At 65.1% G+C, this 53,454-nt stretch carries 60 protein-coding genes and 1 tRNA gene (1 of these 61 cut by a window edge); 36 read left to right on the top strand and 25 right to left on the bottom strand.

Annotated features, from left to right (window positions below):
* The first annotated feature begins 186 nt into the window (after positions 1–186).
* A complete protein-coding gene (locus tag RFN30_RS22820; RefSeq protein ID WP_320264345.1) occupies positions 187–639 on the top strand; it encodes a thiol-disulfide oxidoreductase DCC family protein in 453 nt (150 codons plus the stop codon).
* An 83-nt stretch (positions 640–722) separates the two neighbouring features.
* Here RFN30_RS22820 and RFN30_RS22815 read toward each other — a convergent pair whose 3' ends face one another.
* Entirely contained in the window at positions 723–1,379 is a 657-nt protein-coding gene (locus tag RFN30_RS22815; RefSeq protein ID WP_320264344.1) for a class I SAM-dependent methyltransferase, read from the bottom strand.
* Between the two features lie 201 nt (positions 1,380–1,580).
* On the opposite strand from RFN30_RS22815, the gene RFN30_RS22810 reads away from it, so the two are divergent.
* Positions 1,581–1,943, top strand: a complete 363-nt coding sequence (locus RFN30_RS22810; RefSeq protein WP_126091024.1) for a YciI family protein — start codon at positions 1,581–1,583, stop codon at positions 1,941–1,943.
* A gap of 31 nt (positions 1,944–1,974) precedes the next feature.
* Positions 1,975–3,204, top strand: coding sequence for an RNA polymerase sigma factor (locus RFN30_RS22805; protein ID WP_320264436.1), 1,230 nt, complete (start codon positions 1,975–1,977; stop codon positions 3,202–3,204).
* A gap of 253 nt (positions 3,205–3,457) precedes the next feature.
* Here the strand turns inward: RFN30_RS22805 and cysK are convergent, their stop codons facing one another.
* From cysK to hrcA, 5 genes are all read right to left on the bottom strand, one after another.
* The gene (gene cysK / locus RFN30_RS22800; protein ID WP_320264343.1) at positions 3,458–4,438 is read right to left on the bottom strand and encodes a cysteine synthase A; all 981 of its coding nucleotides are present in this window, start codon (positions 4,436–4,438) and stop codon (positions 3,458–3,460) included.
* A gap of 187 nt (positions 4,439–4,625) precedes the next feature.
* Positions 4,626–5,243 (bottom strand): LysE family translocator, encoded by a 618-nt coding sequence (locus RFN30_RS22795; protein ID WP_320264342.1) that lies wholly within the window; start codon positions 5,241–5,243, stop codon positions 4,626–4,628.
* A gap of 112 nt (positions 5,244–5,355) precedes the next feature.
* Complete coding sequence (locus RFN30_RS22790) at positions 5,356–6,705, bottom strand: PQQ-dependent sugar dehydrogenase (RefSeq protein WP_320264341.1); 1,350 nt, start codon at positions 6,703–6,705, stop codon at positions 5,356–5,358.
* Between the two features lie 225 nt (positions 6,706–6,930).
* On the bottom strand, positions 6,931–7,128 hold the full coding sequence (locus RFN30_RS22785) for a hypothetical protein (protein ID WP_320264340.1): 198 nt from the start codon (positions 7,126–7,128) through the stop codon (positions 6,931–6,933).
* A gap of 37 nt (positions 7,129–7,165) precedes the next feature.
* Positions 7,166–8,248, bottom strand: coding sequence for a heat-inducible transcriptional repressor HrcA (gene hrcA / locus RFN30_RS22780; protein WP_320264339.1), 1,083 nt, complete (start codon positions 8,246–8,248; stop codon positions 7,166–7,168).
* A gap of 166 nt (positions 8,249–8,414) precedes the next feature.
* Between hrcA and rph the strand changes: the two genes are divergently transcribed.
* The 4 genes from rph (at position 8,415) to hemW (ending at position 11,598) form a co-directional block, all read left to right on the top strand.
* On the top strand, positions 8,415–9,131 hold the full coding sequence (gene rph / locus RFN30_RS22775; RefSeq protein WP_320264338.1) for a ribonuclease PH: 717 nt from the start codon (positions 8,415–8,417) through the stop codon (positions 9,129–9,131).
* A 189-nt stretch (positions 9,132–9,320) separates the two neighbouring features.
* On the top strand, positions 9,321–9,731 hold the full coding sequence (locus RFN30_RS22770) for a VOC family protein (protein ID WP_320264337.1): 411 nt from the start codon (positions 9,321–9,323) through the stop codon (positions 9,729–9,731).
* Positions 9,731–10,423, top strand: coding sequence for an RdgB/HAM1 family non-canonical purine NTP pyrophosphatase (rdgB, locus tag RFN30_RS22765; RefSeq protein WP_320264336.1), 693 nt, complete (start codon positions 9,731–9,733; stop codon positions 10,421–10,423). Before RFN30_RS22770 ends, rdgB begins: the two co-directional genes overlap by 1 nt.
* Positions 10,420–11,598: a radical SAM family heme chaperone HemW gene (hemW, locus tag RFN30_RS22760; protein ID WP_320264335.1), complete on the top strand. Its 1,179-nt coding sequence runs from the start codon at positions 10,420–10,422 to the stop codon at positions 11,596–11,598. Before rdgB ends, hemW begins: the two co-directional genes overlap by 4 nt.
* Before the next feature lie 201 nt (positions 11,599–11,799).
* Here the strand turns inward: hemW and RFN30_RS22755 are convergent, their stop codons facing one another.
* Positions 11,800–11,988 (bottom strand): hypothetical protein, encoded by a 189-nt coding sequence (locus RFN30_RS22755; protein ID WP_320264334.1) that lies wholly within the window; start codon positions 11,986–11,988, stop codon positions 11,800–11,802.
* A 156-nt stretch (positions 11,989–12,144) separates the two neighbouring features.
* On the opposite strand from RFN30_RS22755, the gene rsmI reads away from it, so the two are divergent.
* Together rsmI and RFN30_RS22745 are read left to right on the top strand one after the other, a co-directional pair.
* Complete coding sequence (rsmI, locus tag RFN30_RS22750) at positions 12,145–13,041, top strand: 16S rRNA (cytidine(1402)-2'-O)-methyltransferase (protein ID WP_320264333.1); 897 nt, start codon at positions 12,145–12,147, stop codon at positions 13,039–13,041.
* A complete protein-coding gene (locus tag RFN30_RS22745; protein WP_320264332.1) occupies positions 13,034–13,411 on the top strand; it encodes a YraN family protein in 378 nt (125 codons plus the stop codon). Before rsmI ends, RFN30_RS22745 begins: the two co-directional genes overlap by 8 nt.
* Before the next feature lie 13 nt (positions 13,412–13,424).
* Here RFN30_RS22745 and RFN30_RS22740 read toward each other — a convergent pair whose 3' ends face one another.
* Both RFN30_RS22740 and RFN30_RS22735 read right to left on the bottom strand, forming a co-directional pair.
* Positions 13,425–13,748 carry a hypothetical protein gene (locus RFN30_RS22740; RefSeq protein ID WP_320264331.1) on the bottom strand — a complete coding sequence of 108 codons (324 nt, stop codon included), beginning with the start codon at positions 13,746–13,748 and terminating at the stop codon, positions 13,425–13,427.
* 44 nt (positions 13,749–13,792) lie between these two features.
* Complete coding sequence (locus tag RFN30_RS22735) at positions 13,793–14,599, bottom strand: undecaprenyl-diphosphate phosphatase (protein ID WP_320264330.1); 807 nt, start codon at positions 14,597–14,599, stop codon at positions 13,793–13,795.
* 160 nt (positions 14,600–14,759) lie between these two features.
* On the opposite strand from RFN30_RS22735, the gene RFN30_RS22730 reads away from it, so the two are divergent.
* The 12 genes from RFN30_RS22730 (at position 14,760) to RFN30_RS22675 (ending at position 26,271) form a co-directional block, all read left to right on the top strand.
* A complete protein-coding gene (locus RFN30_RS22730; protein ID WP_320264329.1) occupies positions 14,760–15,452 on the top strand; it encodes a glutathione S-transferase family protein in 693 nt (230 codons plus the stop codon).
* Complete coding sequence (gene queG / locus RFN30_RS22725; RefSeq protein ID WP_320264328.1) at positions 15,433–16,590, top strand: tRNA epoxyqueuosine(34) reductase QueG; 1,158 nt, start codon at positions 15,433–15,435, stop codon at positions 16,588–16,590. Before RFN30_RS22730 ends, queG begins: the two co-directional genes overlap by 20 nt.
* Positions 16,590–17,495 (top strand): SDR family oxidoreductase, encoded by a 906-nt coding sequence (locus RFN30_RS22720; protein ID WP_320264327.1) that lies wholly within the window; start codon positions 16,590–16,592, stop codon positions 17,493–17,495. Before queG ends, RFN30_RS22720 begins: the two co-directional genes overlap by 1 nt.
* A 190-nt stretch (positions 17,496–17,685) precedes the next feature.
* Positions 17,686–18,762 (top strand): penicillin-insensitive murein endopeptidase, encoded by a 1,077-nt coding sequence (mepA, locus tag RFN30_RS22715; RefSeq protein WP_320264326.1) that lies wholly within the window; start codon positions 17,686–17,688, stop codon positions 18,760–18,762.
* A 209-nt stretch (positions 18,763–18,971) separates the two neighbouring features.
* Positions 18,972–19,991 carry a glucokinase gene (locus RFN30_RS22710; protein WP_320264325.1) on the top strand — a complete coding sequence of 340 codons (1,020 nt, stop codon included), beginning with the start codon at positions 18,972–18,974 and terminating at the stop codon, positions 19,989–19,991.
* Positions 19,992–20,374: 383 nt separating this feature from the next.
* Complete coding sequence (locus RFN30_RS22705; protein ID WP_320264324.1) at positions 20,375–22,234, top strand: ABC transporter ATP-binding protein; 1,860 nt, start codon at positions 20,375–20,377, stop codon at positions 22,232–22,234.
* The gene (gene dapB / locus RFN30_RS22700; RefSeq protein ID WP_320264323.1) at positions 22,231–23,052 is read left to right on the top strand and encodes a 4-hydroxy-tetrahydrodipicolinate reductase; all 822 of its coding nucleotides are present in this window, start codon (positions 22,231–22,233) and stop codon (positions 23,050–23,052) included. The genes RFN30_RS22705 and dapB overlap by 4 nt, the downstream gene beginning before the upstream one ends.
* Positions 23,053–23,142: 90 nt before the next feature.
* Entirely contained in the window at positions 23,143–23,763 is a 621-nt protein-coding gene (locus RFN30_RS22695; RefSeq protein WP_320264322.1) for a 2,3-bisphosphoglycerate-dependent phosphoglycerate mutase, read from the top strand.
* Positions 23,764–23,837: 74 nt separating this feature from the next.
* A tRNA-Leu gene (locus RFN30_RS22690) sits at positions 23,838–23,922 on the top strand.
* A gap of 145 nt (positions 23,923–24,067) precedes the next feature.
* Positions 24,068–25,753, top strand: a complete 1,686-nt coding sequence (locus RFN30_RS22685) for an FAD-dependent oxidoreductase (protein ID WP_320264321.1) — start codon at positions 24,068–24,070, stop codon at positions 25,751–25,753.
* Positions 25,753–26,058, top strand: coding sequence for a UBP-type zinc finger domain-containing protein (locus RFN30_RS22680; RefSeq protein ID WP_320264320.1), 306 nt, complete (start codon positions 25,753–25,755; stop codon positions 26,056–26,058). Before RFN30_RS22685 ends, RFN30_RS22680 begins: the two co-directional genes overlap by 1 nt.
* Positions 26,059–26,070: 12 nt before the next feature.
* A complete protein-coding gene (locus tag RFN30_RS22675; RefSeq protein WP_320264319.1) occupies positions 26,071–26,271 on the top strand; it encodes a type II toxin -antitoxin system TacA 1-like antitoxin in 201 nt (66 codons plus the stop codon).
* 9 nt (positions 26,272–26,280) lie between these two features.
* On the opposite strand, the gene RFN30_RS22670 is transcribed toward RFN30_RS22675, so the two are convergent.
* Positions 26,281–26,463: a hypothetical protein gene (locus RFN30_RS22670; RefSeq protein WP_189510882.1), complete on the bottom strand. Its 183-nt coding sequence runs from the start codon at positions 26,461–26,463 to the stop codon at positions 26,281–26,283.
* Positions 26,464–26,799: 336 nt separating this feature from the next.
* On the opposite strand from RFN30_RS22670, the gene RFN30_RS22665 reads away from it, so the two are divergent.
* On the top strand, positions 26,800–27,615 hold the full coding sequence (locus RFN30_RS22665) for a glycosyltransferase family 2 protein (protein WP_320264318.1): 816 nt from the start codon (positions 26,800–26,802) through the stop codon (positions 27,613–27,615).
* Positions 27,616–27,711: 96 nt separating this feature from the next.
* Here RFN30_RS22665 and RFN30_RS22660 read toward each other — a convergent pair whose 3' ends face one another.
* Positions 27,712–28,494 carry a hypothetical protein gene (locus RFN30_RS22660; protein ID WP_320264317.1) on the bottom strand — a complete coding sequence of 261 codons (783 nt, stop codon included), beginning with the start codon at positions 28,492–28,494 and terminating at the stop codon, positions 27,712–27,714.
* A gap of 149 nt (positions 28,495–28,643) precedes the next feature.
* Here RFN30_RS22660 and RFN30_RS22655 point away from each other — a divergent pair, with 149 nt between their 5' ends.
* On the top strand, positions 28,644–29,660 hold the full coding sequence (locus RFN30_RS22655) for a polysaccharide pyruvyl transferase family protein (RefSeq protein WP_320264316.1): 1,017 nt from the start codon (positions 28,644–28,646) through the stop codon (positions 29,658–29,660).
* Positions 29,661–29,727: 67 nt separating this feature from the next.
* Here the strand turns inward: RFN30_RS22655 and RFN30_RS22650 are convergent, their stop codons facing one another.
* The 4 genes from RFN30_RS22650 to RFN30_RS22635 form a co-directional block, all read right to left on the bottom strand.
* A complete protein-coding gene (locus RFN30_RS22650) occupies positions 29,728–30,534 on the bottom strand; it encodes a maleate cis-trans isomerase family protein (protein ID WP_320264315.1) in 807 nt (268 codons plus the stop codon).
* 53 nt (positions 30,535–30,587) lie between these two features.
* On the bottom strand, positions 30,588–31,829 hold the full coding sequence (locus tag RFN30_RS22645; protein ID WP_320264314.1) for a D-amino acid dehydrogenase: 1,242 nt from the start codon (positions 31,827–31,829) through the stop codon (positions 30,588–30,590).
* A 269-nt stretch (positions 31,830–32,098) separates the two neighbouring features.
* On the bottom strand, positions 32,099–33,280 hold the full coding sequence (locus tag RFN30_RS22640) for a cystathionine gamma-synthase (RefSeq protein ID WP_320264313.1): 1,182 nt from the start codon (positions 33,278–33,280) through the stop codon (positions 32,099–32,101).
* Complete coding sequence (locus RFN30_RS22635; protein WP_320264312.1) at positions 33,277–34,713, bottom strand: pyridoxal-phosphate dependent enzyme; 1,437 nt, start codon at positions 34,711–34,713, stop codon at positions 33,277–33,279. The genes RFN30_RS22640 and RFN30_RS22635 overlap by 4 nt, the downstream gene beginning before the upstream one ends.
* A 351-nt stretch (positions 34,714–35,064) precedes the next feature.
* Here RFN30_RS22635 and RFN30_RS22630 point away from each other — a divergent pair, with 351 nt between their 5' ends.
* Positions 35,065–35,394, top strand: coding sequence for a hypothetical protein (locus RFN30_RS22630; RefSeq protein WP_126091058.1), 330 nt, complete (start codon positions 35,065–35,067; stop codon positions 35,392–35,394).
* Positions 35,391–36,038: a cysteine hydrolase family protein gene (locus tag RFN30_RS22625; protein ID WP_320264311.1), complete on the top strand. Its 648-nt coding sequence runs from the start codon at positions 35,391–35,393 to the stop codon at positions 36,036–36,038. Before RFN30_RS22630 ends, RFN30_RS22625 begins: the two co-directional genes overlap by 4 nt.
* 1 nt (position 36,039) lies before the next feature.
* Here the strand turns inward: RFN30_RS22625 and RFN30_RS22620 are convergent, their stop codons facing one another.
* A complete protein-coding gene (locus RFN30_RS22620) occupies positions 36,040–36,393 on the bottom strand; it encodes a winged helix-turn-helix transcriptional regulator (RefSeq protein ID WP_320264310.1) in 354 nt (117 codons plus the stop codon).
* A gap of 111 nt (positions 36,394–36,504) precedes the next feature.
* Between RFN30_RS22620 and RFN30_RS22615 the strand changes: the two genes are divergently transcribed.
* Positions 36,505–37,275: a type 1 glutamine amidotransferase domain-containing protein gene (locus RFN30_RS22615; RefSeq protein WP_320264309.1), complete on the top strand. Its 771-nt coding sequence runs from the start codon at positions 36,505–36,507 to the stop codon at positions 37,273–37,275.
* A 115-nt stretch (positions 37,276–37,390) separates the two neighbouring features.
* Here RFN30_RS22615 and RFN30_RS22610 read toward each other — a convergent pair whose 3' ends face one another.
* On the bottom strand, positions 37,391–38,725 hold the full coding sequence (locus tag RFN30_RS22610; protein ID WP_320264308.1) for an FAD/NAD(P)-binding protein: 1,335 nt from the start codon (positions 38,723–38,725) through the stop codon (positions 37,391–37,393).
* Positions 38,726–39,429: 704 nt separating this feature from the next.
* On the opposite strand from RFN30_RS22610, the gene tauA reads away from it, so the two are divergent.
* The 5 genes from tauA to RFN30_RS22585 all read left to right on the top strand — a co-directional run bounded on the left by tauA (position 39,430) and on the right by RFN30_RS22585 (position 43,416).
* The gene (gene tauA, locus RFN30_RS22605; protein ID WP_320264307.1) at positions 39,430–40,443 is read left to right on the top strand and encodes a taurine ABC transporter substrate-binding protein; all 1,014 of its coding nucleotides are present in this window, start codon (positions 39,430–39,432) and stop codon (positions 40,441–40,443) included.
* A 157-nt stretch (positions 40,444–40,600) separates the two neighbouring features.
* Positions 40,601–41,374: a taurine ABC transporter ATP-binding protein gene (locus tag RFN30_RS22600; RefSeq protein WP_320264306.1), complete on the top strand. Its 774-nt coding sequence runs from the start codon at positions 40,601–40,603 to the stop codon at positions 41,372–41,374.
* Complete coding sequence (locus tag RFN30_RS22595; RefSeq protein WP_320264305.1) at positions 41,371–42,222, top strand: ABC transporter permease subunit; 852 nt, start codon at positions 41,371–41,373, stop codon at positions 42,220–42,222. The genes RFN30_RS22600 and RFN30_RS22595 overlap by 4 nt, the downstream gene beginning before the upstream one ends.
* 20 nt (positions 42,223–42,242) lie before the next feature.
* On the top strand, positions 42,243–42,437 hold the full coding sequence (locus RFN30_RS22590) for a hypothetical protein (RefSeq protein ID WP_320264304.1): 195 nt from the start codon (positions 42,243–42,245) through the stop codon (positions 42,435–42,437).
* Positions 42,438–42,486: 49 nt separating this feature from the next.
* Positions 42,487–43,416, top strand: coding sequence for a TauD/TfdA dioxygenase family protein (locus RFN30_RS22585; protein ID WP_320264303.1), 930 nt, complete (start codon positions 42,487–42,489; stop codon positions 43,414–43,416).
* 284 nt (positions 43,417–43,700) lie between these two features.
* Here the strand turns inward: RFN30_RS22585 and RFN30_RS22580 are convergent, their stop codons facing one another.
* Entirely contained in the window at positions 43,701–43,886 is a 186-nt protein-coding gene (locus RFN30_RS22580; RefSeq protein ID WP_320264302.1) for a hypothetical protein, read from the bottom strand.
* Between the two features lie 307 nt (positions 43,887–44,193).
* Between RFN30_RS22580 and RFN30_RS22575 the strand changes: the two genes are divergently transcribed.
* From RFN30_RS22575 to RFN30_RS22565, 3 genes are all read left to right on the top strand, one after another.
* A complete protein-coding gene (locus RFN30_RS22575) occupies positions 44,194–44,556 on the top strand; it encodes a septal ring lytic transglycosylase RlpA family protein (protein WP_320264301.1) in 363 nt (120 codons plus the stop codon).
* A 281-nt stretch (positions 44,557–44,837) separates the two neighbouring features.
* On the top strand, positions 44,838–46,115 hold the full coding sequence (locus tag RFN30_RS22570; protein WP_320264300.1) for a polyhydroxyalkanoate depolymerase: 1,278 nt from the start codon (positions 44,838–44,840) through the stop codon (positions 46,113–46,115).
* A gap of 252 nt (positions 46,116–46,367) precedes the next feature.
* Positions 46,368–46,985, top strand: a complete 618-nt coding sequence (locus RFN30_RS22565; protein ID WP_320264299.1) for a transglutaminase-like cysteine peptidase — start codon at positions 46,368–46,370, stop codon at positions 46,983–46,985.
* A 246-nt stretch (positions 46,986–47,231) separates the two neighbouring features.
* On the opposite strand, the gene RFN30_RS22560 is transcribed toward RFN30_RS22565, so the two are convergent.
* From RFN30_RS22560 to RFN30_RS22545, 4 genes are read right to left on the bottom strand one after another with little or no spacing between them, the layout of a single operon-like run.
* Entirely contained in the window at positions 47,232–47,609 is a 378-nt protein-coding gene (locus RFN30_RS22560; protein ID WP_320264298.1) for a helix-turn-helix domain-containing protein, read from the bottom strand.
* A 10-nt stretch (positions 47,610–47,619) separates the two neighbouring features.
* A complete protein-coding gene (locus RFN30_RS22555; protein WP_320264297.1) occupies positions 47,620–48,144 on the bottom strand; it encodes a Smr/MutS family protein in 525 nt (174 codons plus the stop codon).
* Positions 48,141–49,247, bottom strand: coding sequence for a murein transglycosylase A (gene mltA, locus RFN30_RS22550; RefSeq protein ID WP_320264296.1), 1,107 nt, complete (start codon positions 49,245–49,247; stop codon positions 48,141–48,143). The genes RFN30_RS22555 and mltA overlap by 4 nt, the downstream gene beginning before the upstream one ends.
* Before the next feature lie 21 nt (positions 49,248–49,268).
* Entirely contained in the window at positions 49,269–49,976 is a 708-nt protein-coding gene (locus RFN30_RS22545) for a Tim44/TimA family putative adaptor protein (protein WP_320264295.1), read from the bottom strand.
* Positions 49,977–50,179: 203 nt separating this feature from the next.
* Between RFN30_RS22545 and RFN30_RS22540 the strand changes: the two genes are divergently transcribed.
* On the top strand, positions 50,180–50,677 hold the full coding sequence (locus RFN30_RS22540; protein ID WP_320264294.1) for an FxsA family protein: 498 nt from the start codon (positions 50,180–50,182) through the stop codon (positions 50,675–50,677).
* A 168-nt stretch (positions 50,678–50,845) separates the two neighbouring features.
* A complete protein-coding gene (secB, locus tag RFN30_RS22535) occupies positions 50,846–51,346 on the top strand; it encodes a protein-export chaperone SecB (protein ID WP_059189571.1) in 501 nt (166 codons plus the stop codon).
* Between the two features lie 270 nt (positions 51,347–51,616).
* On the opposite strand, the gene dnaQ is transcribed toward secB, so the two are convergent.
* The 3 genes from dnaQ to RFN30_RS22520 all read right to left on the bottom strand — a co-directional run.
* Entirely contained in the window at positions 51,617–52,324 is a 708-nt protein-coding gene (gene dnaQ, locus RFN30_RS22530; RefSeq protein WP_320264293.1) for a DNA polymerase III subunit epsilon, read from the bottom strand.
* A 106-nt stretch (positions 52,325–52,430) separates the two neighbouring features.
* A complete protein-coding gene (coaE, locus tag RFN30_RS22525) occupies positions 52,431–53,021 on the bottom strand; it encodes a dephospho-CoA kinase (protein WP_320264435.1) in 591 nt (196 codons plus the stop codon).
* A 16-nt stretch (positions 53,022–53,037) separates the two neighbouring features.
* Positions 53,038–53,454, bottom strand: the end of a protein-coding gene (locus RFN30_RS22520; protein WP_320264292.1) for a shikimate dehydrogenase. The gene runs 417 nt beyond the window's last position; only the last 417 of its 834 coding nucleotides appear in the window; the start codon falls outside the window, past its right edge; its stop codon occupies positions 53,038–53,040.

The raw sequence follows: 53,454 nt of genomic DNA, 5'->3' as shown, positions 1-53,454 counted from the left end.
CCGACAGCCGCCACAACAGCCGGATTTGCAAGCCGGCCGCCGACAACCGCGCCACGACCTATCGTGACGAGCGCCCCGCCGTCGCCGACGGCAGGCGTGCGACAACGCCGCGACTTTGACGCCGCCGCCGGCTGGCTTAGTGTCCCCCCTAGTTAGTGCCTAGGGGCACAAGCAGCCGGGGCCGACATGACCGACCTGCCCGAACAGAAACGTCCTCTTCTCCCAAGCCAAGCTTACGACGCCGACCAGCCGCTGATCGTCTTCGACGGCGTCTGCGTATTCTGCTCGGGTTTCATCCAGCTGATCGTCCGGCTCGATCGCAAAAAGCGCTTCCGCTTCGCCACAGCGCAATCACCATTCGGCGAGGCGCTGTTTCGCGAGCACGGCCTGCCGACCGGCAATTACGAAACCAACCTTGCCATCATAGATGGCGCCGCCTTCACCAAGCTCGACAGTTTCGTTGCCGTCATGGCCGAGTTGGGCTGGCCGTGGCGCGCCGCAAGGCTGCTCCTCGTCCTGCCGCGGTCGCTGCGAGACTGGCTCTACGACCGCGTCGCCAGGAACCGTTATGCGCTGTTCGGCAGGAAGGACAGTTGCGAAATCCCGTCCGCCGAACTGCGCCAGCGGCTGATCGGCTAGGCGGTCATGTGGGGTGGGGTGAGGCTTCTGCGCCGGCTCGCCATCATGAGAGCCGGCCGGAGTGCAACCACCGCACCGGCCGGCTAAGCGCGAGTAACCCGCAGCCAATATTGGGAGTCAAAAGCCTCGCCAGGAACCTCCTCCACGCGGAGCCCGCGTTTCCGGCATTGCTCCTCGATCCAGGAAAGCGAATGCCGGATCACACCAGGCGTGTCGGATTCGTGGCTGGTTCCGACCCAATGGTCGCCCCGATAGTCTTCATCCGGGTTGGAAGCCGGAAGGTAAGAGGGGAGGAAAACGCCGGTCGGGGTCGAATCTCGAACGAAGGAATCGAGCGTCGCTTCAATCTGCCATTTGCTCGCATGGGTCCAGATCGACCCCGCCAGGAAGTAATCGAACCTAGTGCGGAACATAGAGGAATCGAAACGTGGATTGAAATCGAAACGCGGCTGCTTCTGCGCCAGCAATTGCGGCGTGAACAGGTATTCGAGCCCATACTCGACCCGGGCGCGGGCCGGTTCGATGCCATGGTAACAATTGGGATCCAGGAAGCGGACCAGCCAGTAGGCGGTGCGCAGGCAACCGCAGCCGATATCAAGAACCCTCGACTCCGGGCAAAGGCCTTGACCCAGCAGCGCCACAAATTGCCTGCGACCGGCATCCTCGAACGTCTCGACGGGGACGCCCAGGAACCCGTGCTGGGACATCATTTCCACGGCGCGCGCCTGAACCTGTGACATCGTTCATTCCTTGACGGTAGGAAACTGAAGCGCGAACACTAGTGGGTTCTCGGTATGGCCACCACACCTTGCTGCCCGCGACCCTACAGTGTCTTGTCGGTGTCGGGCGAAAGATTTTCGCGGCGTCTGTCGAAATCGGCTGTGGCCGCACGACATAGGTCGGCCCGCGACGACGCGGCCTTCGAGAAAACGGAGAAGACGATGCGATACATGCTTTTGATCTACAATGACGAAGCCGCAATGGCGAATGCGCCGCGCGACAAGACCGAGCAGACCCTCGCGGCTTATGGCGCCTATACCGAAGCCTTGAAGAAATCCGGCGCGTACCTCGCCGGCGAAAGGCTGCGCCCGACCCAGGCGGCCACCTCGATACGGCTCGCCAACGGCAAGACCAATGTGCTCGACGGCCCCTATGCCGACACCAAGGAACAGCTTGCCGGCTTTTACATGATCGAGGCGACCGACATCGACACGGCCATGGAATGGGGCGCGCGTTGCCCGGCAGCCAGCACCGGCACGGTGGAGGTGCGGCCGATCTGGGAAATGACCGACTACCTGTCCTAGACGCGATCCCGTGACGGACAATCGCCCGGAGATGGCGCGGGCGGCGGCCGAGGCGGCCGCCCGGCAGAGCTACGGCAAGCTGGTCGCTTATCTCGCGGCCCGCATGCGCGACGTCGCCGGCGCCGAGGATGCGTTGGCAGACGCGTTCGCCGCAGCACTTGAGCGCTGGCCGAAGAGCGGCGTGCCCGAAAAACCGGAAGCCTGGCTGCTCGCGGTGGCGCGCCGGCGCGACGTCGACGCCGTGCGGCGGCGGCTGACCGGCGAGGCGGCGCGCGGCCACCTGCAGCTGATTGCCGAGGAGGCGGAGGCGCGCATGACGAATGACGAGTTGCCTGACGAGCGGCTGAGGCTGATGTTCGCCTGCGCCCATCCGGCGATCGAACCCGGCGTGCGCGCGCCACTGATCCTGCAGACCGTGCTGGGCTTCGACGCGGCGACGATAGCCTCGGCCTTCCTGGTCTCGCCGGCGACGATGGGCCAGCGGCTCGTGCGCGCCAAGAACCGCATCCGCGAGGCCGGCATCCCTTTCCGCGTGCCGGAGCGGGCCGAGCTCGGCGAGCGGCTCGGCGCCGTGCTGGAAGCGATCTACGCCACCTTTGCCGAGGGCTGGTCGGACCCAGCCGGCACCGAGACCAGGCGGCGCAACCTGGCCACGGAAGGTATCTGGCTCGGCCGGCTGGTCGCGTCGCTGATCCCGGACGAACCGGAAACGCTCGGGCTTCTGGCGCTGATGCTTTTCGCCGAGGCCCGGCGCGCGGCGCGGCGCAGCCCTGACGGTGACTTCGTGCCGCTGGCAGAGCAGGACATCGCGCTCTGGGACGACACGCTGATCGACGAGGCGGAAGCGCTGCTCAGGCGCGCCGCGGCCAAGGGAATCATCGGCCGCTACCAATTGGAGGCTGCGGTGCAGTCGGCGCATACGGCGCGTCGGCGGAGCGGCCGCACCGACTGGGCCGCGATCCGCCAGCTTTACGACGCGCTGATGGCGATCGCCGGCTCGCCGGTGGTGGCGATCAACCGCGCCGTGGCGATCGCCGGAGCTGAGGGGGCGGTTGAGGGCCTTGCCGCGCTCGACGGGGTCGGCGCCGACAAGCGGCTTGCCGAGTACCAGCCCTATTGGGCGGCTCGGGCCGAGCTGTTGGTCAGGCTCGACAGGACCGCCGAGGCCGCCGAAGCGTACGACCGGGCCATCGGCCTCGAGCGCGATCCGGCCTTGCGCCGTTTCCTGCAGGCCGAACGGGGGAAGCTCGTGCGGAACTGAGGTGAGCAACCGGCGGAGTTTTTCAGGCGTTTCGCGTCCGGCAACGCCGGCGGGACAGCGCCCCCCTCTGTCCTGCCGGACATCTCCCCCACAAGGGGGGAGATTAGCGGTTTCGGCGTCCAGCCGATTCTGCAACGTTGACGATTGGCGAAAGCCGATGTGGCGGCCGATCTCCCCCCTTGTGGGGGAGATGCCCGGTAGGGCAGAGGGGGGCGCGAAGGATCGCTACGATCCCATATTTTCCATCGGCGACCTACGCCCCCAGCCCGTCGAAGAGTATCGTCGAGAGATAGCGCTCGGCGAAGGACGGGATGACGACGACGAGGTTCTTGCCTTTGTTCTCCGGCCGCGAGCCGACAACGATCGCCGCCTGGAGCGCCGCGCCCGACGAGATGCCGACCGGCACGCCTTCAAGACGGGCGACGAGTCGCGCATTGGCGACCGAATCCTCGTTCGAGACCCTGACGATCTCGTCATAGATCGAGGTGTCGAGGATTTTTGGCGCGAAGCCGGCGCCGATGCCCTGGATCTTGTGCGGGCCGGGCTGGCCGCCTGAGAGCACCGGCGAGGCCTCCGGCTCGACCGCCACGACATGCAGCGAGGGCTTGCGCTTCTTCAGCACCTGGCCGACGCCGGTGATGGTGCCGCCGGTGCCGATGCCGGCGACGAAGATGTCGACCTCGCCATTGGTGTCGTTCCAGATCTCCTCGGCCGTGGTGCGGCGGTGGATCTCCGGATTGGCCGGGTTCTCGAACTGTTGCGGGATGATGGCGTTGGGCAGAGTGGCGGCAAGCTCGTCGGCCTTGGCGATGGCGCCCTTCATGCCCTTCGGCCCTTCGGTGAGCACCAGCTCGGCGCCGAGCAGCGCCAGCATCTTGCGCCGCTCGACCGACATGGTCTCCGGCATGGTGAGTATCAGCTTGTAGCCCTTGGCGGCGGCGGCGAAGGCCAGCGCAATGCCGGTGTTGCCGGAGGTCGGCTCGATCAGGGTGGTCTTGCCGGGCGAAATCTTGCCCGCCTCTTCCAGCGCCTCGATCATGGCGACGCCGATGCGGTCCTTGACCGAGGCGATCGGGTTGAAGAATTCGAGCTTGGCCAGAACGTTGGCGACGATGCCCTTTTCCTTCGCGAACTTATCCAGCCGCACCAGCGGCGTGTCTCCAATCGTCTCGGTGATCGAGTTGAAGATGCGGCCGCGGCCGGGGACGCGCGCGGAGGTGACGGGCTTGTTCATTGGTTTCGCTCCCAAGGCAATGCATAGGCAGACAGAATAGTGCTTTCAGCCGCGCAAGATAGGCTGCCAGCCGAAAATATCCGAGTGGGGCGGTTGCTGAAAACCACCCCATGCCGGAAATGCATTTTCCGGATCGACCCGTTTTCGGATGGCTTGGCTGAAATCCGGGGCCGGTTGAGATCGGAGCCTATTGGCGTGCGGCGATCGCGGCGGCCGCCCCCATCATGAAGCCGGCGGCGGTGCGGTTCAGAACTTTCAGCGCGCGCGGCGATTTCAGGAACCAGCGCGCCTTGGCGGCCAGCGCCAGATAGGGCACCAGCACGACGAAGAGCACAATGACGGTGAGCGCCACCAGGATGCCGTAGTCGGCCGGCGTGATCGTCTTCAGATCGACGATGGTCGGCGTGATGGCGAGATAGAAGATCATCGTCTTCGGATTGCCGAGCGTCACCGTCAACCCGGCGATGAAGCTGGACACCAGACCACCCTTGCCTTTGCGGGCCTCGACGGTTTCGGGTGAGATGCCGCTGGTCCAGAAGCGCCAGGCAAGGAAAGCGAGATAGGCGACGCCCGCCCATTTGATCGCAAGGAACACCATGCCGAAGGTCTGCGCGACGAAGGCGAGACCGAGCACCACGGCGGTGAGATAGGTGATGTCGCCGAGCATGAGGCCGAACGACATCGCCAGCGACGAACGGAAGCCGGACCCGAGCGCGCGGGCGACAAGCGCCGTCACGCCGGGCCCCGGAATGGCGGCGGCGACGCCAAGGGCGGCGCTGTAGCCGAGAAATCCTGTGAGTGTCATGGTTCGAGACCTAGCGCGATCCCGCAACCGGGATCCAGAGCGGCGCCTCTTACCATCAAGTCGGGACGGCGTTAATTCCCTTGCGGAAGGATTCCGTTGCACCAGCGCCGCTTCAGGACCGGCCGTCGCCGTAAGTCACACGCCAGATGGTGCCGTTGCCGTCTTCGGTCACGATCAGCGCGCCGTCCTTCGCCACCGCCACGCCCACCGGCCGGCCCCAGACCGCGTCGTCGGCAATGACGAAGCCGGTGGCGAAATCCTCATACTCGCCGGTCGGCTTGCCGTCCTTGAATCTCAGCCGCACCACCTTGTAGCCGGTGCGGACATTGCGGTTCCATGAGCCGTGCAAGGTGACGAAGGCATCGCCCTTGTAGGCGGCCGGGAAGTTGCCGCCCTCATAGAAAGCGATATTGAGCGGCGCCGAATGCGCCTGGATCAGCACGTCCGGCACCGTGACCTTGCCGGCGAGGTCGGGCCGCGCGCCCTTGTGGCCCGGATCCTCGTTGTCGCCGATATAGTACCAGGGCCAGCCGTAGAAGGCGCCGTCCTTGACAGTGGTGGCATATTCGAAAGGCACGTTGTCGCCGAGCTCGTCGCGCTCGTTGACGACGCACCAGAGCCCGCCGGTCGCCGGCTGCACGGTCATGCCAGAACAGTTGCGCAGGCCGGTGGCGACCATCCTGCGGTTCTTGCCATCGGGATCGAAAGCGAGCACGTCGGCGCGGCCTTCCTCCGCGCCCCAGGTGGCGCCGAGCGGCTCCGACCTCGCCCATTCCTCGACACCGCCCTTCGGCCTGGCGCCCATATCCTCGGCGGTATTGGAGCCCGAGCCGACCGACAGATAGAGCGTCCTGCCGTCGGGCGAAAACGCGATGTCCCGCGTCCAGTGGTGGCTCGACGGGATATCCGAGACGATCGTTTCGGGCCTGCCGGAAGCCTCGAGGTCGCCGTCGCGATAGGCAAAGCGAACGATGCTGTTGCTGTTGGCGACATAGACCCATTGCGGCTTGTCGCCCGGCGGATAGAAGGCGATGCCGTAGGGCCGGGTGAGGCCTTTGGCGAAGACCGATTTCTCGGCGGGCTTCGCACTGCCCTCGGCGAGGCGATAGACGCGGATCTGATTGGCCCTGCTGTCGGCGACGAAGAGATCGCCGTTCGGCGCCACGCGCACGACGCGCGGGCTGTCGATGCCTGACGCGACCAGCTCGGCCGAAAAGCCCGGCGGGAGGATCGGCTTCGCATCCTCGGGACGATCGGCGACACCGCCGCCATTCGACGCGGATTCAGCGACATTCGGCTTCGGGAGATCGTCCGGCTTGATCAGACGTCGCAGGCCGGGCCGGTCGGCCTTCCAGTCGCCAAAGGCCTTTTCGCCGGTGAGCAAAGGCTGGCCGGCCTGCTGCGCGAAAGCGCCGGAGGCCAGGAGAAGGGCAAGGGCCGCGAGGCCGGTGATCCGTATCATGCTGTTCTCCATCAACGGCCGACGCGCCTAAAGCGCGTCGCGCAGAAACGGATTCAGGCGACGCGCTTTAGGTCTTTGTTTTTATGCATGTCGTTTTCACAAAACCGCTGCACACTTTTGCGCGACATGCATTAGTCACGATCGGTGCAACCAGACAGCAGATATCGGGCAGGCGTCCCAAAAGAGAAGCGCAGGCACGCAGATTTGACGGAAACTGCCGGCAGATCAGCTCTCTTCGACGTCGAGATCGTCGTCGAGCTGCTTTTCCAGCGCGACCAGATCGGCCGGCAGCGGCAGGCCCATGGCGCGCATTTCCCTGAGCTTCTCGCGCAGCTGCTCCTGCACTTCGTGCTCGTCCTTGGGCTGGTTCACCATCTCCTCGAACAGCAGGCTGATCTGGGCCTTGAACGATTCCAGCGCCATTTCCACCCTCCTTGCGGCGATCCCCGCCCGCTCCCGCTCAGCTCAGCATGCGCGAAATCAATTGGGCCGTATAGTCGACCATTGGCACGATACGGGCATAGTTCAACCGCGTCGGGCCGATGACGCCGAGCGCGCCGATGACGCGCGCGTCCTTGTCGCGATAGGGCGCGACCACGAGCGAGGAGCCCGACAGCGAGAACAGCTTGTTCTCCGAGCCGATGAAGATGCGCACGCCGGAACCTTGCTCGGCGAGGTCGAGAAGCTGCAGCAGCCCGTCCTGCGTTTCCAGGTCCTCGAACAGATGGCGCAGCAATTCGAGATCGGCCTGGGCGGTGACGTTTTCCAGAAGGTTGGCGCGGCCGCGCACGATGAGGCGCGCCGGCAGGCCGCTTTCAGCCCCGGCCCAGACCGCGAGGCCCTTCTCGACAAGGTCCTGCGAGAGCGTGTCGAGGGCCGCCCTGGTCTCGTCCTTGATGCGGGCGATCTCGATGCGGGCCTCGGCGAGCGTTCGGCCGCGGATATGGGCGTTGAGGAAGTTCGAGGCCTCGTGCAGCTGCGAAACGGTGATGCCGGCCGGCAGGTCGACCACCCGGTTCTCGACATCGCCGCCCTGCGACACGAGCACGGCAAGCGCCTTGGTGGGTTCGAGCTGGATGAACTCGATGTGCTTCAGCGCCACCTCGTTCTTGGCGGCGAGCACCAGGCCGGCGCCGCGCGACATTCCCGACAGCATCTGACTGGCCTCGGTCAGCATATGTTCCAGCGTCGCGCCGGAGCCCGAGGCGCGCACCTGCGCCTCGATGACGCGGCGCTCCTCGTCAGAGAGATCGCCGAGCTCCATGAAGGCATCGACGAAGAAACGCAGCCCGATCTGGGTCGGCAGGCGGCCGGCCGAGATGTGCGGGGCATAGATGAGGCCGAGATGCTCGAGGTCGCTCATCACGTTGCGGATGGTGGCCGGCGACAGCGACGAGGGCAGGATGCGCGACAGGCTGCGCGAGCCGACCGGCTCGCCGTCGCGCAGATAGGAATCGACGATCCGCCGGAAAATGTCGCGCGAACGCATGTCGAGCGATTGAAGTACGGGCGGCTGCGATGCGGGATCGACTGCCTTGTTCATTCCAGCCAGAAACCTCCAATTCAAGGATATAGACTTCGGCCGTCCTGGCGCAACCCGGCTCGTTTTCCCTTGCGCTTCCTTTTTGTGACCCGTTTTCCTTTGCGCCATGCGCCGCAGGCGGCTACAAGCCGGCCACGATTCCAAAAACCATAGGAAAGAAGGCCGAATGCGCCCCTCCAAACGCCAGCCCGACGAAATGCGCGCCATCTCCTTCGAGCGCGGCGTCTCCAAGCATGCCGAAGGCTCGTGCCTGGTGAAGTTCGGCGACACGCATGTGTTGTGCACCGCGAGCCTGGAGGAAAAAGTGCCGGCCTGGATGCGCAATTCGGGCAAGGGCTGGGTGACGGCCGAATATGGCATGCTGCCGCGTTCGACCGGCGAGCGCATGCGGCGCGAGGCCTCCGCCGGCAAGCAGGGCGGCCGCACGCTGGAGATCCAGCGGCTGATCGGCCGCTCCTTGCGCGCCGTGGTCGACCTGCAGGCGCTGGGCGAACAGCAGATCACCGTCGACTGCGACGTCATCCAGGCCGATGGCGGCACCCGCACCGCCTCGATCACCGGCGGCTGGGTGGCGCTCTACGACTGCCTGCGCTGGATGGAAGCGCGCCAGATGGCCAGCGTCTCCAAGGTGCTGAAGGACCATGTCGCCGCGATCTCCTGCGGCATCCATGACGGCCAGCCGGTCATCGATCTCGACTATCTGGAGGATTCCTCGGCCGGCACCGACGCCAATTTCGTCATGACCGGCAAGGGCGGCATCGTCGAGATCCAGGGCACTGCCGAGGGCGAGCCCTTTTCCGAGGAGCAGTTTTCGGCGCTGATGGTGCTGGCCAAGAAGGGGATCCAGCGCCTGGTGAGCTTGCAGCAGATGGCGGTGGCGTAGGTTATTGATGAGGCTGGCGATCCTTCGCACCCCCCTCTGCCCTGCCGGGCATCTCCCCCGCAAGGGGGGAGATCGGCTGTATCGGTCGTCTTCGCCAATTTCCGACGTTGCAGAGTGGGCGGCAACGGCAAAGCTGCCAATCTCCCCCCTTGCGGGGGAGATGGCCGGCAGGCCAGAGGGAGGTGCCTCGTGACTCCTTCGGCAATTCTGGAATCAGCGCTCTACGTCACCGACTTGCAGGCTGCCGAACAATTCTACTCCGACATCCTCGGCCTGGACCCGCTGGGCAAGGTCGAAGGCCGCCACGTCTTCTTCCGCTGCGGCAACGGCGTGCTGCTTCTCTTCAATGCCGAGGCCACCAAAATCCCGCCGGCGCCCGATGCCAGGCTGAAAGTGCCGCCGCACGGCACGGTCGGCGAGGGCCATCTCTGCTTCACGGCGAGCGCCGACGAAATCGCCGAATGGCGCAGGCACCTCGCGGCCAAGAACGTCGCCATCGAAAGCGATTTCGAATGGCCGCAGGGCGGCCATTCGATCTATATCCGCGACCCGTCGGGCAATTCGATCGAGTTCGCCGAGCCAAGGATCTGGGGCCTCTGATGCATTCCTTGAACGGACAAAAAATCGTCGTTGCCAGCCACAACGCCGGCAAGCTGCGCGAATTCGCCGACCTGATGGCGCCGTTCGGCTTCGAGGCGAAATCGGCCAAGGACTACGGCCTGCCGGAACCCGACGAGACCGGCACGACCTTCGAGGAGAACGCCTATATCAAGGCATACGCCGCCGCCAAGGCGACCGGCCTGCCGGCGCTGTCGGACGATTCAGGCCTCTGCGTCGACGCGCTTGACGGCGCGCCCGGCGTCTACACCGCCAACTGGGCCGAGACGCCGGACGGCGCACGCGATTTCGGCATGGCCATGCAGCGCACCGAGGTGGCGCTTCAGGAGGTCGGCGCGACCGAGCCGGCGCAACGCACCGGGCGCTTCGTCGCCGTCATCTGCCTCGCTTTTCCCGACGGCGAGGCCGAATATTATCGAGGCGAGGCCGAAGGCACGCTGGTGTGGCCGCCGCGCGGCACACTCGGCTTCGGCTACGATCCGGTATTCCTGCCCAACGGTTTCGACAAGACGTTCGGCGAGATGAGTGCCGAGCAAAAGCACGGTTGGAAGCCAGGCCAGGCGACGGCGCTGTCGCACCGCGCCCGCGCCTTCCAGAAGTTCGCGCAAGCGCGCCTGGATTTGGCCCGATTGGATTTGGCGCGGCTGGATCCGGCACGGCTCGGGTCAAAATGATCGGGACCGGCCAAACCATGCCGCTCGACCGCAGCCCCGGCTTCGGCGTCTATATCCATTGGCCGTTCTGCGCGGCCAAATGCCCTTACTGCGACTTCAACAGCCATGTCCGCCACCAGCCGGTCGACCAGGAGCGTTTTGCGCGCGCCTTCGAGACGGAGCTGGCGACCATGCGCGCGCGCACCGGCCCGCGCGAGGTGACCAGCATCTTCCTCGGCGGCGGCACGCCGTCGCTGATGAAGCCGGAAACCGTCGCGGCGGTGCTGGAGGCGGTGGCGAAGAACTGGGCGGTGCCCGCCGGCATCGAGGTGACGCTGGAGGCCAACCCCTCCTCGGTCGAGGCCGAGCGTTTTCGTGGCTATCGCGCCGCCGGCGTCAACCGCGTCTCGCTCGGCGTGCAGGCGCTGAACGACAGGGACCTGCGCTTTCTCGGCCGGCTGCACAATGTCGAGGAGGCGCTGCATGCCATCGGCCTCGCGCGCGAGATTTTTCCGCGGCTCTCCTTCGATCTCATCTACGCGCGGCCCGGCCAGACGCCTGAGGCTTGGGCTTCGGAGCTCGAAGAAGCGATCGGTCACGCCGCCGACCATCTCTCGCTCTACCAGCTCACCATCGAGGAGGGCACGCCCTTCCATGCGCTGCATGCGGCGCGGAAGTTTATCCTTCCCGACAACGACCACGCCGCCGACCTTTACGCGCTGACACAGGAAGTGACCACGGCGCATGGCCTGCCGGCCTATGAGATTTCCAACCACGCGCGGCCAGGCGCCGAAAGCCGGCACAATCTGACCTATTGGCGCTACGGCGAATATGTCGGCGTCGGGCCGGGCGCGCATGGCCGCTTCGTCGAGAACGGCCGCCGCACGGTGACCGTCGCGGAAAAAATGCCGGAGACCTGGGCCAACCTGGTCGAGGCCAAGGGCCACGGCGTCACAGGCGGCGAAGTGCTGACGCGCTCGGAAGAGGCCGACGAGTTTTTGCTAATGGGGCTGCGGCTTGCCGAAGGCATCGACCTCGCGCGCTACGAAACGCTCGCTGGCCGTGGCCTCTCGACCGCAAGGCTTTCGGTGCTGCAGGAAGAAGGGCTCGTGGCGCCGGTCGGCAACGCCCGGCTCCGCGCCACCACCGCCGGCATGATCGTGCTCGACGCGGTGGTCGCGGATTTGGCCAGGTAGGACAGCACCTTCGTCATCCTCGGGCTTGACCCGAGGATCCATGCCGTGACCTCAGCCGTAGGGTGCAGCAGAGCAGAATTCTGCGCTGCTGGTGGTACATCAATGTAACGGCATGGATCCTAGGGTCTGCGCCGCGTCGCTTCGCTCCTTGCTCCGCCCTAGGATGACGAAGCGAGAGCGGTCAGCGCTCGTATGCGACGCTCAAGCGTCGTGCTTCTGGCGGTGCTTGCCGCGGTTCTTTTCCGCATGCGCCTCCCCGTTACGGACCGGCTTGTTGTCGGCCTTGTCGCGGCGGACGCCTTGCTGGGCGGCGATCGGATGTGGGGGAATGCCCTCGCGGGCGATTTTGCTTTCAAGTCGGCTGATAAAGATGTCGAAGCGATTGGGCATCGTCCGGTCCTGCCTCCTCCGGGGAATCAGGGATTAAATCGACCGGCCACGGTTTCTTTCCTCACTGTGGCAAAGGCATGGCGATCTGCTCGCGTCGACTTCACGTTTTGCAACCAAGCGTGCGCCGTGCCAAACAGAGTGAACGGAGGGTTATTCTTGACCGGCGACAAACTCAGTTATGTGATCGGCCAGACCGAGATTCCGGCGCGACCGCTCGCGCCGGCGCTCTATCTGGTGGCGACGCCGATCGGCAATCTTGCCGACATCACGCTGCGCGCGCTGGAGACGCTGGCCAGCGCCGACATCGTCGCCTGCGAGGACACGCGTGTCTCGCGCGTGCTGCTCGAACGCTACGGCATCCGCCGCCGCACCACAGCCTACCACGAGCACAATGCCCAAGAGGCCGGCCCGAAGCTGATCGAGGCGCTGTCGGCCGGGCAGAGCGTGGCGCTGATCTCCGACGCCGGCACGCCGCTGATCTCCGATCCAGGCTACCGGCTGGTCGGCGAGGCGCTGGATCGCGGCATTCGTGTCGTGCCAGTACCCGGACCGTCCGCAGCGCTCGCCGCGCTGACCGCATCCGGACTGCCGTCGGACGCCTTCCTGTTCGCGGGTTTCCTGCCTGCCAAGGCGGGCCAGCGGCTGACCAAGCTCGAAAGCTTCAAGCAGGTACCGGCGACGCTGATCTTCTACGAATCGCCGCGCCGGCTGGCCGAGACGCTTGCCGCCATGGTCGAGACGCTGGGCGGCGCGCGCAAGGCCGCGATCGGCCGCGAGCTGACCAAGGCGTTCGAGGAGATGCGGACGGGCACGCTCAGCGAGCTCGCCGCCCACTATGCGGCGGCCGACACGCCCAAGGGGGAAATCGTCATCTGCGTCGGCCCGCCAGAGGCGGAGGAGGACCAGCCGGCCGACATCGACCGGCTGCTGTTGTCGCTGGTTGCCGAGATGCCGGCCTCCAAGGCTGCGGCGGAAGCGGCGAAAATGACCGGCGGCCAGAAACAGGCGCTCTATCGCCGGCTGCTGGAATTGAAGGAAGCCAGCGGTGGGTGAGCGCACTGTCGGTCATCGGCGAAAAGCCTATCGGCGCGGCCATCGCGGCGAATGGCTGGCGGCGCTGGCGCTGATGCTGAAAGGCTACCGCATCCTTGCGCGCCGCCATCGCACGAAGCTCGGCGAGATCGACCTGATCGCCAGGCGCGGCGACCTCATCCTGTTCGTCGAGGTCAAGGCGCGGCGAACGCTGATCGAGGCGATGGAAGCGATCGCCCACGCGTCGGAACGGCGCATCGAGGGTGCGGCCGATCTCTGGCTGTCGCGCCAGCCCGACTATGGCAGGCTATCCGTGCGCTTCGACATGGTGGCGGTGCTGCCCTGGCGCTGGCCGGTGCATGTCGAAAATGCGTTTTATGGGAGAAGCTAGGATGCAACGGTGCCTAGTGGACATTGTCCCAGCGAGCCTTCCAGTCCTGAACGGTCGCCACGGCAGTCCCCAGCATCTCGTTCAATTCTGAAACCCGCCCGTTCCAGGTCCGATCCATTTCCATCTCCGAGTCGTCGTAAGTGTCGATTGCCCATGCGCGCACGGCAACCTCGTCGGAGTCTGGAAGCCCAATGGAAATTTGGAAGCACTCGAATGAACGAGTGCCGCCAATATGGAAAAATCTCGCCGGCTGGCCTGCCCACTCGGTGAAAAGGGTTGAGCCTGTGGCTTTGACCCAGGCGCCTATGATGCCATCCAAATCGTCATAGGTTGTCATACGCCAATATTACGTGGTTTCAGCGAGCGCCACAACCAGCAGTTTCACCCCCAGATCATCAGCGCCACCAGGCCGAGCCCGCCGACCACAAGCCGCCACCAGCCGAACAGCGAGTAGCCCTTGCGCGAGACGAAATCGAGCAGGAAGCGCACCACGAACAGCGCAGTGACGAAGGCAGCGATGAAGCCGATGGCGATGATCGGCAGGTCGTCCGAGGTCAGCACGTTGCGGTTCTTGAAGAGGTCGAAGGCGAAGGCGCCGACCATGGTCGGCATCGCCAGGAAGAAGGAGAACTCGGCCGCCGCGCGCTTGTCGACGCCCAAAAGCAGCGCGCCGACGATGGTCGAGCCGGAACGCGAGGTGCCGGGGATCAGCGACAGGCACTGGAAGAGGCCGATCTGCAGATAGAGCCTGGTCGGGAAGCGCTCGACGTCATGGTAGACCGGCTTCAAATTCATGCGGTCGACCGCGAGCAGCACGACGCCGCCGATGATCAGCATGATGCAGATCAGCCGCGGCGATTCGAACAGGAAGGTCTTGATGAAGTCATGCGCCAGCGCGCCGATGACCGCCGCCGGCAGGAAGGCGATCAGGATGCCGATGACGAAATGCCGGGTCAGCCGGTCATAGGGCAGCTCGAGCAGCATCTTCCAGAGGCGGCGGAAATAGACGCTGAGAATCGCCAGGATCGCACCGAGTTGGATCAGGATCTCGAAGGCCTTGCCGGTGGAATGGAAGCCGAGGAAATGGCCGGCGAGCAGGATATGGCCGGTCGAGGACACCGGTATGAACTCGGTCAGGCCCTCCAGCAGCCCAAGCAGCAGCGCTTCGACGATGGTCTGGCTTTCCATGGCAACCTCAGGATTTCGGGGACGACTGGAGACAACGGCTTGCTTGTCACGGCGCGGAAGTCCCCCTATAGGTCGCAACACCGTGACGGCCGCATGACGGGCCGCCAAGACTTACCGGCGCTGACACCGATTCGCCAGTGCGCCCTATCATCGCGGAACCATGCTGACGCTTTTCCATCACCCGATGTTCGCCACCTGCCGGTTCGTCCGCCTCGCCTTCGGCGAGTATGGCGAGGAGCTGGCGCTGATCGAGGAGAAGCCCTGGACGCGGCGCAAGGAGTTTCTGGCGCTGAACCCGGCCGGCACGCTGCCGATCCTGCTTGCCGAAGGCGACGTGCCGATCGTCGGCGCCATGGTGATCGCCGAATATCTCGACGAGACGCGAGGCGTGCTGAAGCGCGACAAGCGGCTGTTCGCCGAAGACCCGATGCAGCGCTCCGAAATCCGCCGGCTGACCGACTGGTATCTCAGCAAGGCCGAAAGCGAGGTCACCCGCCATCTGGTGCGCGAGCGCGTGCTGAAGCCCGTCATGCCGGAGACGGCGGGCGGCGGTTCGCCCGATTCGGCGGCGATCCGCGCCGCGCGGGCCAACATCCGCCAGCACATGAAATACACCAACTGGCTGGCCGGCACGCGCCATTGGCTGGCCGGCAACAAGGTGACTTATGCCGACCTCGCCGCGGCGGCGACGCTTTCGGTGCTCGACTATCTCGGCGAGATCGACTGGCGCGAACATGCCGCCGCGCGCGAATGGTATACTCGCGTCAAATCACGGCCGTCGTTCCGGCCACTGCTCACCGACCGGGTACGCGGCCTGTCGCCGGTATCGCACTATGCGGACCTCGACTTTTGACAAGACAAAGCTGCGCGCGCTGATCGACGCGGAGGCGCGCCGCGCCGGCTTCGAGGCGATCGCGGTGACCAGGCCGGATGCGATCCCGCTGGCGCCCGCACGGCTCGCCGAATTCGTCGCCGACGGCTTTCACGGCTCGATGGACTGGATCGCCGAGACGATCGAACGCCGCGGCGAGCCCTCGACATTGTGGCCGGAGGTCCGCTCGATCATCGTTCTGGCAATGAATTATGGTCCTGACCGCGATCCGCGCGAAATCCTCGGCAAGCGCGATCGCGGCGCGATCTCGGTCTATGCGCAAAACCGCGACTATCACGACGTGATGAAGGGCCGGCTGAAGGAAATCGCCGGCAAGATCGTCGCGCGCGCCGGGGGCGACGTGAAGGTCTTCGTCGATACGGCGCCGGTGATGGAGAAACCGCTGGCGGAAGCCGCGGGGCTCGGCTGGCAAGGCAAGCACACCAATCTGGTCAGCCGCGCGCATGGCTCCTGGCTGTTCCTCGGCACCATCTTCACGACGGCCGAGCTTGAGCCGGACAAGGCGGAAATCGATCATTGCGGCTCCTGCCGCGCCTGCCTCGACATCTGCCCGACCGATGCTTTCCCGGCGCCCTATCGGCTCGACGCGCGGCGCTGCATCTCCTACCTGACCATCGAGAACAAGGGGCCGATCCCGCTCGAATTCCGCGAGAAGATCGGCAACCGCATCTATGGCTGCGACGATTGCCTCGCCGTCTGTCCGTGGAACAAGTTCGCCAGCGTCGCCTCCGAGGCCAAGCTTGCCGCGCGCAACGACCTGCGCGAGCCGGCGCTGTCGGAGCTTTTGCGGCTCGACGACGCCGCATTCCGCGCACTCTTCTCCGGCTCGCCGATCAAGCGAACCGGCCGCGACCGCTTTGTCCGCAACGTTCTGATCGCCGCCGGCAATTCCGGCGATGCTTCGCTGACGCCGATCGTGCGCGGCCTGCTCGAAGATCCATCGCCGCTGGTGCGGGGTGCGGCAGTATGGGCGCTATCGCAACTGATCCCGCGACGCGATTTTGCGGAGCTCGCCACCTTGGCCTTGGAGACCGAAGGCGACGCAACCGTGCGCGACGAATGGCTGTCGGCGCTGCGAAACTCTGCAGAGGTTCATTGATGGGCGAAAAACGCTTCTTCATCTTCGGCGCCGGCTATTCCGGCAAGGCCTTTGCCCGGGACAATGCGCAGGGCGCGCCGATCCTGGGCACGACACGTTCGCCGGAAAAGTTCGAGGCGTTGAAGCAAGCAGGCATCGGGCCGCTGCGCTTCGACGGTTCGCTGACGCCGCAGATCAGCGATGCCCTTCGGCAAACCACGCATCTCATCGTCTCGGTCGCGCCGGAGGAATCCGGCGATCCGGTGCTCAACGCCGCCGGCGAGACGATCCGGGTCAACATGCCGGCGCTCAAATGGATCGGCTATCTCTCGACCGTCGGCGTCTATGGCGACCATGGCGGCGCCTGGGTGGATGAGAGCGCCGACTGCCGCCCGGTGTCGAAGCGCTCGGTGATGCGCGTGGCAGCCGAACAGGACTGGCTGAAACTCGGCCAGGAGATCGGAAAGCCGGTGGCGATCCTGCGGCTTTCCGGCATTTACGGTCCGGGACGTAACGCGCTGGCCAACATCGAGGACGGCACGGCGCGGCGACTGGTCAAGAAGGATCAGGTCTTCAACCGCATCCATTGCGACGACATTGCCGGCGCGCTGTGGCACCTGGCCGACAGGAATCTCGGCGGCATCTTCAATGTCACCGACGACGAGCCGGCCCCGCCGCAGGACGTCGTTGCCTATGCCGCCGGGCTGAAGGGCGTCGAGGCGCCGCCCGAAATTCCTTTCGAGACCGCCCAACTTTCGCCCATGGCGCGTTCCTTCTATGGCGAGAACAAGCGCGTCGCCAACGCGGCGATCAAAGCGGCCGGCTACAGCTTTCGTTTCCCGAACTATCGGGTGGCGCTGGAGCGGATGTGGGCCGACGGCAACTGGCGGGACGGAGAGCCGCGCAGTCCGATGAAACGCTCGTGATCGAAGCGACGCGCACGACATGATATGATTCGCGCCTAAAGCGCGTCGCGAATCTTTCAGATTCGCTCCATGCGCTTTAGGTTTTGATTTTGTGCATGTCTTTGTCCCGAAACCGGTTCCCACTTTCGGGAGACATGCTTTAGCATGCCGCCGAGATTGCGTCGCGCCACTGGAGAGGGGACCCGACCTGATGACGTTGCGATCGCTGCCCGACAGGAAGCCGTTCCTGACCGCCGCGCTTGCGCTTGTGACCTTGGCCGCGCTTGCCGCGGCCGCGATCTCGGCCGAACCCCGCGCGAAAGACCTGTTCGGCGCCAAGACGCTGCCGCCGGTGGCGCCGGCGCAATCCTTCGGCTTCTACTCCAAAGGCTGCTTCACCGGCGGCGTCGCCTTGCCGATGGACGGACCGGCCTGGGAAGTGATGCGCCCCTCGCGCAACCGCCGCTGGGGCCATCCGGCGATGATCGCGCTGATCGAGAAGCTCGCGCGCGACGCCCAGGCGGATGGCTGGCCAGGGCTTCTGGTGGGCGACGTCTCGCAGCCGCGCGGCGGCCCGATGATGACCGGCCACGCTTCGCACCAGATCGGCCTCGATGCCGACATCTGGCTGACGCCGATGCCGAGGCGTCCGCTGACGTTTGCCGAGCGCGAGACTATGAGCGCCACGCTGATGGTCAATGGGAAGACGCATCTGGTGAAGGACGCGCTGTGGACGCCGGCGCATACGCGGCTTCTGAAGCGCGCGGCGAGCTATCCGGAGGTCGAGCGCATCCTGGTCAATCCGGGCATCAAGAAGAAGCTTTGCGACACGGTCAGCGGCGACCGGTCCTGGCTGCGCAAGATCCGCCCGTTCTGGGGCCACGACTATCATTTCCACATGCGCATCGGCTGCCAACCGGGCTCACCCGGCTGCAAGGCGCAGGAGGCGACGCCCGGCGACGACGGCTGCGGCAAGCCGCTGGCCTGGTGGTTCACCGAGGAGCCCTGGCGCCCGAACAAGAACCCGGACGCGCCGAAGGCCCGCGACCTGATGACGATGGCCAACTTGCCGAGAGAGTGCCAGGCGGTGCTCGCCGCGCCGGACGCGCCGTCGCTGGCGGCCGTTACTTATCAAGGCGGCGGCGGGGCGGCGGTTGCAGTGGCCGAACCGGCCGAGCCGGCCGAGACGATCTCCGACAGCAACGCCGTGCTTCCCGCAGCGGCAAGCGCTTTTGCTCCGACGCCCAAAATCGGCATTCCAGTGCCGCGCCCAAGGCCGGGGAACTGAGGCAGTCGCCCTGCTTCCGGGCAACAGCCGTAAATGATCAATTTCCGAGGCTGGCGACGCAAACGCTGAAAGGCAAGACCGAGGACGGAATTCAAACCTGAAACGATTGCCCCGCGACCGAAGCCGAAGCCGCTTTCCCTTTGCAGGCCCATGCGCTAGTTCAACGAACAGACAAACGGCAGGCGGCCGGAACGGGACGAACGAAGAGCATGGCAGGCGAAGACGATACAGCGTTGCGGTTCCCGGTCCTGATCGGCGACATCGGCGGCACCAATGCGCGCTTCTCGATCGTGCTCGACGCCAATTCGGAAGCGACCGAGCCGCAGATCGTCCAGACGGCCAATTTCAGGACCATCGACGAGGCTATCCAGGCGGCGGTGCTCGACCGCTCGTCGATCCAGCCGCATTCGGCGGTGCTGGCGGTGGCCGGGCCGGTCGACGGCGACGAGATCCGGTTGACCAACTGCCCCTGGGTGGTCAAGCCGCACCAGATGTTTGCCAATCTGGGCCTGAGCGAGATCGTGGTGCTCAACGATTTCGAGGCGCAGGCGCTGGCGGTGGTGGCGCTCGGCGAAGAGCATATGGAAAAGATCGGCGGCGGCACGCCGGAGCCGAGCGCCGGGCGGGTCGTGCTCGGCCCCGGAACCGGGCTCGGCGTCGCCGGGCTGATCTACGCGCTTCGCCACTGGATACCGGTGCCGGGCGAGGGCGGGCATATGGATATCGGCCCGCGCACGCCGCGCGACTTCGAAGTGTTCCCGCATATCGAGAAGCTCGAGGGCCGCATCTCCGGCGAGCAGATCCTGTGCGGCCGCGGGCTGGTCAACCTCTATCGCGCCGTGGCCAAGGCCGATGCAAAGGCGGCGCCTTTCACCACGCCGGCCGAGATCACCGCGGCTGCGCTCGCCAAATCCGATCCGGTGACGCAGGAAGCACTGGAACTCTTCGTCACCTGCCTCGGCCGCACCGCCGGCGACCTGGCGCTGGTGTTCATGAGCCGCGGCGGCGTGTTCCTGACCGGCGGCATCGCGCAAAAAATCGTGCCGGCGCTGAAAGCCGGCAATTTCCGCGCCGCGTTCGAGGACAAGGCGCCGCACAGCGCGCTGATGCGCGCGATGCCGGTCTATGTCATCACCCACCCGCTGGCGGCGTTGCTTGGTCTCGCCGCCTATGCCAGGACCCCATCGCTGTTCGGCGTGCAGACCGCGGGACGGCACTGGAGGACGTGAGGCTGGCAGCGGTCCAGCCCAGGGCGGAGTTCCGTCGCAGAGACTCTGGGACCCTGTCTGAAAGGCCTGTGCCAAGCACCCCCTCTGTCCTGCCGGACATCTCCCCCCTGAAGGGGGGAGATCGGACGTCACCGCGGCTTTCGCCAATCGCCAACGTCGCAGGATTGAGCGAAGCGCTCAGGCTGCCAATCTCCCCCCTTGAGGGGGAGATGGCCGGCAGGCCAGAGGGGGGTGCCTGGCGCCAGCCTCTGGAATTAAAGACATCCTTCGCCGCTTCCCCGAAGCCGCGACGAAGTTTCGCCATAGGCAAGCCGTAGCCGGGACGGTAAGAGGGGTGCCGAAAAAGCTGCCCCGTCCTGCGAGAACCACGAAGCGCTCCCGATTTGACACTCGACACCCCAAGCAAGCAAAAAGCCCGGCCCGGAGAGGTCAATGCGGTGCTGCGCCGTATTCTCGCTGAGAACGGCCATGACCATCGCTGGTCCTATGTCGTCGTCATCGCCTGCTCGCTGATCGTTTCGGGCACGACGGCGTTCTCGGCCTGGGTCATGGCGCCGATGGTCAACCAGATCTTCTACGAACGGCGCGGCGACGCGATCGTGTGGATCTGCGCCGGCTTCATGGGAGCCTTTCTGCTGCGCGGCTTCGCCGGCTACGGCCAGGCCGTGGCGCTGGCCAAGATCGGCAACAATCTGGTGGCGCGCTACCAGAAGCGCATCTTCGACCATCTGATGAAGCTCGGCGTCAGCTTCTTCACCGACACGCGTTCGGGCCGGCTGGCGGCGCAGGTCAACGAGAATGTCGGCGGCATTCGCGACCTGCTGTCCCTGACCCTGACGTCGATCACCCGCGACGCGGTCACGCTGGTCGGTCTCGTCGGCCTGATGATCTACCAGGACCCGGTCCTGTCGCTGAGCTCGCTGCTGATCGGACCGCCGCTGATCTGGGCCGTTGTCTACATCACCCGTCGCGTGCGGCAGATCAACCGGGAATCCGTGCTGATCAATTCCCGGCTGATCGGCGCCATCCAGGAGGCCACGCAAGGCATCGCCATCGTCAAGGCCTTCACCATGGAGGGAGAGCTGGCGCGGCGCATCGACGACATGGCCGACACGGCGGAGCAACGCAGCAATAAGATCGCCCGCGTCTCGGAACGGCTGTCGCCGATTTCCGACATGCTGGCCGGTCTCGCCGTCACCGCCGTCATCGCCTATTCCGGTTATCGCGCGCTGGTTCTCGGGCAGCCTCCGGGCGCGGTCTTCTCCTTCATCACCGCGCTGATCCTCGCCTACGATCCGGCGAGGCGACTGGCGCGCATGCAGGTCGGCATGGAGCGGGCCCTCGTCAACGCCCGCATGATCTACGAGCTGCTCGACCTCGAACCGCAGCAGGAGGACGCGCCCGATGCCGTCGAGGCGAAGATCACCAGCGGCGAGGTGCGCTTCAACAACGTCTCGTTCGGTTATTCCGCCGACATGCCGGTGCTCAGGAACCTGAGCTTCACCGCCGCCGCCGGCAAGGTGACCGCGATCGTCGGCGCGTCGGGCGCGGGCAAGTCTACGCTGGTGGCACTGCTGCAGCGCTTCTACGACGTCGACTGCGGCAGCATCACAGTCGACGACCAGGACATTGCCAAGGTGACCAAGCAGTCGCTGCGCGGCTCGATCGCCTATGTCTCGCAAGCGCCCTATCTGTTCGAAGGCACGATCCGCGACAACATCCGCTACGGCCGGCTTTCCGCCACCGATGCCGAGATCGAGCAGGCGGCGAGACAGGCGGCCGCCGACGACTTCATCCGCCTGCAGCCGCAGGGCTACGACACGCCGGTCGGCGAGAACGGCGTGACGCTGTCGGGCGGCCAGCGCCAGCGCGTCTCGATCGCCCGCGCCATCGTGCGCCAGGCGCCGATCCTTTTGCTCGACGAAGCGACCTCAGCGCTCGACAACGAGGCGGAGGCGCGCGTCCAGGAAGCGCTGACCCATGTCATGCAAGGGCGCACCACCATCGTCATCGCGCACCGGCTGTCGACCGTGGTCAATGCCGACCACATCATCGTGCTGGAAGAAGGCAGGCTGGTCGAGGAAGGCACGCATGCCTCGCTGATGGCCGATCCGCACAGCGTCTACGCCCGCTTCCACAGGGTGCAGGGCAAGAAGGGACTGGGGCTTGTCGATGACGCCAAGCCAATCCAAACTTCGCTGCCGCGCACGAGCGCGAAAAAGGCCGTCGGGAGAAACGCATGAGCGAAACGGGCGATATGGGCCTGGTGGTGGTCGGTGCCGCCGGCCGGATGGGACAGACGCTGATCCGCGCCATCCACTCCATGCCCGGCGCGCGCGTTGCCGGCGCTGTCGAGCGGCGGGACTCGCCGCATCTCGGCAAGGATGCTGGCGAACTCGCCGGCATCGGCATCATCAATGTGCCGATCGTCGACGACCCGCTGCCGGCCTTCGCCAAGGCCGACGGCGTTCTGGATTTCACGGCACCCAAGGCGAGCGTCGAATTCGCCGGCTATGCCGCGCAGGCGCGCATCGTGCACGTCATCGGCACCACCGGCTGTACGGCCGACGACGACGCGAAGATCGCGGCGGCGGCGCGCCATGCGACAATCGTCAAATCCGGCAATATGAGCCTCGGCGTCAATCTGCTGGCGGTGCTGGTGGAGCAGGCGGCGCGCGCGCTGGATGCGGAGGATTTCGACATCGAGATCCTGGAAATGCACCACAAGCACAAGGTCGACGCGCCGTCCGGCACGGCGCTGCTGCTCGGCGAAGCGGCGGCGAAGGGCCGGGAGATCGCGCTCAAGGACAACAGCGCGCGGGTGCGCGACGGCCACACCGGCGTGCGCAAGACCGGCACGATCGGCTTCGCGACGCTGCGCGGCGGCTCGGTGGTCGGCGAGCACAGCGTGATCCTGGCCGGCACCGGCGAGCGCATCACGCTTGCCCACCAGGCCGAGGACCGGGCGATCTTCGCCCGCGGCGCCGTGAAGGCGGCGCTTTGGGCGCGCGGCAAGAAGCCGGGTCTCTACTCAATGCGGGACGTGCTCGGCCTGAGCTGAGGCGCTTAACTTTTTCATACGCAATTCCGGACGGAAAACCGCTACACACTTTCCTGGAATTGCTCAAAATCCAATCCTATAGGAGCAAACATGTCGGGAACTCTCGTGCTCGTGCGCCACGGCCAGAGCGAATGGAACCTGAAGAACCTGTTCACCGGCTGGCGCGATGTCGACCTGACCGAGCAGGGCAATGCGGAAGCGCTTGCCGCCGGCGAGAAGCTCAAGGCGCGCGGGCTGAAGTTCGACATCGCCTACACCTCGGCGCTGAAGCGGGCGCAGAAAACCTGCCAGATCATCCTCGACGTGGTCGGCCAGGGCGATCTGAAAACCATCCGCGATCAGGCGCTCAACGAGCGCGATTATGGCGACCTCTCCGGCCTCAACAAGGACGATGCGCGCAAGAAATGGGGCGAGGAGCAGGTGCATATCTGGCGCCGTTCCTACGACGTGGCGCCGCCCGGCGGTGAAAGCCTGAAGGACACCGGCGCGCGCGTGTGGCCCTATTACCTGCACGACGTGCAGCCGCATGTGCTGCGCGGCGAGACGGTGCTGGTCGCAGCGCACGGCAATTCGCTGCGCGCGCTGATCATGGCGCTGGACGGCAAGAGCGGCGAGGAGATCGTCAAGCTCGAGCTCGGCACCGGCGTGCCGGTGATCTACAAGCTCAACGCCGATTCGACGGTGGCGAAGAAGGAAGTGCTCGAAAACTGAGCCGGCGCCGCCAAGCGGGTTTGAAAAAAGCGCGTTGACACGCTTCGTTCGCCCGCTTACATGAGCGCCCACCAGCCCAGATGGCGGAATTGGTAGACGCGCACGGTTCAGGTCCGTGTTCCGCAAGGAGTGGAGGTTCGAGTCCTCTTCTGGGCACCAAATTCCCGTTCGGACCATTTTGCGGTTCCAGAACGCAAAGAAGAGCCCGGTTCGTCCGGGCTTTCTTTTTGAGCCAACCTCCCCTCACGGCCAGTCCCCGAACAAACCGCTTCAAACCGAGCGATCGCGACGCTACGGTCGCCCCATGGCCCCTACCGTCAGTCCGACCATCGCGGCCCGCCGCGACCAGATGTTTCCCGTCCTGACCGACGCGGATATCGAGCGCATGCGCCGCTTCGGCGAAGCGCGCGCCTATGCCGCCGGCGATGATATCGTCACCGCCGGCACGGTCTCGCCCGGGCTGATCCTCATCCTGTCGGGCAAGGCCGCCATCACGCAGGCCGGCGGGCTCGGCCGGGCTGAGGCGATCATCACCCATGGCCCCGGCAATTTCATCGGCGAGCTGGCGCAGCTTTCGAGCCGCCCGTCGCTGGTCAATGCCGAAGCGGTCCAGCCGGTCGAGGCCATCGTCATCCCCTCGCAACGCCTGCGCGACCTGATGGTGCAGGAGGCCAACCTCGGCGAACGCATCATGCGGGCGCTGATCCTGCGCCGCGTCGGCCTGCTCGAGAGCGGCATCAGCGGGCCGATCGTCATCGGCCCTCCCGGCAATGGCGACGTGCTGCGGCTGCAGGGTTTTCTCACCCGCAGCGGCCAGCCGCACCGCGCGCTCGATTCCGACACCGATCCTTGCGCCAAGACGCTGATCGAGCGTTTTCACGTCGATCCGCACCATCTGCCGATCGTACTGTGCCCGAACGGCAAACTCATGCACAATCCGGGCGAGAGCGAGCTTGCCCGCTGCGTCGGGCTGCTGCGGCCGGTCGATGCCGACAAAACCTACGACGTAGCCATTGTCGGCGCCGGACCGGCGGGATTGGCGGCTGCGGTCTATGCGGCCTCCGAGGGGCTGTCGACGATCGTGCTCGACTGCCGTGCCTTCGGCGGACAGGCAGGTGCTTCCGCGCGCATCGAGAACTATCTCGGCTTCCCGACCGGCATTACGGGCATGGCGCTTATGGCGCGCGCCTACAACCAGGCGCAAAAGTTCGGCGTCGAGATGGTGATCCCGGACGAGGCGAAGCTGCTTGGCGCCGCCGATGACGGCGGTGGCTACAGGCTCGATGTCGGCGACGGCGAGACCGTGCGCACGCAAACGGTGGTGATCGCCAGCGGTGCACGCTATCGCCGCCTCGATATCGCCAATCTCGCTGAGTTCGAGGGCACGTCCGTGCATTATTGGGCCTCGCCCATCGAGGCGCGGCTCTGCCGGGACCAGGAAGTGGCGCTGGTCGGCGCCGGCAATTCGGCCGGCCAGGCCGCCGTCTATCTGGCAAGCCAGGTACGGAAGGTAACGATGCTCGTACGCCGCGGCGGTCTCAATGAGACCATGTCGCGCTACCTGGTCGAGCGCATCGAGGCGCAGCCGAACATCGAGGTGCTGACCGGGACCGAGATCGCGGCGCTAGACGGCCACGAAGGCAATCTTGAAGAGGTGCGCTGGCGCAACCGGGCGAGCGGCGTGGAAACGACGCGACCCATCCGCCATCTCTTCCTGTTCATCGGCGCCGATCCGAACACCGACTGGTTGGCGCGTTGCAACGTGGCGCTCGACGCCAAGGGTTTTGTCCGCACCGGACCGGACGTGGCGCCGGGACACGGCCTGATGGAGACGAGCCGCAGCGGCGTGTTCGCCATCGGCGATGTGCGCTGCGGCTCGACCAAGCGGGTCGCGGCCGCCGTCGGCGAAGGCGCCCAGGTGGTGGCGGCATTGCATGCCTATCTCGCGCGGAACGGCGGGCCGGCTGTTCAGCCCGAAAGGAGATCGTGATGGACGAATGCAGGCATACGGACGACATCAAGGACGTCACGCCGAGCGCCCTCGGCTGCGAGGAATGCCTGAAGAGCGGATCCTGGTGGGTGCATCTCAGGCTCTGCAGAACCTGCGGCCATGTCGGCTGCTGCGACGACTCGCCCAACCGCCACGCCACCAAGCATTTTCACGCCACCCAGCATCCGGTTATTGAAGGCTACGACCCGCCGGAAGGCTGGGGCTGGTGCTATGTCGACGAGGTTTTCATCGACCTCGGCGAGCGCACGACGCCGCAGAACGGCCCGATACCAAGATTTGTTTGAGGTTGCTGACTGATGAAGAACAGGCCGTCGAACAAAGCTCGCGAGCAGAAATCGGACACCCGGATTGAGTTGAACATGGTGCTCGATCGCACGCTTATCGCGGTCTCGCCAGAGGCTTATGCGGAGTTTGTCGTCCAGCTCGATACGCCGTCGAAGCACAGCGAGCGGTTGAGCCGACTGATGAATGCGCCTCTGCCGTGGAAGAGCGACTAAGCAGGCCGCCTATTTCACCGAGCTCGTCACGGTCCGGTCTATTGCCGCGGGATCGCGGTCGTTGCCGGCGAGCGCGCCGATGATCAGAAGGCTGACGATGATCGGCACAAACAGAATGGCGACACGCGCCTGGACGTAGAAAATGGCGCGCCATTCATTGCGCTTTTCGGGGCTGTCGTTCATCGCGCTCACTCTGTCCTGCCTCCCGAGGCGGGACATAGTAGCGAAGCGTTAAGCAACCTTTTCCAGAACCGTTAACCCGCCGATCTTGAACAGCCCAATGCGCAACCGGTGATCGGCCGATCGGCAAGCCGCCTTGGCATTTTGCCGATCCAACATCCCGTAAATAAGCCAATTCTAATTATATTGACGAAGGCAGTTTGACGCCAATAGAAAGCGAGCGGGGTTTCTTTGTGGGATGTGGAGAATGCTTGGGGGGATGGTGCGCGCAATATTTGCGCGCAGAAGGCTGCGTCGTCGCGGCCTTATCCGAAACGGTTTTGATCAACGCGAAGAAACGGCAAGGTCATGACCTCGGCCGCAACTGTATCGGTTTCGGTGATCGTCAACACTTACAACTGGCCGGAGGCGCTGAAGCTCAGCCTCCAGTCGCTCGCCGGCCAGACCGAAAATTGCTTCGAAATTATCGTTGCGGACGACGGTTCGCGCCCGGACACGGCCGACGTGGTGAAGGCCTTTGCCGGTTCTTCATCGGTCCCCGTCAAGCATGTCTGGCATGAGGATGTCGGCTTTCGTCGCGCCGCGATCCTCAACAAGGCGATAGGCGAGGCGTGTGGCTCCTATCTGATCTTCATCGACGGCGACTGCATCCTGCAGCCCGACTTCGTTGCCCAACACCGCGCTCTGGCCAGGCTGAACCACCTCGTCACCGGCAGCCGCATTCTGCTTGGCCAGGAATACAGCAGGCAGTTGCTGGCCGCAGGGACATGGGACTACCAGGTCTTCCGCCGGAATATCCTGCGGCACCGCCTGAAAGGCGATATTTCCAAGATCGTCGCTTTTTTCGTGCGGCTGCCCTGGCGGCCAATGTCCGACTATCGCTGCTTCGTTTGGCGGCGCATCAAGGGCTGCAATCTCGCCTGCTGGAAAAGCGACGCGCTTTCCGTCGGCGGCTTCGACGAGACCTTCACCGGCTGGGGTTCGGAGGACATCGACTTCGTTTTTCGTCTGCAGGACAGGGGTATCATCCGGCGCGCCGGCACCTGGGCGACGGAGGTGCTGCATATCTGGCACAAGCCGACCGATCCGAGCCGCGCCGCGGCAAATGAGAAGGTCGTGCTCGACAGGATAGAGGCGGCCCGCCTTCGCAAGAAAGCTGCTTAAAGCAGGTCGCGTGGAAAAAGATTCACGCGACCTACTTTAAGTCTTTGATTTCAAGCATGTCTTGTCCCGAAACCGTCCACTTTCGGCAGACATGCTTTAAATGCCGAACTCGGCGAAAAGCTTCGCCAGCGGCGAACCAAGCGGGGGCGGACTATGCTTCAGATCGCGCAGCATCTCGTTCCACAGATGCAATGTCAGCGTGTCCTCGCGCAGGACCGCATCGAGCGAGAACGCCGGATCGTAGACGGAACGCGCCTTGCCGAAATGGAGCGGGTAAAAGACGTGCCGCGGCAGCGCCCGCTCGAACAATCCGTGCTTGCGCGCCAGCGCCGTCAGCGCGTTGGGGCCGAATGTTCCCCAGGGAAGATCGGCCGGCCGCACCGGCAGGCCGAGGAAGCGCCTGAGCCGCGCCTTGCGCGCCCGGTTCAGGCGCGTCCAGGGCGGGAAATAATCAGTACGGAACAGGCCTGCCAGCTCAGCCGTCACCGGCAAGCCGGCATCGAGATAGAGAACAGCGCCATTGATAACGGTGTCGTCCTCGAGCCCGAACAGGCATGTCCCTTCAATAGTCACCGGTTTCAGGCAAACCATGTCGAGGTCGGACCAAAGCCCGCCGGAAACCAGCTGCAGCCGGTAGCGGAAATAGTCGGAAGCCAGAGCATACGAGCCGGTCTTGCTGTGACGAAGGCGCTTCATATCGGCAAAAGGAACGCAGCGTCCGCCGTCGACCAGATCGACTTCGCGCGGCACATTGGCGACCGGCTGGTAGGCATGAAGGCGCACCGCGTGGCCATGGGCAAGCCAGGAGGCGATGGACAGCAACTCAATGCGACCGAGCCCATCGCCGATCCAGAGCATGTTGACCGTTGGGGCTGCCAATATTGCCTGCCTTCTCGTCTTTCTCTATGCGACGCAGAGGCGCCTCGCACATTTGTAGAAAGGCCGCTGTCTAGTAGATCTCGAAAGAAACTCAAAACCTTATGTCGCAGCTCAGCCGCAAATGCCGATCCTTTAACCGTCGTCACAGAATGCTTAGGCGCACCCCCGCATCGCCGCTTGCGCTTGTCTGGTGGGGAAGCTTCGAAGGCGGCGGCGGCGCGACTGTTGGCGATCTGCATGCGGTGGAGAACCTTTCGGCGGCGCTGCGCCAGGCCGGCCATGACCATGATGTTCTGAGCCATCCGGCTCTTGGCATTGCCGGCCACCGTCAGGTGAGGGACCTGTTCGACATACGCCGTGAAATCGAAACGCTGGTGTTCGTCTGCGGCCCGATCGTTCAGACCGACGAATTGGTCGACCTGCTGGCCGTGCACCGGAAAGCGAGAAAGATCGCCGTCGGCGTCAGCGTGATTTCCCGGCACCGGGACATGGCTGCGCGCTTCGAAGCCGTATTGGCGCGTGACGGCCTGTCGAGACAATCCTTCGATCTCGCCATTTCACATTCTCGGCCGTGCGCGGCACCCCTGCCCGGCAAGCGGCTGAAGGCCGGACTGTGCTTCCGTGGCGATCAGCGGGATTACGGCGATGGTATGAGCGAATGGGCCAGGGCTGAACGGCTCTTGTTGCAGCTCGCCGAAACCTTCGGTCTCGATACCGAGCCGATCGACACAGTGTTGAGGCCCGGGAACGAGGCAGCGAAGATCGAGCGCCAGTTCGAGACCGTTGATCTCGTCCTGACGACGCGGCTGCACGGTTCGCTCTACGGACTCTCGGAAGGCAAGCCGGTGATCGCCATCGACCAGATCAGGGGAACGGGCAAGGTGAAACCGATCCTCAACCGTATCGGCTGGCCGCTCGCCTATTCGATCGAGGAAGCCAATGAAGCTCTGCTTGCCGGCCAGATGCGCCGGCTCCTGGCCGAATGGCCGGTCGAGGCGGTAACCAGTTCGCAGGCGACGATCCTGGACCTGTCTTCCAAGGCTCGCGCCGATGCCGTGGCGCTGATTGGTCGAGGAGGTCACGCCGAAGCACGAACGCTTACCGAACGGGCCAGCCTGCTTGGCACGCCGCCAGGCTCTGTCGGCTCCGGGTCGACGAGGTGGTGAGAATAGAGCCCTAGATCCGCCTCGCCGCTCCCCAATCGGGAAGCGCAACGACCCTGCATCCTTGACCTCAGCTGGCCGGCAGCGCGAACAATCTCCCGCCGGCCGGCACGACGTCGTCGATGCCGGCGAGCCGCAGGCAGTGCCAGGCCATGGCGTGGTTCGAGGAGGTGACGGGAATGCCGATGCGCCGCTCCAGCCCCGCCACCGCTTCGGCGACGCGCAGGCTGGTGCAGGAGATGAAGATCGCGTCCACGCCAGGCGCCGCCGCCATTCGCTCGGCCGCTGCCTCGATCGATGCGAGCGAGATGCGGGCCGCCTCGCGGTCGTCGCGCCGGTCGAAGGTCGCGACGGCGGCGATGTCGAGGCCGCGTCCGGTGAAGTAACGGACCAGGCCCTGGTTGATCTCGGGCGCGTAGGGCGTGAGCAGGCCGATGCCCTTGGCGCTGAGCGCCTTGAACGCCGCAAGCGCACCCGTCACCGGCGTGGTGCAGGCGACGCCCGGCCGCGCCTTCCGAATCTCGGCGAAGACGGCTTCCTCGCCGAGCGTCATCGTGGCCGAGGTGCAGCCGAAACCGACGACATCGAGCGGGATGCTGGGCAGGATCAAGTCGACGGTCGGCGCGATGCGCGGGCCGATGGCGCGCAGCGTGTCGGGCGTGATGTCGTTGTCGTTGAAGAGGCGGGCCTCGTAGAAGGCGACGCCCGGAATGCGCACCAGCGCGCGGAACTCATGCTCCAGCGTCTGGTCGGTGGCGAGGATCGCCAGCCCGATCGCCGCGCGCGAGGCGAGGCCGCCATCGAGCTCGGACGGCAGCACGCCCAGATCGACCGGTCCCGAAGAGTGAAGGCGGGTAGCAGCTGCGCCGACAGACATGGCATTCCCTTTCTCGTCGATCTCGCTTCGGATCCCGTCCGAGACCCGAGCACTCAGTTCAAAAGCCCATCCATGGAAATGGCCGGCCGGCGGCCGGCGATCAGGTCGGCGGTGATGCGGGCCGAGCCGTGCGACATGGTCCAGCCGATATGGCCATGCCCGGAGTTGAGATAGAGGTTGCGCAGCCGCCGCTGCCCGAACTCGGGCAGGTTGTTCGGCGTCATGGGCCGCAAGCCCGCCCACATTTCGGCGCGATCGTAGTCGGCGCCTTCGGGATAAAGCTCCTGCGTCACGCCCTTCATGAAGTCGAAATCGGCCGGCTTGTGGCTGGTGTCGTAGCCGGCGAATTCCGCCGTGGCGGTGACGCGGATGCGGTCGCCGAAGCGCGAGATGGCGACCAGATTGTGCTCATCGAGCGAGGCGATGGTCGGCGGATGCGGCCTGTTGCCGACGGGAATGGTCAGCGAATAGCCCTTGATCGGGTAGATCGGCAGGCTGATGCCGATCGCCTTCGCAATCAGCGGGCTGTAGGAGCCGAGCGCCAGCACATAGGCGTCGCCTTTCACGCTCCCTTTGTCGGTCAGCACCTCGGTGACGCCGGCGCCCGAAGTCTCGATGCCGGTGATGGTGGTGTCGGTGCGGATTTCGCCGCCCCGCTCGGCGACTTTTGCCGCCAGCGCCCGGGTGAATTTTGCAGGATCGCCGGTCTCGTCGGTCGGGCAATGGATGCCGCCGGCGATCTTGTCCTTCGCGGAGGCGAGCGACGGATCGAGCGCGCCGACGCCATCGCGATCGAGCACCCTGATCTCCTGTCCGTCGGATTCCAGCAGCTTCATATGCTCGACGCCCTTGTCGAGCGCCTGCTGGCTGCGGTGGAAATAGAGGATGCCGCGGTCGTTGCGGTCATAGTCGATCTGCTCGTCGGCGATGACCTCGTGCAGGACCGATTGTGAATAGGCGGCAAGGCGATGCTTGAGCAGCGTGTTGCGCCTGGCCTTCTCGGCCGTGCATTCCATCAGGAACAGCCACGACCAGCTGTAGAGCCTGGGATCGGCCGAGAGCTTGAAGCGCAGCGCCTGGTCCTTCAGCACCAGCGATTTCAAAAGGATCATCGGCGCCTTGGGCGAGGACCAGACAAAGGAATGTCCAGGCGCGATCATGCCGGCATTGCCCCAGCTGGTCTCGGCGGCGACCTGCGGCTGGCGCTCGAGGACCACGACCTCGTGCCCATCCTTCTGCAGCTGATAGGCAGTGGTGACGCCGACCACGCCGCCACCGAGTACGATCACGCGCATGACGCCTCCGGAGATCGCAAGCCGGGAGGCAGTTTAGAGTGTGGATTGCCATCTGCAATGGCACACATACCGAGAAGTCTGCGGGACAGCGCCCCTCTCTGGCCTGCCGGCCATCTCCCCCACAAGGGGGGAGATCAGATGTCACGCCGGCTTTCGCCAATCGCCAGCGTTGCAGGACAGGCGGGGCGCCCAAACCGCTAATCTCCCCCCTCGTGGGGGAGATGTCCGGCAGGACAGAGGGGGGCGCGAAGGATCACCGCGAAACCAAATCAGGTCTGTAACGCCTGCTCCAAATCCGCAATCAAATCATCCCCGTCCTCAATCCCGCAGGACAACCGCACCAGCGAATCGGAGATGCCGATCGTGCCGCGCTTCTCCGCCGGGATCGAGCCGTGCGTCATCAGCGCCGGGTGCTCGATCAGGCTTTCGACGCCGCCGAGGCTTTCGGCGAGCGTGAAGAGCTGGGTGCGCTCGAGGAAGCGTTTTGTCCCGGCAAGGTCGCGGTCGAGATCGACCGAGATCATGCCGCCGAAGGCATGCATCTGGCGTTTTGCGATCTCATGCTGCGGGTGGCTGGCAAGGCCGGGATAGATGACGCGGCGCACGTCCTTCCGGCCTTCCAGCCACTGCGCGATCTTCAGGCCATTGGCGGAATGACGTTCCATCCTCAGCGCCAGGGTCTTGATGCCGCGCAGGGCCAGAAAACTGTCGAACGGGCCGGAGATGGCGCCGATGGCGTTCTGCAGGAATTTCAGCCGGTCGGCGAGGTCGTTGTTGTCGCCGACGACCGCGACGCCGCCGACCATGTCGGAATGGCCGTTCAAGTATTTGGTCGTCGAATGGACGACGATGTCGATGCCGAGCTCCAGCGGCCGCTGGATGTAGGGGCTGGCAAAAGTGTTGTCGGCGACCGTGAGCAGGCCCTTGCGCCTGGCGAACGCCGCGAGGCCCTCGAGATCGACGATGCGCAGCAGCGGATTGGTCGGCGTCTCGACCCAGAGCAGTTTTGTCTCGGGGCGGATCGCGGCTTCGACCGCGGCAAGGTCGGTGAAGTCCGCGAAGCTGACCTTAAGGCCCGCGGAACGCTTGCGCACCCGCTCCATCAGCCGGAACGAGCCGCCATAGATGTCGTCGGTGGCGACGATATGGGCACCGGCATCGAGCAATTCCAGCACGGTCGAGATCGAGGCGAGGCCCGAGGCGAAGGCGAACGCCTTCGTGCCGCTTTCGAGGTCGGCGACGGCGCGCTCGAAGGCAAAGCGCGTCGGGTTCTGGCTGCGGGCATATTCAAAGCCCTTGTGCACGCCGGGCGACTGCTGGCCATAGGTGGAGGTGGCGTAGATCGGCACCATCACCGCGCCGGTGGTCGGGTCGTGGCTCTGGCCGCCATGGATTGTGCGGGTGGAAAAGGCCAGGCGGTTCCTGCCCAATGGCGGTCTTGCTGTGGTCATTTTGCGCGGCGCCTCAGATGGTTGATCAGGTCGATACGGGTTATCAGGCCGATGAACTCTTCGCCATCGAAGACGATGGCGACCTCGTTGCGGTCGAAGACGGGCAGCAGCGCGTCGAGCGTCTGGCTGGCCTGCAGCGTGTGCAGCGTGGCGGTCATGGCCGTGCGCACCGGCGCGTTGAAACGGTCCCAGCGGCCGTCATAGGGGCCTTCGACCTTGGCCAGGATGTCGCTCTCGTCGATAATGCCGACCAGCTTGCCCTCATCGAGCACCGGCAGCTGCGAGACATCGGAGCGGCGCATGCGGCCATAGGCGTTGAGCAGGCTCTCGTCCGGACCGACCCAGACGGTATCGCCGGTGCGATGCGAGCGCATGACGAGGTCGCGCAGGTCGCCATGCTGCTCATGCTCGTCAAGGCCCTGCTCGGCCAGCCAGATGTCGTCGAACACCTTCGACAAATATTTGTTGCCGCTGTCGCAGACCAGCGTGACAACGCGTTTGGGCGATGTCTGCTCGCGGCAATAGCGAAGCGCCGCCGACAAAAGCGTGCCGGAGGACGAGCCGGCCAGGATGCCTTCCTTCGACAGGAGATCGCGAACTGCCAGCATGCTCTGCTTGTCGGGGATGGAATAAGCCTTTTTGACCAGCGACAGATCGGCATTGGGCGGCACGAAATCCTCGCCGATGCCTTCGACGGTCCAGCTGCCGGCCTCTTCCATCTTGCCGGTCTTGATCAGCGGCGCCAGCACCGAACCGACCGGATCGGCCAGCACCATCTCGGTCTTCGGCGAATGTTTTGCGAAATAGCGGCCGAGGCCGGTGAGCGTGCCGCCGGAGCCGACGCCGACCACAATCGCATCGACGTCGCCATCGAGCTGGGTAAAAATTTCCGGACCGGTCGTGGTCTCGTGCGCCAGCGGGTTGGCCGGATTGGCGAACTGGTTGGCATAGAAGGCGCCGGGCAGCTCGGCGGCGATCTTCTCGGCCATGTCCTGGTAGTATTCGGGATGGCCCTTGCCGACATCGGAGCGGGTCATGTGCACCTCGGCGCCTAAAGCGCGCAGGTGCTGGATCTTTTCGCGCGACATCTTGTCGGGCACGACGAGAATGATGCGGTAGCCTTTCGGGATGCCGACCTGGGCGAGGCCGAGGCCGGTGTTGCCGGCGGTCGCCTCGACGATGGTGCCGCCTGGCTTCAGCTGGCCCGCCTTCTCGGCCGCCGCGATCATCGACAGCGCGATGCGGTCCTTGATCGAGCCGCCGGGGTTCTGGCTTTCGAGCTTGATGAACAGCCGGCATTTGCCGGTATCGAATTTGGTGAGCTCGACGACCGGCGTCTGGCCGATCAGGTCGAGCACCGAGGCATAAGGCGGCCGCAACCGCGACAAAGTGCTTTCCGCGCCGTCCGGCGCCGCTTTCCTGTGCACGCTCATTCTCGGGCCCTCCATGGAAGCAAGTTCGACGCGGGTGACCAGTTACAATCTCGTGCATGATGCCGGCCGGACGCCATTCCGGTTTCGCGCATCACGCACGAGCGTCTTTTCCAGCCCTTTCGGTCAGGAAAGAAGATAGATCGTGCCAATCCGGCGGCGAGTGGGGGAATGGAATTTCACGGAACGGCCAATGCCGGGTGCTCACAGGCATGGGATTTCCACGACCGGTCAAGGCTTCGCGCCGCGAACGGGCGATCGGCCGGCCGGTTCAACGAACCATGTCGTTCGTTGCCGGCGCCGATTTCGCCATGCTAGCCGGATGCTGCGCGGGGCCAATGCAAGGGACAGCCGATGAAGATTTTGGCCTATGACAATTTCAAGCCCGGCGTCACACTCGACGATCTCAGGCCTTATCTGCGCGACGAGGTCTCGAATGTCTGGCGATTGTGGAAGGCAGGCATCGTGCGCGAGAACTATGCGCGTGCCGACGTCGGCGGCGTCATCATCGTCTTCGAGCTCGACGGCGTCGAGGAGGCCAGGCGCTATACGGACGATTTCCCGCTGTCGAAGGCCGGGCTGCTGGAATGGCACTTCATCGCCTTCGATGCGCCGCTGCCGCTCGAGTTCCTGTTCGACCCCACGGTCGACATCGCAAAACCCTGGGACAGGACGGCGGCATGATCCGGTCGAGCGAGGGCATTGAGATCCCGGCCATCCTGAAGGAATGGTGCGATCCTCGCCGCATGGCGCTGGTCGTCTACGACATGCAGAACGGCATCTGCCGTCAGGTCACGGGCGCTGCGACAATCATCGAGCGCACCGGCACCGTGCTGGAGGCGGCTCGCTCGGCCGGGATGCGGGTGGCGTTCACGCGCCACCTGTCCCTGCCAAGGAAATGGATGGGCGCCACGCAGTTGCGCACCGCCATGGCCTGGCAGCGGCAGGGCGACCCCGACGCAGTCGAGCCGTGGTTCCCGCGCGACGCCGAAGCAACGCGGATCGTACCCGAGCTCGCGCCAAGGTCGGACGAGGCGGTGTTCGACAAGCTGACCATGTCGGCTTTCGATTCCACTTGCCTCGGTTTCGCGTTGCGCGACTGCGGCGTGCGCGCGATCGCCCTTGGCGGCATCGCCATGGAGATCGGCATCGAGCCGACCGTCCGCCACGCGACCGATAACGGCTTTGCGGCCGTAGTGATCGAGGACGCCTGCGGCTTCGGCAACCAGGAAGCGCGCGACCGCTCCATGGCGACGCTTCGCTTCCTTGGCGAAGCGGTCATCACCGATGTCGCGGGCTTTTGCGGCGCGCTTGCCGATGCCGGCTGAGCTAAGCAGCGGCCTCGATGTCGGTGCGGAAGCGTACACCCTCCGCGCGACCGTGCACGTTGCCCCAGTCGTAGAGCGCCTGCAGCGCGGCGGCCAGATCGCGGCCGCGCTCGGTCACCGCGTAGCGACCCTTGCCGTCCGGCGATGTCTCGAGCGTAACGAAGCCGATCTCGACGAGATCGGACAGGCGCTGCGTCAGCATCTTGTCGGAGAGCGAGGGGATCATACGGCGCAATTCGGAATAGCGCAGGGGCCGCTCCTTGATTCGCGCCAGGATCACTGTCTTCCACTTGCCGCCGAGCGCGTCGAGCGCGAACTCGACCGGGCAGCCATAGAGTCTACCGCGTTGGGTCATGTGTCGATCGTAGGTAGGGCACCGCCGCAACGGAAGCGAAATCTGCCCCGCCATGTGGCCAGATTGCAGTGTCCGGCTTTCTCGGCAAAAGATTCATGAGGGAGAGCGAAGATGAGTGTACGGGACCCCAATCCGGTCAATGCGCGAGAGCCCAGGCGCGTGGCGATCGTCATAGCAAATCCGGCCGTCTCGACCACGACCGGATGGCCCGTCGGCTTCTGGTGGAGCGAGCTGACCCATCCCTGGTTCGCCTTCACCGAGCGCGGCTATCAGGTCGAGATCTTTTCGCCCGATGGCGGCAAGTGCGAGGCCGATGCGCTGAGCGACCCACGCGATCCATCCGGCTATTCGGAAACCGACCTCATCTCGCTCGGCTTCATTTCGAGCCCCAAGTTGGTGGCCCTGGTGGACAACACAAGGCCGGTGTCGGAGATCGATGTCGAGCGCTTCGACGCCATCGTCGTTGCCGGCGGCCAGTCGCCGATGTTCACCTATGAAGGGGCGACCGGGCTGCAGCGGACATTCGTCGCCTTCCACGAAGCAGGCAAGGTGGCGGCCGCGCTCTGCCATGGTACCGCGATCCTGCGCTATGCCAGGCGCGCGGACGGATCGCTGCTTGTCGAGGGCAAGACGGTGACCGGCTTTGCCAATATCGAGGAGGATTTTGCCGACAACGCCACCTGGGAGATGGGCGCGCTTGAGCGTGGCGAGCATCTGATGCCGTGGCGCATCGAGGACGAGCTCAAGGCGATCGGCGCCAATTATGTCCAGGCCGGATTGTGGCGCTGCTTTGCCGTGCGCGACGGCAACCTGATCACCGGACAGCAGAATTTTTCCGGCGCCGAAACCGCGCGGGTCGTTTGCGAGGCGCTCGGCGGCTGAAGGCCGGACTGCAATCTAGGCCTTTCCAGGAAAAGTGTGAGCGATTTTCCGTCCGGAATTGCGCAAAAACAAAGAGATAGGGCGTTTCGCCGTTTCCGTGAAACGGTGAAACGCCCTAGCCAAACAACTGCTTGGCCAGCCGCGCGCACTGGACGCGGATATCGGGAATGGCGTCGATCTCGAAGAAGGTGCCGCGCGTCAGCGGGCCGACGGCGAGGAGTTTTGACGACACCGTGCCGTCGGCCGCGATCAGCTCGCATCTGGCGGTGACGTCGAGGCCGAGGCGCAGCGGGTCCGGGCGCGCCAGACCGCGCTCGACCAGCGAGCGCACGAGGCTGTTCGACGTCTTCGAGATGTCGCGGGCAATGCCCATGCAGTCATAGATGCGGGCGACCTCGAGCGTTTCGAGCGCCTGCGTGCCGCGCTGCTGGATCGTGACGGTGAAGCCCGGCTCGACGTCCACGACGCGGCCGGCGACGAGGCGGATGCGGCCCGAGCCGACCGCTTCGGTGACGCGCTCATAGACTTCCGGCGCCATGCGGTGGCGATGGATGTCCCACCAGGCCTTGGTGTGCTCGACAAAGCGGCGTTTCGCCGAGGACGGCCAGTTCTGCCAGATTTTCTGGTTGAAGGGCCTCAGGCCGTCGACGACGTCGCGCCAGTCGCCGCCGGCCTTCTGGTTCTCGCGGATCAGGTTGCGGAACCAGCCGACGAAATAGGAAAGCTGGGTGCCGAGCGGAATGTCGGCGACGTCGAGCTTGATCGGGTTGCCCTTGCGGTGCGGCGAGGGCAGCAGGCCGCGCCGCGACACGGCTATGATCTCGCCGCGATGGCCGCGCTGCTCGAGTGACAGAAAGGCATCGACCATGCTCAAACCCGTGCCGAGCACCAGGACCGGAGCTTGCGGGTCGAGCGCGGTGTCGGCCTCCGAACCCATGCGGATGGCGCGGCCCTGGAAGGCGCCCGGCTGCTCGTCATGGCCGGTGGCTAAAACGGCGAGATGGCCGACGACGCTGGTGCCGTTGGCCAAGGCCACCTCGACGCCCGACGGGGTCGGCGAGATCGACAGGCTCTCCTCGCGGATCAGCCGCAAGCGGCCGCTCTCGCGCTCGCGCTCCTCGAGATCGTCGAGCAGTTCCTTCAGATAGCGGGCATAAAGGCTGCGCGGCGCGTAGAACGGCCCCTGGCCCGGCTGAGCGAGGCCGCGCTCCAGCACCCAGCGCGCGAAGTTGTCCGGATCGTCGGCATAGGCGCTCATGCCGGAGGCTTTGACGTTCAGCACATGGGCGGAGAGCAGCGTCGAATAGGCCATGCCCTGGCCGAAATGCGGGCGCTTCTCGATCAGCGTGACGCGGAGGTCCGGATTGGACGATTTCAAGAGATGCGCGGCCAGCACGACGCCGCTGGCACCGCCGCCGACAATGATGATGGAGTTGCCGCGTCCAACCATGGCTGAAATTCAGGAGCTATCGAGGGGCCGCGTCGAGCCTAGGCGGCCAGCGCCGGCCGCCGTGAGGCAGCCGTCAGGCTGGTGTCGCGAACGACTGGCGGTATGCGGTTCAGGTGGTCGCGCATCGTTCTCTCTCCCTAATGTCGATAAGATTACTATACTAACCCGTTCGCACACGGAACCTCGTTTCAATTCCGCCGCTATCTGGGGTACGGATTTACCCGGGGAAGGTGACAGGAGGATTTTCGTTCGTTGGGTCCTTCAGACGCGGCGCCTGAGATTCGAGGCTGCAGTGCAGAAATCCAAAACCGCCGGCGGGACAGCACCCCCCTCTGGCCTGCCGGCCATCTCCCCCGCAAGGGGGGAGATCGGATGTCACCTTGGCTTTCGCCAATCGCCAACGCTGGAGGAAGTGCGCCGGCGACCGAGCTGCCAATCTCCCCCCTTGCGGGGGAGATGTCCGGCAGGACAGAGGGGGGTGGGAAGAAACGCGGCGCTTCAGAATCGTTCTGAACGGGCTTGGCCACCCATCATGGCGCCTGGCGAACCCATCCGCGACCGTCCTTTTGCGCCCTCGCAACCAATATCCGGCGACTTTTTTCCACCAAGCCGGGCGCAGATGGAAGGATTTAACTCTACAAACCCGATAGAATTAACCGACGATAGAAAGGCAATCCAGTTTTGTCAGGGTTAGGGAGCCTTTCATGTCAACCATTTCACGACGCATTCTGCTTCTGTCGTCCGCCGCGCTCGCGGGCGCCGCCTATCTCGGCCCGGCCGCGGCGGAGGATCTCAAGATCACCATCGGCTACCAGACGGTGGTCGAGCCTTCGAAAGTGCCGCAGGCCGACGGCGTCTACGAGAAAGCGACCAAGGCGGCGATCGACTGGCGCAAATTCGATTCCGGCGCCGACGTCATCGCGGCGATCGCTTCCGGCTCGGTCGATATCGGCTATGTCGGCTCGAGCCCGCTGGCCGCCGCCGCAAGCCGCGAGCTGCCGATCCAGACCATCTTCGTCGTCGGGCTGATCGGCCCGTCGGAGGCGCTGGTCGCCCGCAACGGCGCCGGCATCGAGAAGGTCGCCGACCTTGCCGGCAAGAAGGTGGCCGTGCCTTTCGTGTCGACCACGCATTACAGCCTGCTCGCGGCGCTGAAGCATGAAGGCGTCGATCCGAAGTCGGTCCAGATCCTCAACCTCAGGCCGCCGGAAATCGCCGCCGCCTTCGCGCGCGGCGACATCGACGCGGCCTATGTCTGGGATCCGGCGCTCGGCCAGATCAAGACATCCGGCAAGGTGGTGCTCGATTCCGCACAAGTGGCGGCCTGGGGCGCGCCGACCTTCGACGCCTGGATCGTGCGCACCGACTTCGCCGACAAGCACCCGGAGGCGGTGCGCGACTTCGTCAAGGTGACCGGCAAGGCCTATGCCCAATACCTGGCCAAGCCCAAGGCCTGGTCGGTGTCCTCGCCGGAAGCCGGCAAGATCGCCAAGCTGACCGGCGCCAAGCTGGAAGAGGTGCCGGAACTGCTCAAGGGCTATGTCTTCCCGACGCTCGACGAGCAGGCCTCGGACAAGTTCCTCGGCGGCGCCACGGTCAAGGCGATCGCGGCGACGTCCGCCTTCCTCAAGGAGCAGGGCAAGATCGACGCCGTGCTGCCCGACTACTCGAAATACGTGACGACCAGATATGCCAGCGAGGCGCTCGCCTCGAACTGAGCTTTTCTCCATGCAATTCCGGAAGGAAGACCGCCTTTCCCGGAATTGCTCAACAAGCGCGGCCCCTCTTCCCTGGCCTTGCGCTTGCCTGTCCCGGGACCGCTTACGAGGAGCGGACTCGGGGCAGGCCCCTGGTTTGACGGAGGCCTGGATCCCGATGATGCATCTCGCCCTCGACAAGGTCAGCGTCCACTATGACGGCCAGCCGGAACCGGCGGTCGAATGCGTGTCGATCGATATCGGCAAGGGCGACTTCGTCGTGCTGGTCGGCCGCTCGGGCTGCGGCAAGACCTCGCTGCTCAACGTTGCCGCCGGGCTGGTGAAGCCAGCGCGCGGCCGGGCCACGATCGGCGGCCGGCCGATCACCGCGCCCGGACCGGACCGCGCCGTGGTCTTCCAGAACGATGCGCTCTTTCCCTGGCTGACCGCGCGTGAGAACGTCGCCTTCGCGCTCCGGCTGCGCGGCGTGCCTGCGGACAAACGGGCGCGGCGCGCCGACGAATTGCTGTCGCTGGTCAAGCTCAACGGTGCCGGCGACAAGCACATCTGGGAGCTTTCCGGCGGCATGCGGCAACGCGTCGGCCTGGCGCGCGCATTGGCCGCTGAACCCGAATTCCTGCTCCTCGACGAGCCGCTCGGCGCCCTCGACGCACTGACGCGCGAACGCATGCAGACGACGCTGCTCGATCTGTGGTCGGCGGCACAAGTCGGCGTGCTGATGGTGACGCACGGCATCGAGGAAGCGCTGGTGCTCGCCACCAGGATCGTGGTGCTGGCGCCGGGACCCGGCCATGTGGTGCGCAGTTTCGACACCCATTTCGGCCGACGCTATGCCGCGGGCGAACCGATCCGCGCGATCAAGGCCGATCCGGCCTTTGCCGCCGCCCGCGCGGAGCTGACGGATGCGATCTTCGAGGGAGAAGCTGCATGAGCATCGGCAGCTACACGGAGCGGCCTGGTGCAAAGGTCGGTGAGACGTCGGTGCCGTGGTCGCGGCCGTGTCGCAAGCAGACGGGCGTTTCGGCCCGCCTGATCAGCGCCCTCACCATTCTCGCCCTGTTGGCGGCATGGACGGTGTCGGCCGAACTGCAGCTGGTGTCACCGGTCTTCCTGCCCTCGCCCGCCGCCGTCTGGGCGAAGTTCGTCGTGGTCGCCCGCGACGGGTTCGTCGATGCGACGCTGCTTCAGCACGTCACCGCCAGTCTAGGCCGTGTGTTCGCGGCCCTTGTCGTGGCGATCGTCGTCGGCGTTCCGGTCGGGCTCGCCATCGGCATCAGCCGGATCGGGCGCGGCGTCTTCGATCCGCTGCTCGAATTCCTGCGGCCGATCCCGCCGCTCGCCTATTTGCCGCTGATCGTCATCTGGTTCGGCATCGGCGAGCCGTCGAAGGTCCTGGTGATTGCCATTGCCATGCTGGCGCCGGTGGCGCTGTCGACAGCCGCCGGCGTGCGCGGCGTCTCGCACGAACGCATCGACGCGGCGCGTTCGCTGGGTGCGACGCGCAGGCAGGTCGTGCGCCACGTCGTGCTGCCCAGCGCCTTGCCCTCGATCCTGACCGGCCTGCGCATCGGGCTCGGCGCCGGCTGGTCGACGCTGGTGGCGGCCGAACTGGTGGCGGCGACGCGCGGGCTCGGCTTCATGATCCAGTCGGCGGCGCAGTTCCTGGTCACCGACGTGGTGGTGATGGGCATCCTGGTGATCGCGACCATCGCCTTCGCGCTGGAGTTCGTCATCCGCAGGGTCGAGCGGGCGCTGGTTCCCTGGGCGGGCAAGGATTGAGCGAAACAAGGAGAATGACGATGACGCATTCCACCGCGGTGCTTTTCGCCCAGGTCGGCAACTGGCTGCTTGTGAGACCAAAAGAAACAGAAACACCGGAGCAGTCGCAAGGCGAACCAAGATCGCCGGCGCCGGTGCGGCTGGACGCCGAGCGCGACCGCCTGCCGCCGCGCGACGAGAGTTTCTACTGGGCCTGGCAGTACTGGTCGCAGTGATCAGCCCCCATAGACCTGTCCTTCCCCAACGAGCAACGAGGAGATGCCCATGAGCAACCTAGCCGCCGTCGACCAGATCATTCCGCCAACCGATGTCATTCCGCTGACCGCCCGTGTGGGAGCGGAAATCAGGGGCATCCGCCTCGGCGGAAGCCTGCCTGACGCCACCATCGCGGCGGTCAATCAGCTGCTTCTGAAGCACAAGGTCGTCTTCTTCCGCGGTCAGGACCATCTCGACGATTCCGAGCATGAACTGTTCGCGCGGCGCCTGGGCGATCTCGTGCCGCATCCCACGCAGGGTCCGGTGGCGGGCACGGCCTCGATCCTCAATCTGGATTCCAGCCGCGGCGGAGGCCGCGCCGACCAATGGCACACGGACGTGACCTTCGTGGATGCCTATCCGAAATTCTCCGTCCTTCGCGGCGTCGTCATCCCCGCGGCCGGCGGCGATACGATCTGGTCCAACACGCATGCCGCCTATGAAAGCCTGCCGGCGCCGTTGAAACTGCTGGCGGACAATCTCTGGGCCATTCACAGCAATGCCTATGACTACGCCGCGGTGCGGCCTCGCGCCAGCGCCGAGGAAAGGAAGCATTTCGAGGAGGTCTTCACCTCGACCGTCTACGAAACCGAGCACCCCGTGGTGCGCGTGCATCCCGAAACCGGGGAGCGGTCGCTGCTTTTGGGCAACTTCGTGCAGCGCTTCGTCGGCCTGTCGAAGAGCGACTCGGCAAAGCTCTATGAGCTGTTCCAGAGTTACGTGACCACGCCCGAGAACACCGTGCGGTGGCGCTGGCAGGCCGGCGACGTCGCGATCTGGGACAATCGGGCCACCCAGCACTATGCGGTGAACGACTATGGCGACCAGCAGCGGATCGTGCGCCGCGCCACCGTCGACGGCGACGTGCCGGTGAGCGTCGACGGACGCCGCAGCGTGACCCACGTCAAGACGGCCAAGCCGGCGGCGAAGGCTGCGTGAAGGAAGGCGGCGCGCCGTTCGTCCTTTGACACGCCGGCGGGACAGCACCCCCCTCTGCCCTGCCGGGCATCTCCGCCGCAAGGGGGAGATTGGCGGTTTCCGCGCCCCGCTCATTCTGCAACGTTGGAGATTGGCGAAACCCGACGTGACGGCTGATCTCCCCCCTTGCGGGGGAGATGGCCGGCAGGCCAGAGGGGGGTGCGAAGGAACACTACAGATCTCACCTTTGTACCGCGCATTCCTCGATCAGGTCAGGGCGGCGCGTCGTCTCGCGATGCTGCCCCTCAGATGCGCGAGCGGTTCGCCCAGCGGAGGCCGAGCAGGCCGACCAGCACGGTGACGAGCCCGATGTAGAGCCATTGCCTCTGGCCGGTCATGAAGCTGCCCGGGACCAGCCCGAGACCCTGCAGCGACCACAGCACGCCGATCGCCAGCACGAGCAGCGCCAGCAAATTCCTGATCAGTCGCATCAGCGAGATCCCCCCGGATAGTCGATCCTCAACTTGAATGCATGCGCAATAAAAGAGTGGAAGGAAGCGAAGCAATCGCTCCCTCTTCTACTTGCGGGCTGACCGCCGCTCCTACTCAGGACTTCCTGCAAATCAGCGCGGTCTTCACAAAGAATACGCCCACGCATGCCGGAAATGTCATGACAAACTGTTTCGCGGCGACTCCAAACGTGTGCATTTGCCATGGAACCGCCAGATGGTTGCCGCATTTCCCGCCTCATTCGGCACATACGGCGGGTTGTCTATAAACGGAGCCCACCCCTAAAAGATGAAGAAAACCAACCGCACCGCGCTTGTCGCGGTAACGGTCGCGGCTGGCCTGATGGCTGGCGCCTCGACCGCCTCCTCGGCCGCCGCGCAATGCGGACGAGCCTCCTGGTATGCGCTGCATTCGAGAACCGCGTCCGGCGAGCGCATGAACCCCGCCGCGCTGACCGCAGCCCACCGCAGCTTGCCGTTCGGCACCAAGCTCAAGGTCACCAACAAGAACAACGGCCGCAGCGTCGTCGTGCGCATCAACGATCGCGGACCTTTCGTCAGAGGCCGCGTGCTCGACCTCTCCCGCGGCGCCGCCAACCAGCTCGGCTTCATCGGCTCGGGCCATACCGCTGTCTGCATGGCGCGCGTCTGAGGTATTTTCTCGGACCATGACCTTTTCCGAACCGCTGGTTCGGGATCATGGTCTGAGTGTCCGGCGAGAGGGCCGGACACATTTCCTACACATTGCGGCACCGCACATTGAGCCGGCTCTACCGCCAGAGGCGAATTATCAACAGTTTGGACCAAAGACGCATTCGTCAGACAAAATGACGTATTGCATCGCAACAATATCTTGTTAACCTCCCTGCGAGACATTCAAGGCTCGGCGCTGCTCGTCGGCCCTTTGGTCGTCAGGCAGCAGCGGGGTTCCCGATGTTCTACCAGCTCTACGAATTCAACCATGCGGCGCTGCAGCCGGCCCGCCTCTATGCCGACGCGGTGCGGCTCTTCTACTCGAACCCGCTCAATCCGATCTCGCATACGCCGCTCGGCCGCTCGGTCGCGGCGACCGCAGAACTCTTCGAGCGCACGACGCGCCGCTACGGCAAGCCGCAATTCGGCCTGACCAAGACCGTGGTCGACTGGAAGAGCGTCGATGTGACGGAAAAAACCGTCTGGGCGAGGCCGTTCTGCAATCTCGTCCGCTTCGAGCGCTCGCTGCCGGCGGGCCGCAAACCGGACCCGAAGCTTCTAATCGTGGCGCCGATGTCCGGCCACTACGCGACGCTGCTGCGGGGCACGGTCGAGGCGATGCTTCCCCACGCCGACGTGCACATCACCGACTGGGTCGACGCCCGCATGGTGCCGCTGTCGCAGGGCAGCTTCGATCTCGACGACTATATCGACTACATCATCGAGATGTTCCATGCGCTGGGCCCCGACACGCATGTCATGGGAGTCTGCCAGCCCTCGGTGCCGGTGCTGGCGGCGGTGGCGCTGATGGAAGAGCGCGGCGATCCCTTCGTGCCGTCGACCATGACGCTGATGGGCGGCCCGATCGACACCCGCCGCAACCCGACCGCGGTCAATCTGCTCGCCGAGGAAAAGGGCATCGACTGGTTCCGCGACAATGTCATCATGAACGCCCCCTGGCCGGTGCCGGGCTTCGGCCGCGAGGTCTATCCCGGCTTCCTGCAGCTTTCGGGCTTCATGAGCATGAACCTCGACCGTCACATCATCGCCCACAAGGACTTCTTCATGCACCTTGTGAAAAACGACGGCGACAGCGCCGAGAAGCACCGCGACTTCTACGATGAATATCTCGCCGTGATGGACCTGACGGCGGAGTTCTACCTGCAGACCGTCGACACGGTGTTCGTGCGCCACGCTTTGCCGAAGGGCGAGATGACGCATCGCGGCGAGGCCGTCGATCCCAAGGAAATCCGCAACGTCGCCCTGTTCACCGTCGAGGGCGAGAACGACGACATTTCCGGCCTCGGCCAGACCCAGGCCGCGCATGACCTTTGCGTCAACATCCCGTCCGACCGGCAGGCACACTACATGCAACCGGCCGTCGGCCATTACGGCGTCTTCAACGGCTCGCGGTTCCGCTCGGAGATCGTGCCGCGCATCGTCGACTTCATCACCAGCTATGGCCGCCAGACCCGGGTGGCCGCGAAGCCGAAGCTGGTCCGTTCCGCCAAGGGCTGAGCAAAGGCGAGCCTGCCCCTGCCTGCCGGAAGCGCTTGGCGCTTTCGTTTGGAAGTTGCGTAAAAACAACTAGTTAGCACGGGGCAGCGGCGGGCGGCCTCCGGCATTCGCCGACGCCGCTGTTGCGAAAGTGCCGCTGTCGGGATCGCGCGGGTAACCATGCCTTCAAACTAGCCGTTGTCTCTAATTGACACGGACTGTAAATCGCCTTTAACGTTTCGTTAATAAAAGAACAGGGCGGACCGGGGGACAATGACTTCCTCACCGATGGCGCGGATGCTGCGTTTGTGTGCAGTCGCAGGGCTGGCGATCTCGGCCCATTGGGCGGTGCCGGCATGGGCGGCGGGCGCCATGACCACCGGCGGCCTGACCTCGCAGCCGATCGGACACTATGATTTCTGCAAGACGCATCCGAGCGAATGCAACATTCGCCCGGCCAATCTCGCGCCGGCCAAGTTGACCGATGGGCTGTGGCGCCGGCTGAGCAGCATCACCGCCAGGGTCAACGCCGCCGTCAAGCCGATGAGCGATCTCGACAATTACGGCAAGGACGAGGTCTGGACCTATCCGGACAACGGCTTTGGCGATTGCGAGGACTATGTGCTGGAGAAGCGGCGCCAGCTCTACCGCATGGGCATGTCGCTCGCCGATCTCCTGATCACCGTCGTGCGCAAGCCGGACGGCGAAGGCCATTCCGTGCTGACGGTGCGCACCGACAAGGGCGACTACATCCTCGACAATTTGACCGACAAGGTCAAAGCCTGGGATGAGACCGGCTACCGCTATCTCAAGCGCCAGGCGATCGACAACACCGGCCGCTGGGTCTCGATCCGCGATGGCCAGCCGGTGCTGGTCGGCTCGGTGCAGTAGGCAGAGGCAGCGCAGCCGCGCAAAGCGGCTTCATCCTACGTCTCCAGATATCGCAGGTCGGCGCTGCCCCTCATTGCCCTGCCGGGCATTTCTCCCCGTAAACGGGGAGAAAGAGGCTGGCCGCTATGCCGGTGCCCTTCCTACAACGTTGGCAATTGGCGAAATCTTCGGCGCGAGCGTCCTTCTCCCCGTTCTACGGGGAGAAGATGGCGGCAGTCAGATGAGGGGCAGCGCCGGCGTTGCCAATTACCGCTTACCGCCCGCGCCGCCGAGGGCCGAACGGACCGATGCGGTGATCTTCCGCAATTCCGCCTCGTCCAGCTTCTCGATGCTCTCGGCCAGAAGATTGGCGAGCTCTGTCGCGGCCGGCGACAGGCCGGAGGTGTCGATCCTGACCCTCGGATGCGAGGTTTCGGCGAGGCGGGCGAGGTCCTCGGCGTCGTCCCAGATGATGTTGAAATAGCCGATGATCTTCTGGATCAGCGTCCAGGTCGGGGCGCCGCGCCGGCCATGCTCGAGCGCCGACAGATAGGCGGCGCTGACGCCGATGGCTTGAGCCATCGCCTTCTGGCTGACGCCGCGCTCGGCGCGCAGCGCGCGCAGCCTTTCACCGAAAGGGGTCATGACCGCATCCTCATGACCGCGTTCGCCTCAGCCGCACGTAGAGCGCGCCCGAGCCGCCATGGTTGCGGGCGGCGTGGTCGTGGCTGGAGACCAGGTGCCGGAAAGCCGGGGTCGACAGCCAGTGCGGCACCGAGCGCCGCAGGATGCCGTCGCCGCCGGAGGACGAGCCTTTGCCGGTGATGACCAGCACATAGCGGACGCCGCCGACATGGGCGCGGTGCAGGAAGGTGAGCAGCAGCGAATAGGCCTCGTCCTGCGTCATGCCGTGCAGGTCGACGCGGCCCTCGATCGGCAGCCTGCCTTTTTTCAGCTTGTCGAGCGTCTGGTCGTCCAGCGCATGCGAGACGTGCTGCGGCTTCGGCTTCGCGGCTGTGGCCGCAACGCCGTTGGCCGGCGCGGGCGCCGGCGCCGGCTTCGGCTCGACGATGTCGGGAATCTCGACCGCGGCCTTGCCTTTCAACGGCCGCGTCGTCTTCGCCACCAGGTTCCAGAGGATGCGGTCGTCCTCGCTGAGCGTGTCGTCGCGGCGGGTCACGCGCCCCTCCTCTCGACCAGCCCGCGCGGGACCAGCGCGTAGAAATCGGCGGCGTTGCGCACGACGCCGGCAATCTCACCGGCGGCGTCGCCGGATCCCGCGAAGAGATCGCCGCGCGCCGGACCGGTGATGGCCGAGCCGGTGTCCTGCGCGATCATCAGCCGCCGGAACGGTTTTTGGTCGAAGGCCGTAAGCGTCGGCGCGTCGATGTAGAAAGGCGTGCCGAATGTGTGCAGCAGCCGGTCAACGGCGACGGAGCGGCCTGGCGTCAGCGGCACCTTGGCTGCGGCGATGGGGCCGAGCGCCGGATCGTCGACCGGCGCCTCGCGGAAGAAAATGTAGGAGCGGTTCTGCCAGAGGATCTCGTCGTCCCGATCGGGATGCGCCTTGAACCAGGCGCGGATCGACTGCATCGTCACTTTTTCCAGCGGGATCTCGCCGAGCTCGCTCAGGATCCTGCCCGGACCGGTGAAGCGCTGGCCGGATTTGGCGGCATAGGTGACGCGGCAGAGCCTGCCGTCGGTCATCTTCAGCCTGGCCGCCCCCTGCACATGGATGAAGAAGGCGTCGACCTTGTCGGCGAGCCAGGCAATCTCGAGGTTCCGCGCGGCGAGGGCGCCGCGCTCGATTGCGCCGCGGTCGAAATATTCGGCCGGGCCTGCCGGCATATCGCGCGCGAAGGCAAGATAGGGATCCATGCCGGCAGGGCGGTTTTTATCGTCGATGTCGATCAGGTCGGCCGGGCGGGAAAGCAGCGGCACCGTGAACCGCTCAGACCTGACCGGCGAAGCCTCGACCTCCGGCTCGTAGAAGCCGGTGACGAGGCCGGCGCCGTTGTTTTCGGGCGTCACCAGCGCCGGTACGAAATGGCGCTCGAAGAACGACCGCGCCTCGGACAGATTCGCCGGCGAAACGGAGCGCGCCTCGGCATAGGCCCCGGCAAAGGCGTCGAAATCAACGCCGAGCGAACCAGTGCGATAAGGCTTGGTCGGTACGTAGAGAGCGGAACGTTTGAACGCCGTGAAGGCGTCGAGGTGATCGTCCTCGCCCCAACCCGGCAGGTCGCCGAAGGATTTTTCACTGAATGGAGGAGAGAGCGGCACGACTGGCCCCGCCGCTTTATCTCAGTCTTCTTCTTCCGTGGCGACCAGCTTCCAGTTCGGATCCCGCGACCGGGTATCGCGGAAGAAGGTCCAGACGTCCTTGACCTCGGCGACTTTCTCGGGATCGCCGTCGATGACGGCGCCGACCTTGTCGCGGGTCGCCGAAATCAGCTCGCTGACGATGCGCAGCGTGATATGCGCCTCGGTGCCCTTCATCTCGGCGGCGACGACATCGACCTTGTCGATGCCGACGAAGGAAGACTGGATCTTTTCCGATTTCGCCTCGCGCTCGCCGATCGCAGCGACGAAGCTGTCATAGACCTCGCGCGACAACAGGTTCTTCAGCGTCTTGCGGTCGCCGTCGGCAAAGGCCATGACGATCATCTCGTAGGCCATCTTGGCGCCGTCGACGAAGGTCTTGGGGTCGAAGGACGGGTCGTTGTCCTTGATCGTGCGCAGGCCCTTGTTGAGATCGCTGTCCGGCTTGGCGAAGGCGTCAATCGCGGCATAGGTCTCGGCCGCCGTTTCACCCGGCATGCGCTTGCGCGGCAGCGACACCACATTCTCGGATTTCTGCGCTGCGTCCTGCTCGCGCGTGCGGCTTGCCGAATAGGGATCGAAGGGCGGGCGTTCGTTTCCGGTACGACGTCCAAGCACGTTGCGCAGCTGGAAGAAGATCACAACCGCCGCAATCAAGAAGAAAATCGTGCCAAAGTCGAAGAAACCCATATCTTCCGCCAATTCGATCCCTGTCCTGGCCGGACCACCAGACCCCCTAGGATGGCGGCGGTCGCATAGCGTTCACTACCCAAAGCATATAGAACGGCGGGCGCAATCATTCAAATCAAAGCCAGCCATACCTATCTAAAGGCCCCAGTGCCAGCGGCGATTGTCGCCGAGGCCTGCAAAAGAAGAAAGCGATCGGTCAAGACTTGCGACTTTCACTCTTCCCGCTGTTCCTGCTCCTGCTGCCGCTTCTGGAGATCGCGGGCTTCGTCATCGTCGGCCGCGAAGTGGGCGCTTTGGCGACGGTCGGGCTCGTCATCCTCTCCACCATTGCCGGCAGCCTGCTGCTCAGACATCAGGGTTTTGGCGTCATGGCGCGGGTGCGGGCGGAAATGGATGCCGGGCGCGACCCAAGCCGCCAGCTTGCGCATGGCGCGATGATCGTGCTGGCGGCGATCCTGCTCATCATTCCAGGCTTCATCACTGACATTGTCGCCATCCTGCTCCTCCTGCCGCCGGTGCGCGATCTCGCCTGGCGGCTGCTCAAGAACCGCATCGTGATGGCGACGAGCTTCAGCAGCGGCTTTTCGGCCCGCCGGCGCGACAAGGTCATCGATCTCGACGACAGCGACTATTCGCGTGAGGACGACTTCAAGCGCGGGCCGGATCACAACTCCCCCTGGCGGCGACTGAAAGACGACTAGTTCTTTTCAAGATTCGCTCGAATTCGCGTCTGATGCGCGTCGTTGCGCCGGAACCCGCCGCGCAATTTGGAGCGGCGTGCAAAACTTGTCATGTCCTGCCGAGCATGGTAGCGAACCCCCGATTTCAATCCGGTCAGCAATGCTGCCCAGGCAAAAGGACTAAGGCTCATGGCCAGCAATGATGATGCCGCGGCAGGCGCCGCCAACGGCAACGGCAACCAGGCACAGCCCTCGCTCAACGTGCTCGCCCAGTATGTGAAGGACCTGTCCTTCGAAAGCCCCGGCGCGCCGAACTCGCTGCGCGGCCGCGACAAGGCCCCGGGCATCGCCATCAATGTCAACGTCAACGCCAACCCGCTCTCGGACAAGCAGTTCGACGTCAACCTGACCTTGAATGCCAAGGCTTCCTTCGACCAGGAAGTGCTGTTCAACGTCGAACTGGTCTATGGCGGCGTCTTCGCCATCAGCGGCTTCCCGCAGGAGCACATGCTGCCGATCCTGTTCATCGAATGCCCGCGGCTGCTTTTCCCCTTCGCCCGCCAGATCATCGCCGACGCCACCCGCAACGGCGGCTTCCCGCCGCTGATGCTCGACCCGATCGATTTCGCGCAGATGTTCCAGCAGCGCATCGCTGAGGACCAGGCCGCGAGCAAGGTCCAGGTGAGCTGAGAAGGCTCTGCCGCATCCCTATCAGAAGCCCGGCCTCGCGCCGGGCTTTTTTGTTGGCGACGCTGGCGGGACAGCGCCCCCCTCTGGCCTGCCGGCCATCTCCCCCACAAGGGGGGAGATCAGATGTCGCCTCAGCTTTCGCCAATTTACAACGTTGAGGGGCGGGCGAGGCGCCGAAACTGCCAATCTCCCCCCTTGGGGGCCCTTGGGGGGAGATGCCCGGCAGGGCAGAGGGGGGGCGCGAAGGATCGCTGCCTGTCCGGTTATCCGTTAACCCGCGGCCGTCACCTTCAGCCACAGCGCCTTTTCACCCAGCGTCGCGACCAGCCCGGCATGCGCCGAGCGATCCGCTTCGGTCAGGCGCGGCGGCAGGGCGATCGGCCTTGCGCCGATACTGATGTCGATGTCGGCCACCTCGCCGTTGCCGTTCATCTGCACGGCCACGGTCTCGAGGACCAGCGCCGCCTGCTTGCCGCCGATGAGCTCGATATAGACCTCGGCCAGCAATTCGGAGTCGAGAAGCGCGCCGTGCTTGGTGCGGCGGGTGTTGTCGATCCCGTAGCGGCGGCAGAGCGCGTCCAGCGAATTCGGGCCCATCGGATGCTTGCGGCGCGCCAGCGCCAGCGTGTCGACGATGCGGCCGGGATCGATGGCCGGATGGTCTAGCCGGCTGAATTCGAGGTTGAGGAAGCCGATATCGAAAGTGGCGTTGTGGGCGATCAGCTTGGCGCCGTCGGTGAAGGCCAGCCACTCCTCGACGACTTCGGCAAAGGTCGGCTTGCCCACCAGGTCGGTGGCGCTGATGCCGTGCACGGCCTGCGCCTCGGCGTGGATCGCCCGCCCCTGCGGATTGATGAATTTATGGAAGGTGCGTCCGGTCGGGAAGCGGTTGACCAACTCGACGCCGCCGAGCTCGATGATGCGGTCGTCGCGCAAATCGAGGCCGGTGGTTTCCGTATCGAAGATGATCTCACGCATTCGAATCAGTCCGCTGCAAAGAGCAGAATCACAAACCGGAACAAAATGGCAATATGGACTGCTGACAGGTGGCGTCAGGAAGCGTCCTTGCCGGACTTATCCCCCGTCAATTCTTGGCTGTCGTCAATTCGCTGACGATGGCTGCGACCGCCGCACGCGCGGCATCGAAACCCTGGCCGGTGTCGACGATGAAATCCGCCTGACGGCGCTTCTCGGCGTCCGGCACCTGCTTGGCGAGGATCGAGGCGAATTTTTCTTCGCTCATGCCTGGCCGCTCCAGCACACGGGCGCGCTGGATCTCCGCCGGCGCGGTGACGACCACGACCTTGTCGACGCGGTTGCGGCCGCCGGTCTCGAACAGCAGCGGGATGTCGAGCACGGCAAGCGGCGCGCCGGCGGCACGATGCCTGGCAAGAAATGCATCGGCGTCCGCGCGCACCAGCGGATGAATGATCGCCTCCAGCCTCTTCAGCGCGGCAGCATCGCCCAGCACTTTCCCGGCCAGCCTGGCGCGATCGACCACGCCCGCTTTCGTCGTGCCGGGAAAGGCCGCTTCGACCAGAGGCGCTGCCTTGCCGGAATAGAGGCGATGCACGGTTTCGTCCGAATCATGCACCGGCACGCCGGCCTCGGCGAACATCTTTGCCGTGGTCGACTTGCCCATGCCGATCGATCCGGTGAGGCCGAGCACGATCATGTCGCCGCCCGCCATCTCAATGGGCTTCGATATCGGCGACGATCATGCGCCGCAATTCCGGCGTCACTTCCGGCCGCTTGCCGAACCAGCGCTCGAAACCGGGCACCGCCTGGTGCAGCAGCATGCCCAGCCCATCGACCGTCTTCAGGCCACGCGCCCTGGCGGCCGCGAGCAGCGGTGTTTCCAGCGGCACATAGACGATGTCGGTGACGATGGCATGGCCGGGCAGACCCGCCGGATCAGCGGCGAGCGCCTCGTTGCCATGCATGCCGAGCGCGGTGGTGTTGATGAGCAAGCCGGCATCGGCGAGCAGCTCGGCGACCGCGCCGACGCCATACGCGGAAACCCCGGCGCCGAACCGGTCGGCAAGTTCCTGCGCCCTCGCCAGCGTGCGGTTGACGATGCGGATATCTTTCACGCCGCGCTGCTTCAG

The sequence above is a fragment of the Mesorhizobium dulcispinae genome (assembly GCF_033977345.1).
GTDB classification, from domain to species: Bacteria; Pseudomonadota; Alphaproteobacteria; order Rhizobiales; family Rhizobiaceae; genus Mesorhizobium; species Mesorhizobium dulcispinae.
The sequence above is the reverse complement of the archived record's forward strand: the minus strand, read 5'-3'. Positions and strand labels throughout refer to the sequence as shown.

What these genes read in the sequence shown, in the direction of transcription:
- RFN30_RS22820 (WP_320264345.1), top strand. Translation starts at nt 187, where the DNA reads ATGACCGACCTGCCCGAACAGAAACGTCCTCTTCTCCCAAGCCAAGCT.
- RFN30_RS22815 (WP_320264344.1), bottom strand. Translation starts at nt 1,379, where the DNA reads ATGTCACAGGTTCAGGCGCGCGCCGTGGAAATGATGTCCCAGCACGGG.
- RFN30_RS22810 (WP_126091024.1), top strand. Translation starts at nt 1,581, where the DNA reads ATGCGATACATGCTTTTGATCTACAATGACGAAGCCGCAATGGCGAAT.
- RFN30_RS22805 (WP_320264436.1), top strand. Translation starts at nt 1,975, where the DNA reads ATGGCGCGGGCGGCGGCCGAGGCGGCCGCCCGGCAGAGCTACGGCAAG.
- cysK (WP_320264343.1), bottom strand. Translation starts at nt 4,438, where the DNA reads ATGAACAAGCCCGTCACCTCCGCGCGCGTCCCCGGCCGCGGCCGCATC.
- RFN30_RS22795 (WP_320264342.1), bottom strand. Translation starts at nt 5,243, where the DNA reads ATGACACTCACAGGATTTCTCGGCTACAGCGCCGCCCTTGGCGTCGCC.
- RFN30_RS22790 (WP_320264341.1), bottom strand. Translation starts at nt 6,705, where the DNA reads ATGATACGGATCACCGGCCTCGCGGCCCTTGCCCTTCTCCTGGCCTCC.
- RFN30_RS22785 (WP_320264340.1), bottom strand. Translation starts at nt 7,128, where the DNA reads ATGGCGCTGGAATCGTTCAAGGCCCAGATCAGCCTGCTGTTCGAGGAG.
- hrcA (WP_320264339.1), bottom strand. Translation starts at nt 8,248, where the DNA reads ATGAACAAGGCAGTCGATCCCGCATCGCAGCCGCCCGTACTTCAATCG.
- rph (WP_320264338.1), top strand. Translation starts at nt 8,415, where the DNA reads ATGCGCCCCTCCAAACGCCAGCCCGACGAAATGCGCGCCATCTCCTTC.
- rdgB (WP_320264336.1), top strand. Translation starts at nt 9,731, where the DNA reads ATGCATTCCTTGAACGGACAAAAAATCGTCGTTGCCAGCCACAACGCC.
- hemW (WP_320264335.1), top strand. Translation starts at nt 10,420, where the DNA reads ATGATCGGGACCGGCCAAACCATGCCGCTCGACCGCAGCCCCGGCTTC.
- RFN30_RS22755 (WP_320264334.1), bottom strand. Translation starts at nt 11,988, where the DNA reads ATGCCCAATCGCTTCGACATCTTTATCAGCCGACTTGAAAGCAAAATC.
- RFN30_RS22740 (WP_320264331.1), bottom strand. Translation starts at nt 13,748, where the DNA reads ATGACAACCTATGACGATTTGGATGGCATCATAGGCGCCTGGGTCAAA.
- RFN30_RS22735 (WP_320264330.1), bottom strand. Translation starts at nt 14,599, where the DNA reads ATGGAAAGCCAGACCATCGTCGAAGCGCTGCTGCTTGGGCTGCTGGAG.
- RFN30_RS22730 (WP_320264329.1), top strand. Translation starts at nt 14,760, where the DNA reads ATGCTGACGCTTTTCCATCACCCGATGTTCGCCACCTGCCGGTTCGTC.
- queG (WP_320264328.1), top strand. Translation starts at nt 15,433, where the DNA reads ATGCGGACCTCGACTTTTGACAAGACAAAGCTGCGCGCGCTGATCGAC.
- RFN30_RS22720 (WP_320264327.1), top strand. Translation starts at nt 16,590, where the DNA reads ATGGGCGAAAAACGCTTCTTCATCTTCGGCGCCGGCTATTCCGGCAAG.
- mepA (WP_320264326.1), top strand. Translation starts at nt 17,686, where the DNA reads ATGACGTTGCGATCGCTGCCCGACAGGAAGCCGTTCCTGACCGCCGCG.
- RFN30_RS22710 (WP_320264325.1), top strand. Translation starts at nt 18,972, where the DNA reads ATGGCAGGCGAAGACGATACAGCGTTGCGGTTCCCGGTCCTGATCGGC.
- dapB (WP_320264323.1), top strand. Translation starts at nt 22,231, where the DNA reads ATGAGCGAAACGGGCGATATGGGCCTGGTGGTGGTCGGTGCCGCCGGC.
- RFN30_RS22695 (WP_320264322.1), top strand. Translation starts at nt 23,143, where the DNA reads ATGTCGGGAACTCTCGTGCTCGTGCGCCACGGCCAGAGCGAATGGAAC.
- RFN30_RS22685 (WP_320264321.1), top strand. Translation starts at nt 24,068, where the DNA reads ATGGCCCCTACCGTCAGTCCGACCATCGCGGCCCGCCGCGACCAGATG.
- RFN30_RS22680 (WP_320264320.1), top strand. Translation starts at nt 25,753, where the DNA reads ATGGACGAATGCAGGCATACGGACGACATCAAGGACGTCACGCCGAGC.
- RFN30_RS22675 (WP_320264319.1), top strand. Translation starts at nt 26,071, where the DNA reads ATGAAGAACAGGCCGTCGAACAAAGCTCGCGAGCAGAAATCGGACACC.
- RFN30_RS22665 (WP_320264318.1), top strand. Translation starts at nt 26,800, where the DNA reads ATGACCTCGGCCGCAACTGTATCGGTTTCGGTGATCGTCAACACTTAC.
- RFN30_RS22655 (WP_320264316.1), top strand. Translation starts at nt 28,644, where the DNA reads ATGCTTAGGCGCACCCCCGCATCGCCGCTTGCGCTTGTCTGGTGGGGA.
- RFN30_RS22650 (WP_320264315.1), bottom strand. Translation starts at nt 30,534, where the DNA reads ATGTCTGTCGGCGCAGCTGCTACCCGCCTTCACTCTTCGGGACCGGTC.
- RFN30_RS22645 (WP_320264314.1), bottom strand. Translation starts at nt 31,829, where the DNA reads ATGCGCGTGATCGTACTCGGTGGCGGCGTGGTCGGCGTCACCACTGCC.
- RFN30_RS22640 (WP_320264313.1), bottom strand. Translation starts at nt 33,280, where the DNA reads ATGACCACAGCAAGACCGCCATTGGGCAGGAACCGCCTGGCCTTTTCC.
- RFN30_RS22635 (WP_320264312.1), bottom strand. Translation starts at nt 34,713, where the DNA reads ATGAGCGTGCACAGGAAAGCGGCGCCGGACGGCGCGGAAAGCACTTTG.
- RFN30_RS22630 (WP_126091058.1), top strand. Translation starts at nt 35,065, where the DNA reads ATGAAGATTTTGGCCTATGACAATTTCAAGCCCGGCGTCACACTCGAC.
- RFN30_RS22625 (WP_320264311.1), top strand. Translation starts at nt 35,391, where the DNA reads ATGATCCGGTCGAGCGAGGGCATTGAGATCCCGGCCATCCTGAAGGAA.
- RFN30_RS22620 (WP_320264310.1), bottom strand. Translation starts at nt 36,393, where the DNA reads ATGACCCAACGCGGTAGACTCTATGGCTGCCCGGTCGAGTTCGCGCTC.
- RFN30_RS22615 (WP_320264309.1), top strand. Translation starts at nt 36,505, where the DNA reads ATGAGTGTACGGGACCCCAATCCGGTCAATGCGCGAGAGCCCAGGCGC.
- RFN30_RS22610 (WP_320264308.1), bottom strand. Translation starts at nt 38,725, where the DNA reads ATGGTTGGACGCGGCAACTCCATCATCATTGTCGGCGGCGGTGCCAGC.
- tauA (WP_320264307.1), top strand. Translation starts at nt 39,430, where the DNA reads ATGTCAACCATTTCACGACGCATTCTGCTTCTGTCGTCCGCCGCGCTC.
- RFN30_RS22600 (WP_320264306.1), top strand. Translation starts at nt 40,601, where the DNA reads ATGATGCATCTCGCCCTCGACAAGGTCAGCGTCCACTATGACGGCCAG.
- RFN30_RS22595 (WP_320264305.1), top strand. Translation starts at nt 41,371, where the DNA reads ATGAGCATCGGCAGCTACACGGAGCGGCCTGGTGCAAAGGTCGGTGAG.
- RFN30_RS22590 (WP_320264304.1), top strand. Translation starts at nt 42,243, where the DNA reads ATGACGCATTCCACCGCGGTGCTTTTCGCCCAGGTCGGCAACTGGCTG.
- RFN30_RS22585 (WP_320264303.1), top strand. Translation starts at nt 42,487, where the DNA reads ATGAGCAACCTAGCCGCCGTCGACCAGATCATTCCGCCAACCGATGTC.
- RFN30_RS22580 (WP_320264302.1), bottom strand. Translation starts at nt 43,886, where the DNA reads ATGCGACTGATCAGGAATTTGCTGGCGCTGCTCGTGCTGGCGATCGGC.
- RFN30_RS22575 (WP_320264301.1), top strand. Translation starts at nt 44,194, where the DNA reads ATGAAGAAAACCAACCGCACCGCGCTTGTCGCGGTAACGGTCGCGGCT.
- RFN30_RS22570 (WP_320264300.1), top strand. Translation starts at nt 44,838, where the DNA reads ATGTTCTACCAGCTCTACGAATTCAACCATGCGGCGCTGCAGCCGGCC.
- RFN30_RS22565 (WP_320264299.1), top strand. Translation starts at nt 46,368, where the DNA reads ATGACTTCCTCACCGATGGCGCGGATGCTGCGTTTGTGTGCAGTCGCA.
- RFN30_RS22560 (WP_320264298.1), bottom strand. Translation starts at nt 47,609, where the DNA reads ATGACCCCTTTCGGTGAAAGGCTGCGCGCGCTGCGCGCCGAGCGCGGC.
- RFN30_RS22545 (WP_320264295.1), bottom strand. Translation starts at nt 49,976, where the DNA reads ATGGGTTTCTTCGACTTTGGCACGATTTTCTTCTTGATTGCGGCGGTT.
- secB (WP_059189571.1), top strand. Translation starts at nt 50,846, where the DNA reads ATGGCCAGCAATGATGATGCCGCGGCAGGCGCCGCCAACGGCAACGGC.
- dnaQ (WP_320264293.1), bottom strand. Translation starts at nt 52,324, where the DNA reads ATGCGTGAGATCATCTTCGATACGGAAACCACCGGCCTCGATTTGCGC.
- coaE (WP_320264435.1), bottom strand. Translation starts at nt 53,021, where the DNA reads ATGATCGTGCTCGGCCTCACCGGATCGATCGGCATGGGCAAGTCGACC.